Annotated in this window: 38 protein-coding genes and 2 pseudogenes; 26 read left to right on the top strand and 14 right to left on the bottom strand. The window is 63.8% G+C overall.

What is annotated here, in order from left to right:
• Window positions 1-435: 435 nt before the first annotated feature.
• Window positions 436-1,194, top strand: coding sequence for a DeoR/GlpR family DNA-binding transcription regulator (locus Q8Q83_RS09130; protein WP_305623040.1), 759 nt, complete (start codon window positions 436-438; stop codon window positions 1,192-1,194).
• Window positions 1,195-1,333: 139 nt separating this feature from the next.
• Window positions 1,334-2,875 carry a glycerol-3-phosphate dehydrogenase gene (gene glpD / locus Q8Q83_RS09125; protein ID WP_305623039.1) on the top strand — a complete coding sequence of 514 codons (1,542 nt, stop codon included), beginning with the start codon at window positions 1,334-1,336 and terminating at the stop codon, window positions 2,873-2,875.
• Between the two features lie 319 nt (window positions 2,876-3,194).
• On the opposite strand, the gene ccoM is transcribed toward glpD, so the two are convergent.
• The 4 genes from ccoM to Q8Q83_RS09105 form a co-directional block, all read right to left on the bottom strand.
• Window positions 3,195-3,311, bottom strand: a complete 117-nt coding sequence (gene ccoM / locus Q8Q83_RS09120; protein ID WP_305623037.1) for a cytochrome c oxidase subunit CcoM — start codon at window positions 3,309-3,311, stop codon at window positions 3,195-3,197.
• 154 nt (window positions 3,312-3,465) lie between these two features.
• Window positions 3,466-3,627: a hypothetical protein gene (locus Q8Q83_RS09115; RefSeq protein WP_305623035.1), complete on the bottom strand. Its 162-nt coding sequence runs from the start codon at window positions 3,625-3,627 to the stop codon at window positions 3,466-3,468.
• Window positions 3,624-4,226 carry an alpha-ketoglutarate-dependent dioxygenase AlkB gene (locus tag Q8Q83_RS09110; protein WP_305623034.1) on the bottom strand — a complete coding sequence of 201 codons (603 nt, stop codon included), beginning with the start codon at window positions 4,224-4,226 and terminating at the stop codon, window positions 3,624-3,626. The genes Q8Q83_RS09115 and Q8Q83_RS09110 overlap by 4 nt, the downstream gene beginning before the upstream one ends.
• 37 nt (window positions 4,227-4,263) lie before the next feature.
• Window positions 4,264-4,563 carry an aspartate-semialdehyde dehydrogenase gene (locus Q8Q83_RS09105; protein WP_305623032.1) on the bottom strand — a complete coding sequence of 100 codons (300 nt, stop codon included), beginning with the start codon at window positions 4,561-4,563 and terminating at the stop codon, window positions 4,264-4,266.
• Window positions 4,564-4,737: 174 nt separating this feature from the next.
• Here Q8Q83_RS09105 and rapA point away from each other — a divergent pair, with 174 nt between their 5' ends.
• The 4 genes from rapA to Q8Q83_RS09085 all read left to right on the top strand — a co-directional run bounded on the left by rapA (window position 4,738) and on the right by Q8Q83_RS09085 (window position 10,920).
• Window positions 4,738-7,581 (top strand): RNA polymerase-associated protein RapA, encoded by a 2,844-nt coding sequence (gene rapA, locus Q8Q83_RS09100; protein WP_305623030.1) that lies wholly within the window; start codon window positions 4,738-4,740, stop codon window positions 7,579-7,581.
• A 78-nt stretch (window positions 7,582-7,659) separates the two neighbouring features.
• Window positions 7,660-9,507 (top strand): adenylate/guanylate cyclase domain-containing protein, encoded by a 1,848-nt coding sequence (locus tag Q8Q83_RS09095; RefSeq protein ID WP_305623028.1) that lies wholly within the window; start codon window positions 7,660-7,662, stop codon window positions 9,505-9,507.
• Window positions 9,500-10,003 carry an SH3 domain-containing protein gene (locus Q8Q83_RS09090; protein ID WP_305623026.1) on the top strand — a complete coding sequence of 168 codons (504 nt, stop codon included), beginning with the start codon at window positions 9,500-9,502 and terminating at the stop codon, window positions 10,001-10,003. The genes Q8Q83_RS09095 and Q8Q83_RS09090 overlap by 8 nt, the downstream gene beginning before the upstream one ends.
• A 26-nt stretch (window positions 10,004-10,029) precedes the next feature.
• Window positions 10,030-10,920, top strand: a complete 891-nt coding sequence (locus Q8Q83_RS09085; RefSeq protein WP_305623024.1) for a M48 family metalloprotease — start codon at window positions 10,030-10,032, stop codon at window positions 10,918-10,920.
• 123 nt (window positions 10,921-11,043) lie between these two features.
• On the opposite strand, the gene Q8Q83_RS09080 is transcribed toward Q8Q83_RS09085, so the two are convergent.
• Window positions 11,044-13,005, bottom strand: coding sequence for an HD domain-containing phosphohydrolase (locus Q8Q83_RS09080; RefSeq protein WP_305623023.1), 1,962 nt, complete (start codon window positions 13,003-13,005; stop codon window positions 11,044-11,046).
• A 109-nt stretch (window positions 13,006-13,114) separates the two neighbouring features.
• Window positions 13,115-14,455, bottom strand: a complete 1,341-nt coding sequence (locus Q8Q83_RS09075) for an MFS transporter (RefSeq protein ID WP_305623021.1) — start codon at window positions 14,453-14,455, stop codon at window positions 13,115-13,117.
• A gap of 296 nt (window positions 14,456-14,751) precedes the next feature.
• Between Q8Q83_RS09075 and Q8Q83_RS09070 the strand changes: the two genes are divergently transcribed.
• Window positions 14,752-16,950 (top strand): hypothetical protein, encoded by a 2,199-nt coding sequence (locus tag Q8Q83_RS09070; RefSeq protein WP_305623019.1) that lies wholly within the window; start codon window positions 14,752-14,754, stop codon window positions 16,948-16,950.
• A 121-nt stretch (window positions 16,951-17,071) separates the two neighbouring features.
• On the top strand, window positions 17,072-18,718 hold the full coding sequence (locus Q8Q83_RS09065) for a GGDEF domain-containing protein (RefSeq protein ID WP_305623017.1): 1,647 nt from the start codon (window positions 17,072-17,074) through the stop codon (window positions 18,716-18,718).
• Window positions 18,719-18,883: 165 nt separating this feature from the next.
• Here the strand turns inward: Q8Q83_RS09065 and Q8Q83_RS09060 are convergent, their stop codons facing one another.
• Together Q8Q83_RS09060 and Q8Q83_RS09055 are read right to left on the bottom strand one after the other, a co-directional pair.
• Window positions 18,884-19,678, bottom strand: a complete 795-nt coding sequence (locus Q8Q83_RS09060) for a hydroxypyruvate isomerase family protein (RefSeq protein WP_305623015.1) — start codon at window positions 19,676-19,678, stop codon at window positions 18,884-18,886.
• A gap of 122 nt (window positions 19,679-19,800) precedes the next feature.
• Entirely contained in the window at window positions 19,801-20,691 is an 891-nt protein-coding gene (locus Q8Q83_RS09055; protein ID WP_305623044.1) for an NAD(P)-dependent oxidoreductase, read from the bottom strand.
• Window positions 20,692-20,941: 250 nt separating this feature from the next.
• Here Q8Q83_RS09055 and Q8Q83_RS09050 point away from each other — a divergent pair, with 250 nt between their 5' ends.
• The 4 genes from Q8Q83_RS09050 to phnE are packed head-to-tail and all read left to right on the top strand — an operon-like array spanning window position 20,942 to window position 24,181.
• Window positions 20,942-21,793, top strand: a complete 852-nt coding sequence (locus Q8Q83_RS09050; protein WP_305623013.1) for a putative selenate ABC transporter substrate-binding protein — start codon at window positions 20,942-20,944, stop codon at window positions 21,791-21,793.
• A complete protein-coding gene (locus Q8Q83_RS09045; RefSeq protein WP_305623011.1) occupies window positions 21,790-22,593 on the top strand; it encodes a phosphonate ABC transporter ATP-binding protein in 804 nt (267 codons plus the stop codon). The genes Q8Q83_RS09050 and Q8Q83_RS09045 overlap by 4 nt, the downstream gene beginning before the upstream one ends.
• Window positions 22,587-23,414 carry an ABC transporter permease gene (locus Q8Q83_RS09040; protein ID WP_305623009.1) on the top strand — a complete coding sequence of 276 codons (828 nt, stop codon included), beginning with the start codon at window positions 22,587-22,589 and terminating at the stop codon, window positions 23,412-23,414. Before Q8Q83_RS09045 ends, Q8Q83_RS09040 begins: the two co-directional genes overlap by 7 nt.
• Window positions 23,411-24,181 carry a phosphonate ABC transporter, permease protein PhnE gene (phnE, locus tag Q8Q83_RS09035; protein WP_305623008.1) on the top strand — a complete coding sequence of 257 codons (771 nt, stop codon included), beginning with the start codon at window positions 23,411-23,413 and terminating at the stop codon, window positions 24,179-24,181. Before Q8Q83_RS09040 ends, phnE begins: the two co-directional genes overlap by 4 nt.
• A gap of 126 nt (window positions 24,182-24,307) precedes the next feature.
• Here the strand turns inward: phnE and Q8Q83_RS09030 are convergent, their stop codons facing one another.
• From Q8Q83_RS09030 to Q8Q83_RS09020, 3 genes are all read right to left on the bottom strand, one after another.
• A complete protein-coding gene (locus tag Q8Q83_RS09030; RefSeq protein WP_305623007.1) occupies window positions 24,308-26,377 on the bottom strand; it encodes an AsmA family protein in 2,070 nt (689 codons plus the stop codon).
• Between the two features lie 654 nt (window positions 26,378-27,031).
• Complete coding sequence (locus tag Q8Q83_RS09025) at window positions 27,032-27,400, bottom strand: DUF5064 family protein (RefSeq protein ID WP_305623006.1); 369 nt, start codon at window positions 27,398-27,400, stop codon at window positions 27,032-27,034.
• A gap of 75 nt (window positions 27,401-27,475) precedes the next feature.
• Window positions 27,476-27,790 carry a DUF2288 domain-containing protein gene (locus Q8Q83_RS09020; RefSeq protein ID WP_305623004.1) on the bottom strand — a complete coding sequence of 105 codons (315 nt, stop codon included), beginning with the start codon at window positions 27,788-27,790 and terminating at the stop codon, window positions 27,476-27,478.
• Window positions 27,791-28,111: 321 nt separating this feature from the next.
• On the opposite strand from Q8Q83_RS09020, the gene Q8Q83_RS09015 reads away from it, so the two are divergent.
• From Q8Q83_RS09015 to Q8Q83_RS08975, 9 genes and pseudogenes are all read left to right on the top strand, one after another.
• A complete protein-coding gene (locus Q8Q83_RS09015; RefSeq protein ID WP_305623003.1) occupies window positions 28,112-29,239 on the top strand; it encodes a branched-chain amino acid ABC transporter substrate-binding protein in 1,128 nt (375 codons plus the stop codon).
• A gap of 124 nt (window positions 29,240-29,363) precedes the next feature.
• Window positions 29,364-30,287: a high-affinity branched-chain amino acid ABC transporter permease LivH gene (livH, locus tag Q8Q83_RS09010; protein WP_305623001.1), complete on the top strand. Its 924-nt coding sequence runs from the start codon at window positions 29,364-29,366 to the stop codon at window positions 30,285-30,287.
• The gene (locus Q8Q83_RS09005) at window positions 30,284-31,552 is read left to right on the top strand and encodes a high-affinity branched-chain amino acid ABC transporter permease LivM (protein ID WP_371132389.1); all 1,269 of its coding nucleotides are present in this window, start codon (window positions 30,284-30,286) and stop codon (window positions 31,550-31,552) included. Before livH ends, Q8Q83_RS09005 begins: the two co-directional genes overlap by 4 nt.
• Entirely contained in the window at window positions 31,549-32,316 is a 768-nt protein-coding gene (gene livG, locus Q8Q83_RS09000) for a high-affinity branched-chain amino acid ABC transporter ATP-binding protein LivG (protein ID WP_305623000.1), read from the top strand. Before Q8Q83_RS09005 ends, livG begins: the two co-directional genes overlap by 4 nt.
• Before the next feature lie 2 nt (window positions 32,317-32,318).
• Window positions 32,319-33,020 carry an ABC transporter ATP-binding protein gene (locus Q8Q83_RS08995; RefSeq protein WP_371132388.1) on the top strand — a complete coding sequence of 234 codons (702 nt, stop codon included), beginning with the start codon at window positions 32,319-32,321 and terminating at the stop codon, window positions 33,018-33,020.
• Between the two features lie 413 nt (window positions 33,021-33,433).
• Entirely contained in the window at window positions 33,434-34,144 is a 711-nt protein-coding gene (locus Q8Q83_RS08990) for an rRNA pseudouridine synthase (protein WP_305622998.1), read from the top strand.
• Between the two features lie 49 nt (window positions 34,145-34,193).
• Entirely contained in the window at window positions 34,194-34,655 is a 462-nt protein-coding gene (locus Q8Q83_RS08985) for a DUF1456 family protein (RefSeq protein ID WP_305622996.1), read from the top strand.
• A 422-nt stretch (window positions 34,656-35,077) separates the two neighbouring features.
• Window positions 35,078-35,848 carry an SDR family oxidoreductase gene (locus Q8Q83_RS08980; protein WP_305622994.1) on the top strand — a complete coding sequence of 257 codons (771 nt, stop codon included), beginning with the start codon at window positions 35,078-35,080 and terminating at the stop codon, window positions 35,846-35,848.
• Between the two features lie 66 nt (window positions 35,849-35,914).
• Window positions 35,915-36,076 (top strand): annotated as a pseudogene (locus Q8Q83_RS08975) (SufE family protein); the annotation flags it as partial.
• On the opposite strand, the gene Q8Q83_RS08970 reads toward Q8Q83_RS08975, so the two are convergent.
• A complete protein-coding gene (locus Q8Q83_RS08970; RefSeq protein WP_305622993.1) occupies window positions 36,077-36,808 on the bottom strand; it encodes a helix-turn-helix transcriptional regulator in 732 nt (243 codons plus the stop codon).
• A 107-nt stretch (window positions 36,809-36,915) separates the two neighbouring features.
• Between Q8Q83_RS08970 and Q8Q83_RS08965 the strand changes: the two genes are divergently transcribed.
• The 4 genes from Q8Q83_RS08965 to tsaA all read left to right on the top strand — a co-directional run bounded on the left by Q8Q83_RS08965 (window position 36,916) and on the right by tsaA (window position 40,218).
• The gene (locus tag Q8Q83_RS08965) at window positions 36,916-37,698 is read left to right on the top strand and encodes a hypothetical protein (protein ID WP_305622991.1); all 783 of its coding nucleotides are present in this window, start codon (window positions 36,916-36,918) and stop codon (window positions 37,696-37,698) included.
• Between the two features lie 315 nt (window positions 37,699-38,013).
• Window positions 38,014-38,649, top strand: a complete 636-nt coding sequence (locus tag Q8Q83_RS08960) for a DUF1326 domain-containing protein (RefSeq protein ID WP_305622989.1) — start codon at window positions 38,014-38,016, stop codon at window positions 38,647-38,649.
• Between the two features lie 128 nt (window positions 38,650-38,777).
• On the top strand, window positions 38,778-39,455 hold the full coding sequence (locus tag Q8Q83_RS08955; RefSeq protein ID WP_305622987.1) for a DUF2182 domain-containing protein: 678 nt from the start codon (window positions 38,778-38,780) through the stop codon (window positions 39,453-39,455).
• Between the two features lie 67 nt (window positions 39,456-39,522).
• The gene (gene tsaA, locus Q8Q83_RS08950) at window positions 39,523-40,218 is read left to right on the top strand and encodes a tRNA (N6-threonylcarbamoyladenosine(37)-N6)-methyltransferase TrmO (protein ID WP_305622986.1); all 696 of its coding nucleotides are present in this window, start codon (window positions 39,523-39,525) and stop codon (window positions 40,216-40,218) included.
• A gap of 289 nt (window positions 40,219-40,507) precedes the next feature.
• On the opposite strand, the gene Q8Q83_RS08945 is transcribed toward tsaA, so the two are convergent.
• Complete coding sequence (locus Q8Q83_RS08945; RefSeq protein WP_305622984.1) at window positions 40,508-40,630, bottom strand: hypothetical protein; 123 nt, start codon at window positions 40,628-40,630, stop codon at window positions 40,508-40,510.
• A gap of 60 nt (window positions 40,631-40,690) precedes the next feature.
• On the opposite strand from Q8Q83_RS08945, the gene Q8Q83_RS08940 reads away from it, so the two are divergent.
• The gene (locus Q8Q83_RS08940; protein WP_305622982.1) at window positions 40,691-41,110 is read left to right on the top strand and encodes a VOC family protein; all 420 of its coding nucleotides are present in this window, start codon (window positions 40,691-40,693) and stop codon (window positions 41,108-41,110) included.
• A 118-nt stretch (window positions 41,111-41,228) separates the two neighbouring features.
• Here the strand turns inward: Q8Q83_RS08940 and Q8Q83_RS08935 are convergent.
• A pseudogene (locus Q8Q83_RS08935) lies at window positions 41,229-41,450 on the bottom strand (IS1595 family transposase); the annotation flags it as partial.

The following is a 41,450-nucleotide window of genomic DNA, read 5'->3' as shown; positions in this document are numbered from 1 at the left end:
GCAACAGCCAGAAAAAATTGCCTGGAGCAATTTTTAACGTCGCGCAGCGACGGCCCGAAGGGGGCCGCCACGGATGGCAGGCCATAAAAATGACCGGGAGAAGTTTTTAACGTCGCGCAGCGACGGCCCGTAGGGTGGCCGCCATGGATGGCAGGCCATAAAAAACTGCCGGGAGCAGTTTTTAACATCGCGCAGCGATGGCCCGCAGGGTGGCCGCCATGGATGGCAGGCCATAAAGAACTACCGAGACCCATTTTTAACATCGCGCAGCGACGCCCCGCAGGGTGGCCACCATGGATGGCAGGCCATAAAAAACTACCGAGAACCATTTTTAACGTCGCAAAGCGACGGCCCGAAGGGTGGCCGCCATGGATGGCAGGCCATAAAATTTACCAGCCGGCAGTCTATAATGTCGCGCACTTTCAAGGACCCGCCATGACCCTGCCGCCCCGCCAGCACGACATACTCGAACTCGCCCGCGAACGCGGCTACGTCAGCATCGACGAACTGGCCCAGGCCTTCAGCGTCACCCCGCAGACCATCAGGCGCGACATCAACCAGTTGGCCGAACAGGGCCTGCTGCGGCGCACCCATGGGGGCGCGGCGAGCGAGGCCTCGAGTACCCAGAACACCGCCTACAGCATGCGCGCCGGGCAGATGCGCGAGGAAAAGCAGCGCATCGCCGCCGCCATCGCCGCGCATATTCCCGACCATGCCTCGCTGTTTATCACTATCGGCACCACCACCGAGGCGATAGCCCGCGAACTGCTCGGGCACAAGGGCCTGAAGATCATCACCAACAACCTGCACGTGGCCGCCCAGCTCAGCGCCAAGGCCGATTTCGAAGTGCTGGTGGCCGGCGGCACGGTGCGCAGCGATGGCGGTGTGGTGGGTCAGGCGGCGGTGGATTTTATCCAGCAGTTCAAGGTCGACTTCGCCCTGGTCGGCATCAGCGGTATCGACGAAGACGGCAGCCTGCTCGATTTCGACTACCAGGAAGTACGGGTGTCCCAGGCCATCATCGACAACGCGCGGCAGGTCTTCCTCGCCGTCGACTCCAGCAAGTTCGGCCGTAATGCCGTAGTACGCCTGGGTTCCATCGCCCTGGTCGATCGCGTATTCACCGACACCGCGCCCTCCGCCGCCATCGGCCGCCTGCTCGCCGAGAACAAGGTTCAGCTCGATCTGGTCTGATCACCGGCACATCCCCCCGCAACAGATCTAACCACTCGGCACGAAAGCGCAGATCGGGGTGGCGCAGTCGCGCATCTTCGACTAGCATATTTTCGAAAGTGAACATTAAAACGTTCGATTCCGACCTTATGGTGCCACCATGCCTACTAGCCCCGCCTTCGCCACGCCCCTCGCTGAAGTCTATGACCTCGCCATTATCGGCGGAGGCATCAACGGCGTCGGGATCGCCGCCGATGCCGCCGGGCGCGGTCTGTCGGTGTTCCTTTGCGAAAAGGACGACCTGGCCCAGCACACCTCATCGGCCAGCAGCAAACTCATCCACGGCGGCCTGCGCTACCTGGAACACTACGAATTCCGCCTGGTGCGCGAAGCCCTGGCCGAACGCGAAGTGCTGCTGGCCAAGGCGCCGCATATAGTCAAACCGCTGCGTTTTATCCTGCCGCACCGCCCGCACCTGCGTCCGGCCTGGATGATTCGCGCCGGCCTGTTCCTCTACGACCACCTCGGCAAGCGCGAGAAACTGCCCGGCTCGCGCAGCCTGCGTTTCGGCGCCGGCAGCCCGCTGAAGCCAGAGATCAGCCGCGGTTTCGAATACTCCGACTGCTGGGTCGATGACGCCCGCCTGGTGGTGCTCAATGCCATGGCCGCCCGCGAACAAGGCGCCCATGTGCACACCCGCACCCGCTGCGTCAGCGCGCGGCGCGACAAGGGCCTGTGGCATATCCACCTGGAACGCGCCGATGGCAGCCTGTTCTCGATTCGTGCCCGCGCCCTGGTCAACGCTGCCGGCCCTTGGGTGGCGCGCTTTATCCGCGAAGACCTGAAACAGGACTCGCCTTATGGCATTCGCCTGATCCAGGGCAGCCATATAGTGGTGCCCAAGCTGTTCGAGGGCGAGCAGGCCTATATCCTGCAGAACGAGGACCGCCGCATCGTCTTCGCCATTCCCTATCAGGATCGTTTCACCCTGATCGGCACCACCGACCCCGAATACCAGGGCGACCCGGCCAAGGTGGCGATCACCGAGGCCGAGATCGACTACCTGTTGCAGGTGGTCAACGCTCACTTCAAGACGCCGCTGAGCCGCAGCGACATACTGCACACCTATGCCGGCGTGCGCCCGCTGTGCGACGACGAGTCGGACGACCCTTCGGCCGTGACCCGCGACTACACCCTAGCGCTGTCCGCTCTCCCCGGCGAAGCGCCGCTGCTCTCGGTGTTCGGCGGCAAGCTGACCACCTACCGCAAACTGGCCGAGTCGGCGCTGGCGCAACTGGCGCCCTTCTTCCCCAAGATGGGCCCCAACTGGACCCACAGCAGCCTGCTGCCCGGCGCCGAGCAACTGGACAGCCAGAGCGCCTTGATCGAAGCCCTGTGCGCGCGCTTCGGCTGGTTACCCACCGCCCTGGCGCGGCGTTGGGCCAGCAGCTATGGCAGCCGCACCTGGCTGATGCTCAAGGGCGTGCACAACCTGGGCGATCTGGGCGAGCACTTGGGCGGCGGGCTCTATGCCCGCGAAGTGGACTACCTGTGCCAGGAAGAATGGGCCGTGCAGGCCGCCGATATCCTCTGGCGGCGCAGCAAGCTCGGCCTGTTTATGACGCCCGTGCAGCAGGCCAAACTCGATCACTACCTGCGCATCGAATCGCCGCACAGCCCGGAAGACGTGCACGCGGCTTAACGCCTTGGCGCGCTGCGGCCGATGGGAAGAAACGAACACTCTCAAGCAGCACAACAGTTCGTAGTTCGTAGGGTGGGTTAGGCGCATGACCACGGGCTATCTGCTGGTGCGTAGTCAGTTGCGCCGTAACCCACCAGATGGGGCAGGCCGATCACCGCTTGGTGGGTTACGTGGCGCACACATTCCGCAGTTGATTTTAAAACCCTGCTCTGCGCCACTAACCCACCCTACAAAAGCTGCGGTTCGGCTCAGCATTCAGTGTTAAAAAAAGGGCGACCTAAGTCGCCCAAATTGCCTTGCGTGCCCTGTGCTCTGGTGTTCAGCCCTGCTTGCGCTGGTGCGCATCCTTCCAGATGAAATAGCCGACACCGGCGAAGAAGGCGACCATCAAACCGACAGTGCCGATTCCGGCAAGCACAACGACATCGATAAACATGGGTGCCTCCTGCGTGAAGCCTGTGTGGGAATGGCTTCAAGCTAGCAGGGGGCGCCTCGGGCCTATTGATCCAGATCAACAGCGCGGCTAAGCCACACGGCTAAGGCCCGCTTAACTGACTCAGATCAATGGATCAGCCCCTGGTCAGCAGCCATCAGGGCTTTTTCGGCTTGCTCTTGGGCTTTTTCTTGCCCTTGGGCAGCGGCAGGGCCTGCTCGAAGGCCTCGCGCAACTCGTTGAGTTTCTTGTCGCGCAGGTCGTGAATGCGCTTGTCGCGCTCGGCCACGAAATCAATCAGCTTGTCGTCGCTACTCATAGGTTTGACCGGATCATCCGAAAAGTCAGGTTCAGACGCGGCGCGCAGGGGCTGCGCGTCTTCGCCACTTGGTGCTGCCAATAATGCTGGGTTGGCCCGCGCATGACCAGCAGCGAACCGTGCTGTAACAGCAAGGAGTGCTCGATGCGGCTGTGCCCCTTGCGCCGCAGGTCGAAACGTCGGCTGCCACCCAGGTTAAGCGAGGCGATCAACGGATTGCGCCCCAGCTCGGCTTCGTCATCGCTGTGCCAACCCATGGAGTCCTGGCCGTCGCGGTAATAGTTGAGCAATACCGCATTGAGCGGCTGCCCCAGCGCCGCGACTAGCCGCGCACGAATCTGCGCCAGCAAGGGCGTCCAGGGCAGCGGTTGATGGGTCAACCCCGAGTAACGGTAACTGGCCTCGGCATCGCCATACCAGGCCAGCAGTCGCGGCACCGGAAACTGCCGACCATAAAGCTGCACCTGGGGTTGTTGCCAAGGGGTTTCAGCACGCAACTGCGCCAGCCACAGATCGGCCGTCGCCCGATCCAGCCAATCGGCGTGGAACTCCAGCTCGGCGTCGGGCAGCAGCAATGGACTGTCGTTAAAGAGATTCACCCATCACCGCCGCAAACCAGCAACGCCCTAGCAGGCGTCAGACTTCCACATCCACCCATAGACCCTGGCGGGGTAACTCGTCGATAGCCGCCTCGTCGGCCTTGGCCACCTCGCCTTCGGCCAACTCTTCCGGGCTGTAGCCATGCCGGCGCTGACGCCGCCGCTGCTCTTCGCGCAGCATCGCCTCCGCTTCCTGCGGGTGCCGCTTGTCCAGGCTCACCGCGCTTTCCTTGGAGCTCTCGGCAGCCTGCGTCACCGGCGGAATTTCCGGGCGCGGCTTGATCACATCCTGCTGCACTGTGACCGGGGCCATGCTGTGGGGAATGGGCGGTAGCACGTTTTCTCTCCTCCTTTGGTCAGGCTGTCGGCCGCACAGACGCCGACTTGAGGGTCGCCTCGCTACACTTTCGCCTTAGCTAAGCATACAAAGTGCCGACTGCACACCAATGCGCCTTTGGCCTGGGCCCGGCGCTGCGTTACCATAGTCGGCTTTTTCACGCGGGAGACAGGCATGGCGCAGTATGAACCGGGGCAACGCTGGATCAGTGACAGCGAAGCGGAGCTGGGGTTGGGAACCGTCCTGATGCAGGATGGCCGCATGCTCACCGTGCTCTACCCGGCCACCGGCGAAACCCGCCAGTACGCCACCCGCAATGCGCCGCTGACCCGCGTGCGCTTCTCGCCGGGCGATGAAATCACCCATTTCGAAGGCTGGAAGCTGACCGTGCAGGAGGTCGACGACATCGACGGTCTGCTGGTCTATCACGGCCTCAATGGGCAGAACGAAAGCGTCACCCTGCCGGAAACCCAGCTGTCCAACTTTATCCAGTTCCGCCTGGCCAGCGACCGCCTGTTTGCCGGGCAGATCGACCCCCTGCCTTGGTTCGCCCTGCGCTACCACACCCTGGATTACACCAGTCGCCAGCTGCAGTCCGCACTCTGGGGCCTGGGCGGCGTGCGTGCGCAACCGATCGCGCACCAGCTGCATATCGCCCGCGAAGTGGCCGACCGTATCGCCCCGCGGGTATTGCTGGCCGACGAAGTGGGCCTGGGCAAGACTATCGAAGCCGGCCTGGTGATCCATCGCCAGCTGCTCTGCGGGCGCGCCAACCGCGTGCTGATCCTGGTGCCGGAGAACCTGCAGCACCAGTGGCTGGTGGAGATGCGCCGGCGCTTCAACCTGGATGTCGCGCTGTTCGACGCCGAACGCTTTATCGAAAGCGATGCCAGCAACCCCTTCGAAGACTGCCAGCTTGCTCTGGTAGCGCTGGAATGGCTGTGCGAAGACGAACGGGCCCAGGACGCGCTGTTCGCCGCCGGTTGGGACCTGCTGGTGGTCGACGAAGCCCACCACCTGGTCTGGCACCCGGAGCACGCCAGCCCGGAATACAGCCTGGTCGAGCAGCTGGCCGGAGTGATTGCCGGCGTGCTGCTGCTCACCGCCACCCCGGAACAACTGGGCCAGGACAGCCACTTCGCCCGCCTGCGCCTGCTCGACCCCAATCGTTTCCACGACCTGGAAGCCTTCCGCGCCGAAAGCGCCAACTACAAGCCGGTCGCCGAAGCGGTGCAGGAGCTGCTGGATCAGGGCCGTCTGTCGCCTGCGGCGCATCAGACCATCCATGACTTCCTCGGTGCCGGCGGTGAAGAACTGCTCGGCGCGGTGAATGCCGGCGACAGCGAAGCCTCGGCGCGCCTGGTGCGCGAGCTGCTCGACCGGCATGGCACCGGCCGCCTGCTGTTCCGCAACACCCGCGCGGCGGTGCAGGGCTTCCCCGATCGCGAACTGCACCCCTACCCGCTGGCCAGCCCCGACGAATATATGGAGCTGCCGCTGGGCGAGCATGCCGATCTGTACCCGGAAGTCAGCTACCAGGCGCAGCCGGATGTCGACGACGAACAGCGCTGGTGGCGTTTCGACCCGCGCGTCGAGTGGTTGATCGACACCCTGAAGATGCTCAAGAAGTTCAAGGTGCTGGTGATCTGCGCCCACGCCGAAACCGCCATGGACCTGGAAGACGCCCTGCGCGTGCGCAAGGGCATCCCCGCCACGGTGTTCCACGAAGGCATGAGCATCCTCGAACGCGACCGCGCCGCCGCTTATTTTGCCGACGAAGAGTTCGGCGCCCAGGTGCTGATCTGTTCGGAAATCGGCAGCGAGGGGCGCAACTTCCAGTTCGCCCACCACCTGGTGCTGTTCGACCTGCCGGCCCACCCGGACCTGCTCGAGCAGCGCATCGGCCGCCTCGACCGCATCGGCCAGAAACACCGCATCCAGCTGCATGTGCCCTACCTGGAAAACAGCCCGCAGGAACGCCTGTTCCAGTGGTATCACCAGGCGCTGAACGCCTTCCTCGCCACCTGCCCGACCGGCAACGCCCTGCAGCACCAATTCGGCAATCGCCTGCTGCCGCTGCTGGAAAGCGGCGACGAGGGCGACTGGCAGGCCCTGGTCGACGAGGCCAAGGCCGAACGCCTGCGTCTGGAAAGTGAGCTGCATGCCGGCCGCGACCGCCTGCTGGAACTCAACTCCGGCGGCGCCGGTGAAGGTGAGGCGCTGGTGGAAGCGATCCTCGAGCAGGACGACCAGTTCGCCCTGCCCATCTATATGGAGCAACTGTTCGACGCCTTCGGCATCGACAGCGAAGACCATTCGGAAAACGCCCTGATCCTGCGCCCCAGCGAGAAGATGCTGGACGCCAGCTTCCCCCTGGGCGACGACGAAGGCGTGACCATCACCTACGTCCGCAATCAAGCGTTGTCGCGCGAGGAGATGCAGTTCCTCACCTGGGAACACCCCATGGTGCAAGGCGGCATGGACCTGGTGCGCTCCGGTTCCATGGGCAACACCGGGGTGGCGCTGATCAAGAACAAGGCGCTGAAACCCGGCACCGTGCTGCTCGAACTGCTGTACGTCAGCGAAGTGGTGGCGCCGCGCGCCCTGCAACTGGGCCGCTACCTGCCGCCGATCGCCCTGCGCTGCCTGCTCGACGCCAACGGCAACGACCTGGCGCACAAGGTGTCCTTCGAGACCCTGAATGATCAGTTGGAAAGCGTGCCGCGGGCCAGCGCCAACAAATTCGTCCAGGCCCAGCGCGACAGCCTCAACCCGCTGATCAGTGCCGGCGAAGACAAGATCGCGCCGCGCCATACGGCCCGCGTCGATGAAGCCAAACGCCGCCTGGCCGCCGACACAGACGAGGAGCTTGCTCGATTGGTCGCCCTGCAAGCGGTCAACCCCAGCGTGCGCGACAGCGAACTGAGCGCCCTGCGGCAACAGCGCGAGCAAGGCCTGGCCATGCTCGACAAGGCCGCGCTGCGCCTGGAAGCCATACGGGTACTGGTGGCGGGTTAAACCGCCAGCCCAGGTCTTGACCCTGTCGATCAGCTGCTAGAGTCAGTGGCATAGCCACCGACTCTAGGGGCCCACCTGGTGCCTGCCCGTCCCGCATCCCGCCTGTTCCGCCAGGGTCTCTGGGCACTCTGCCTGCTGGCCTTGCTGCTCCTCCCGCTGCTGCATCTGGCGCCTGCCCTGAATGGCTTGAACAATGCCCACCTGGACTGGCTGATCCGCCAGCGCGCGGCCGAACAGACGCCGGACCCACGCCTGCTGCTGATCGATATCGACGACCTGAGCCTGCAGGTGCTGGCCGACGAGGCCGGCAAATGGCCGTGGCCACGCTCGTTGCACGCCGAACTGTTGGAATACCTGCAGAGCCAACAGCCCCAAGCCGTGGCCTTCGACGTGCTGTTCAGCGAAGCGGACCAGTTCAACCCGGACGCCGACAGCTACTTTGCCGAAGTGCTGCAGCGCAGCCGCAACACCTACCTCGCCGCCCTGGTCCAGGAACCCGCCGAAGGCAGCCAGCCGCCGCTGCTGCGCGACTACCCGCCGCAGACCTGGCAAGCGCCGGGACGCCAGGGCACGCCCGAGCAACGCGGCCTGCTGCTATTGCCCAAGGCCTTTGCCAGCGAGCTGTGGCGAGTCGGCAGCATCAACTTCCGCCCCGATCCCGACGGCATCGGTCGGCGCTACGAGTTGTACCGCAGCTTCGCCGACTGGCGTTTGCCCAGCCTGCCCGCGCGCCTCGCCCACGACCTCGGCACGCCCCTGCCGGAGCAGCCGAGCATCCTGCTCGACTGGCCCGGCAGCGCGCGCCTGCCCTATCCGCGCCTGTCCTATGCGGCGGTGCTGGCGGCCGCGCGCCAGCAGGGCGACCCCCTGCCGGCCGGGCAGTTCAAGGACAAGATCATCGTCATAGGCACTACGGCGGCGGGCTTGCATGACTTGCGCCCGACTCCGCTGGATACCCTCTACCCGGCCCCCTTTATTCTGATGACCGCCATCGACAACCTGCTCAACGGCAGCCAACTGCAGGAGGCCAGCCTCTGGCTCGAACTGCTCGGGCCGCTGCTGCTATTGCTGGGTTTGAGTGCCTTGCTGCTGGAGGAACGCCTGCCGGCCGCCTTCGCCCTCTGCCTGAGCGGCAGCCTGGGGCTGTTTGTCGGCAGCTATGGATTGGCCCTGCAGGGCCTGCTGCTCGGCGTTATGCCGGGCTTGATCTGTCTGTGGCTGCTACTGGCAGCGGCGCTGGCGTTGTTCTACCTGCGCCGGCGCCAGCAGCTGCAAGACACCATTCGCCTGTTCAGCCGCTTTATGGACCCGGTGGTGGTCAACCAACTGGTCACCCGCGACGACCCCGAAGCCCTGCTGGCCAGCAAGGAATGCCAGCTGACCGTGCTGTTTTCCGATATCCGCAACTTCACCACCCTGTCGGAGCAGCACAGCGCGGCGGAAATCGTGCGTCTGCTGGAAGGCTATTTCAGCAGCCAGGTGGAGGTGCTGTTCAAGCACCAGGCGACCCTCGACAAGTTTATCGGCGACGCCATCATGGCCTTCTGGGGCGCGCCGCTGGACAACCCGCAGCAGGCCGACCAGGCGATTCTCGCGGCCATGGAAATGCTCGACAACCTGGACGCCTTTCGCCGCGACTACAACTGCCCGGACTTCGATATCGGCATCGGCCTGCACACGGGACCAGCGGTAGTTGGCCTGGTCGGCGCCCGCCAACGTTATGACTACACTGCAATTGGCGACACCGTGAACCTGGCCAGCCGCATCGAAGGGCTGACCAAGGGCCGCGCCCACCTGCTGGTTTCCGCCGCCACGCGGGCGGCGTGCAGCCTGCCCCTGGACTTCGTGCCCCAGGGCGAGCATCAGGTCAAAGGCCGGGCGGAAGCCGTCAGCCTGTTCGAACCGAGAAGGAAAAATGATGAATAGAACCCTTATGGCCGGCCTGGCCGCCCTGCTGCTGAGCCTGTACAGCAGCCCAGGCTTGACCGAGCAGCGTCAAGCGCAAACCGTCCAGGAAACCGAGCTGCGCGCCGAGCCCAGCGCTGGCGCCAGTGCCTTGGGCAAACTCAGCAAACAAGCGACTGTCATGGTGGTCGGACGCCAAGGCGGCTGGTATCAGGTGCAAACCGCCGGCGGCCAGCGCGGCTGGTTGCCCCTGTTGAGCCTGCGCTTCGCCAAAGACGCGCAGGCCAGCCGCAGCAGTAACCTGGGTGGCCTGCTCAGCCTCGGCAGTCAGGCGGCGCCGGCCAGCGGCGTGGCCACCGGTGTACGCGGCATCAGCGATGAACAGTTGCAAATCGGCGGCGCTGGACTGTCCGCTAGCCTGCAATACCTGGAGAGCTTTGCCGCCCAGCCCGGTGAAGCCCGCAGCTTCGCCCAACAAGGCGGCCTGCACAGCCAATCGCTGCCCTACGCCCGCTAAGTCCGCATCGGCAAGAGGAAATCGCCATGCTCAAGCATCATTTTGTCTTACAGCGTCCCCTACTACTGGCCCTATGCCTAAGCCTAAGCGCCTGTCAGGGCCTGGAGGGCATGCAGATACAGGGCGTCGACCTGGGCAAACTGGCCAGTGCCGGGCAGAACTTGACCAATATGGGGCAGAAGAGCGCCGATGATGAACTGGTGATCGGCCGCAACACCGCGACCATTCTGCTGCAACAGGCCACTGTGCTGAACAACCCGGGCCTGCAGCGCTACGTCAACCGGGTCGGCCTGTGGGTCGCCCAGCACAGCGAACGCCCGGACCTGCAATGGCGCTTCGTCGTGCTCGACAGCCCCCAGGTGGCGGCTTATGCGGCGCCGGCGGGCTATGTCTTTATCACCAGCGGCATGCTGGCGCGGATGAATAGCGAGGCGGAACTGGCCGGAGTGTTAGCCCATGAAGCGGCCCACGTGGTGCGGCAGCACCACCTCAAGGCGATCCAGAAGCAGGCGCAAACCGGCCTGCTCAGCGACCTGACGGTTCTGGCCGTGCAGGCCGGCGCAGCCAAGAGCGGCGGCAGCAACAACTCGGCCATAGCCGACAAGTTCACCCGCAGCGTCGGCGACCTCTACTCCCGCGGCCTGGATCGCGGCGATGAATATGAGGCGGACGCCATGGGCGCGGTGCTAGCCACCCGCGCCGGTTACGATCCCTACGGCCTGGCCGGGGTGCTGCAAACCTTGGCCAGCACTCGCCAGGATGATGCGGCGCTGACCAGCTTTCTCAAGGTTCACCCCAATATCGGCGACCGCCTGCAACGCCTGGAGCCGATCTACCAGCACATCGACAAGCATGTCAGCGGTGCACCGCAGACGCTCGATACGCGCTACCAGCAGGCCTTGGGGATGAAACCCTGAGCGCCTGGGAGGCCAACCCGGCTCTTGTAGCCCGGATGCAATCCGGGGAAATTCAGCTCCAGGAAAATCGCTCCCGGATTGCATCCGGGCTACGGGGTTAAGCGTACTTTTGTATGCAAAGGCTCAGCCGCCGCGTGGATGCCCGGCTGCCGTGCAGGACGGCTCGAAATCGCAGACGTGATGGGTGAAGCGCGAGGCGCTGTACGAGCCGGGCGGGCCACTGACCTGATAACAGCGACTGGCGATAAACAGCTGCACCAGTTCGGCATCGAGCAGGCCGCTGGCCGCCTCGCTCTTCAGGATATCCAGGGCCCGTTCCAGCGGCATGGCCGGTTTGTAAGGCCGGTCGGCGGCGGTCAGGGCATCGTAGATATCGCACACCGTCATGATCCGTGACGCGCAGGGAATCGCATCCCCCACCAGGCCCCTGGGATAGCCGCTGCCATCGAGTTTCTCGTGGTGGGCGCCGGCGATCTGTGGCACGCCCTGCAGATCCGGGGTCCAGGGAATCAGGCTGAGAAACTCCTGAGTGTGCACCACATGCCGCTCGATCTCGGCCCGTTCCTCATGGGTCAGGCTGCCCTTGCGCACGGCCAGGGCGCCGAACTCGCCCTCGCTGAGCAGGCTGATCAGGCAATTGCCGGGGGCCTTGACCAGCTCGCCTTGCATCTCCTGCAAATGCTGGAAATCCCCCTCGCTGAGCATGGTCGGCTCGTTGGCCTGGAGAATATTGCCCAGGTAACGGTCCAGACGCTCGCATTCCTGGGCCAGCTCCGCCTCCAGTTGCACGCGCCGCTCATCGCTGAGGCCGCCTTGATGTTGGTAGACATGCAGCATCTTGCGCAGGGTCTGGTTATGCAGATTCTCCTTGGCCAGGGCGACCCGGTAGCGCAGGTTCTCGACCACCGGTTCGGTCAGTTTCTTGGCCTTGACCAGCACGTGCTCGCGCACCCCGACCTTGCCGAAATCATGCAGCAAGGCGGCGTAGCGCAATTCGCGCAAGGCATCGGCGCTCAGCGCCAGTTCCCGCAGTCTGGCGCTCGGCGCATGAGGTAGCTGATTGGCCAGGGTCAGGCACAGCTCGGCGACGCGGAAGGAGTGACCGCTGGTGGTGGGATCACGCTGTTCGATGGCGAATACCGAGGCCTTGACGAAGCCATCGAACAGCCGACTGATGTCATCCAGCAGCTGGCGATTCTCGATCGCCACCGCCGCCTGGCTGGCCAAGGCGCGCAGGGACACCGCGACCTCTTCATCGAAGGCAATCAGCTCGGGTTCCAGCCCGTTGCCGCCCTTGTTTTGCCGGTTGATAAACTCCAGCACGCCCACCACCTCGTGGCGGTGGTTGCACATGGGAATCGCCAGGATCGACATGGTGCGGTAGCCCATCTGCAAATCGAAGGAGCGGTTGAAGCGATAAGGCGCGTCGGCGGTAATCGCATAGGCATCGGCGATATTCAGCTCGGTGCTGGTCAGGGCCACATAGCCGACAATCGACGCCTTGCTCAGGGGCATACGCTGGTCCTGAAAGCTGTTCTGGCTAAGGCTGTCGTTCTGGGTCAGCTTGAAGATCAGCTGCGGCGCTGCATCCGGGCGCCGCGCGATCAAAAACAGCGAGGCGGCGTCACTGTTGGACAGGCGCCGACCCTCGATCAGGATTTTCTCCAGCAGACGATCCAGATCCCGCTCGGCCGACAAGGCCAGGCCCACTTCCACCAGCTTGCTCAGGTCATCGCGTTTGCCGGCCAGGGCGGCGGCCAGCTGGTCGGTCTTGCCCTTGAGGCTGTGCTGATCGCCAGCAAAACGCAGCAAGGCGGCCAGTTCCTCGGCGCTGGCGGTGACGGGCAGCGGCAGCACGCCGGGCACATCCATGCAGCCCACCAGCATCGACCCGCACGCCTGCCAATAATCCAGCGGCCTGAGCGTCAGCAGCCGCTCATCCAGCAGCAATATCGCCAGTTCGGCCGGCAGCGCCTGGGGTTCTTCGATCAACTGCAAGTGCACGGGACACTGGCGCAGAGCGGCCTGCAAAGGGTGGTCGCTAAGCGCGTTGCTATGGCCCAGTACAAGGCTGTGGGTGCCCATGGTGGCTATCCTCAGTCGCAGTTCCGTGGCAGGAGTGCGACTGAGTATTGCACAAGGATAGCGAGCTTACCCGGCCATCCGGCGGCCGTTGCAACCGCCCGGCAAAGGCTTAGCTGGCCGGCTGCAACTGCATGTCGTGCTGCATCCCGTGCTGCATGCGCTTGGCATCGGCGACGAAGCAGCGCGAGGCCTGCACCAGCGCCAACATGGTCAGCAGCAGGGCCAGCGGGATCAGGCGCATGGCGTCATGCAGCCCCACCGCCTTGAAGGCCTCGCTCATCTCGCTGGCCCCGGCGGCCAGCATGGCGGCCTCGGCGTAATGGTCCGACAGCAGGCCCACGGCGATCGGCCCCAGGCCACCGCCGAGCAAGTACAGGCCGGCGAAGAACAGCGCCATGGCGGTGGCCCGCAGCCGCGGCTCGACCACATCCTGAATGGCCGTGTAGACGCAGGTGTAGAAGTTGTAGGCAAACAACCAACCCAGGCTGAACAGCGCGACGAAGAGGGCAATCTCAATCCGCCCGGACAACAGTGCATAGGCGGTACTGAGGGCGGCGATCAGCATGCTCAGGGCGGCGAACAGCAAACGCCCGGTCTGCCAGCGCTGGTGCAGCTTGTCCGCCACCCAGCCGCCCAGGGTCAAGCCCAGCAACCCGGTCAAGCCGACTATCACCCCGGTGGCCATGGCCGCCTGCTGCATCGACAAGAGGAAGTAGCGTTGCAGCATCGGCACCATAAAAGAGTTGCAGGCATAGGTGGCGAAGTTGAACGCCAGCCCGGCCAGCACCAGCCACCAGAAGGTCGGAATGGCCAGCACCTTGCGCAGCGGCTTGTCCACCGGCGTACTCTGTACCTGCACCGGTTCGGCGGCGCCGCGCCGGGGTTCTTTGATCATAAACATCAGCAGCGCCAGGATCATCCCAGGCACCGCGGCAATCAGGAAAGGCGCGCGCCAGCTGTCGAACGCCTTGACCAGGGCGCCGATGCTGAAGAAGGCCAGCAGCAGGCCCAGCGGCAGGCCGAGCATAAAGATGCCCATGGCCCGCGCCCTCTTGTGCGCGGGAAACAGATCGCCGATCAGCGAGTTGGCCGCCGGCGCATAGCTGGCCTCGCCGATGCCCACGCCCATGCGAATCAGCATAAAGCTTGAGAAATTCCAGGCCAGGCCATTGATCGCGGTCAGCCCGCTCCAGACGGTCAGGCCCCAGCCCATGATCTTGCGCCGCGCACCGGTATCGGCCATGCGCCCCAGGGGCACACCGGCTACGGCATAGACGAGGGTAAAAGCGGTGCCGATCAGGCCGATCTGGAAATCGCTGAGGCTCCATTCCAAGCGGATCGGCTCGATGATGATGGCTGGAATGGTGCGATCGAAGAAATTGAACAGGTTGGCGAGAAACAGCAGAAATAAAATACGCCAGGCATTCGCCGCTTGCTGGGACTGCTGCATGGTTCACTTCTCTATTGTTGTTATTAAAAATTGACCCGCTAATAGGTGTCGGCAAACCGGGCAGTCGCCTGCCAAGTTTTGCAGGGTGCAATCTAGAGCCTTGGGTCTAAGCTGTCTGTGACTATTTGTAGTGTTTATGTCAGTTGATGGCGGGGCGCTGCCATGCATAGCTAAAGCACCTGGCAGGAAACATGGGATAGGGGCGAGATTTTCTGCTTTTCATGCTACAAACGAGCCCATTGAGTACATTGTGGCCAATGGCCCCACTACCTTCGTAAGCCGTCGGACTGTCTCCAATGAAAACAAAAAAAGACGCTGCGCACGCTCCTGTAACCCAGTCTCCTGTAACCGAAGCCACATTGGCTGATTTGGCCGATACCCTACTCGCACCGCTTCCCCCACTAGCGCCGCCCGGCAGCCTCTACAGCGGTGGCGAGCAATATATGTATTTCACCGAGCGCGATATCGACCGCATCCTGGATAACCTCGACGGCCTGCGCAGCCTGGTCTTCCCGCCGGCCAATCTGGATGACGACAACGAAAAGCGCGTGCAGCACTTCCCTTCGGTGTGCCTGATCGGCCTGGGCCGCTGCGGCTCGAACATCGCCCTGGATGTCGCATCCTTGGTGTACAACGCCCGGCAGTTCTACCTCAGCGAATTCAACAACGAAGAAAAAGCCGTGGCCGAGCAGGATTTCCGCCCGACCCGCTGGATTCGCAGCAACCTGCTGCGCTCGCCGAGCAAAGACAGCAAGCCGGTATTCCTGATCGAACCCCTGGTGATGCTCGGCGACCTGGACAAGGACATCGAAGGACGCATCCGCTTCTCGCGCAAAGGCGAAACCAGCGGATTCCTCAGCGACTACAGCAAGATGAAGATCATGGACCTGTCCGAGGTGCATGCCGGCGGTGCGGGTAACGCGCCTATCCTGGGCCAGTACCTGGCCAAGATCATCCTCAACAAGGACACCCAGCGCTTTACCAATGCCGACTGGAAATTTATCCACAGCTATCTGATCGACTCCTGCGGCATCAAGGCCAACCAGTCGCGCCTGTACTTCTATATCTTCAGCGCCGGCGGCGGCACCGGCTCGGGCATGGCCTCGGAGTTCGGCCTGGCCCAGCAGTTCGCCTATATGAGCAAGACCTTCGACACCAAGAATTTCGAGGAAAGCCCGGAGAACCGCGACCACAGCTTCGTCTTCGAGCCTATCTTCACCAGCGGCATCTGCATCCTGCCGAACATCTCCGACCAGCGCAGCGAGATGTCCGAGGCCCTGCATATCAACGCCGGGCGCCTGCTGTGCAAATACCTCGCGGAAGAATGGGATTTCTCCTACAACTTCGACAACGAAGAGAACAGCGAAGCCAGCGTGATGCGCCGCATCCGCCCCTGGAACGCCATGATGCTGATCTCCAACGACATCATGCGCTACGCCGAAGAAAGCGATGACGGCAATATCCAGAACATCGACGTCAACGCCATGGAGCGCCACGCCAACCAGTACATCTCGCAGCAGATCTTCAACATCCTCACCGCCCAAGCGGTGACCACCGATTACGACCAGAACTACTTCCGCCGCGCCGGCATCGACATAGGCGAAACCATCCGCCTGGACGCCAACGACCTGTTTATGAGCCTGGCCGGCCCGGTGGCGGTGGCCTATGCCGAATCCGTGGTGCCGGAGCAAAGCAGCGCCGCGCTGGACAAGTTCCGCGTGCTGGACAAGGAGCCGTCGCGGCTGAATATCGACGACCTGTTCTTCCGCTCCATCGACCTGCCGCACTTCAACAAGGTGACCCAGGCCATCGAAGGCATCAGCCTGCTGCCGATCGAATCCAAGCGCTACCGCGAAGCCCTGGAGCAGTACAAGAAATCCGGCTACAACGCCGAGGAACTCAGCGACCTGCACTTCTTCAAGAACTGCTCCTCGGTGGTCTCGATCGTCTCCTTGCCCAAGGACTACAAGCTGTCCTATATGGACCTGAACCGGCTCAAGACCCACCTCAACAACCTGTTCCCCAACACCACCCTGAAACGCTACGCCCTGGTCATCGGCGCCTCGGCCAACCTCTCCCTGACCACCCTGATCGCCAAGAGCCCGTGCCTGTCGGACGACTTCCTGACCCTGATCGTGGCCTTTATCAAGCGCTGCTTCGCCCGCGACCCGTACCGCTTCGACGAGAGCCTGGACAACGCCATCCTCGACTTTATCGTCGCCGACGAATTCGACGAGGTGCGGGTCGATGCCATGCTCAACGAGTACGAGAACCCGGCGAAGATCCTCGACACCAACTGGTACGCGATCAAGCCGATGTACGAGAAGAAATACCGCGAGCTGATCCATGATCAGGACAAGTTCGTCTCGATCAATGACATCCGCCTGTCCCGCGACAGCGTCAAGAAGTCCATCAAGTACCTGCGCGAGATCTACCGCCACCGCATCGGCAAGACCCGGGTAATCTCGCTGAACGACTACACTGCCAGGCAGTGACCCCGCGCCCGGTCAGCACCAGCAGGTGCTGACCGGGCTCTGCCGAGGCCACTGAGCGCGACTGACGAAAATCTACTGGCTATCCCTGGCCCTGGCCGCACAGGCACCTCAGGTGGTCGTGATGCCAACACCCCTGTACCGCCGATCCACCAAGCCGCGAGGCCCTGCTGCATTCGCGCTGGTCTTGCTCCTGCTGCTGTGCGGCCAGGCCAGTGCGGCAGAAAAACTGCGCCTGCAGTTGCGCTGGCTGCATCAGTTCCAATTCGCCGGCTATTACCTGGCGCTGGAAAAGGGCTATTACCGCCAAGCCGGCCTGGATGTCGAAATTCTCCAGGGCGGCCCGCGCGTGCCCAGGCCGATAGACAGCCTGCTGGCCGGCCAGGCCGACTTCGCGATTGCCAACAGCGGCGTGGTGATCGCCCGCATGCAAGGCAAGCCGGTCGTTGCCCTGGCCGCGATCATGCAGACCTCGCCGATAGTCTGGATAGTGCGCGCCGACTCGGGCATCTATTCCCCCCACGACCTCGCCGGCAAGCGGGTGATGCTGATGCCGCCGCCGGAAAGCACCGAGCTGCTGATCACCCTGGCCCGCGAAGGCATCGACCTCAACCGCTTGCAGATCCAGCAGACCAGCTTCAACCCCCAGGACCTGATCGATGGCAAGACTGACGCCTACGATGGCTACAGCACCAATGAACCCTTCTGGCTGAAACAGCAGAACGTCGACTACCGCCTGATCAACCCCCGCGAGTACGGCGTCAACTACTACAACGATGTCCTGACCACCCGCGAAGCCGTCCTGCAGGAACGGCCGCAAGAGGTCGAGGCCTTCGTCCAGGCCAGCCTCGCCGGTTGGCAATACGCCCTGGATCACATCGAAGAAAGCGTGCAACTGATCCACCAGCGCTATGCCCCCAACAAGAGCCTGGAACACCTGCGCTTCGAAGCCGAGGAGCTGAAGAAACTGATCATGCCCGAGCTGGTGCAACTGGGGCATATGAACCCCGGCCGCTGGGAAACCATAGCCCGCAACTATGTCGAACTGGGCCTGGCCAAAGGCCCCGTCGAACTGGACAATTTCCTCTACAAGCGCAAGGCCAACACCGACCACAGCCTGCTCTACCAGGTACTGGCGGGCGCCTTCCTCACCCTGCTGGTGGTGGCCGGTATCGCCCTGCGTTTCGCCCACCTGACCCAACGCCTGCGCCAGGAGATCGAGCGCCGCCGGCAGGCCGAGCAGGAGCTGCGCAACAGCAACCACCTGCTGGAGGAACTGGCCAACACCGACCGCCTGACCGGCCAGTGGACCCGGCGCAAGTTCGAGGAAGTGGCCCAGCAGGAAATCAACCGCGCCGAACGCTACGGTCTGGCCCTGAGCCTGATCTTTTTCGATATCGACCATTTCAAGCTGATCAACGACCAGCACGGCCACGAGGTCGGCGACCAGGTGCTCAGTGGCGTGGCGCAACGGATCAAGGCTCAACTACGCCAGTCCGACAGCATGTGCCGCTGGGGCGGCGAAGAATTCATCATCTTTATGCCGCACACCGACCTCGAGCATGCCTGTGCGATCGCCGAAAAGCTCCGCGCCATGCTTGCCGCAGAGCCCCTGGCGGGGCAATTGGCGGTGACCGCCAGCTTTGGTGTCGCCCAATGGCGACAGGGACAGACGCTGGGCGAGCTGGTGGACAGTGCAGACCAGATGCTCTATCGCGCCAAACACTGTGGCCGCAACCGGGTCGAGTGCCTGCCAGTGGCTAACGGCTAGCCAGATGCCTGAGCGGCGTAGGGTGGGGCTCCCGAACGCGGATGCCGATACACAAACCAAGCATGAGGGAGCCGTAACCCACCACCTCATGCCGCCCATGGTGGGTTACGACGCTTCTTGGCAGGGTGCGAGCAATCCGAATGGCGAATGGGCGTCTAACCCACCCTACGAACTGCCGCCGGCCTGGCGCCACTCGGCCAGCCAACCCAGGCTAGCCAGGCTACCGGCCTCACCCGGGCGGTACTCGGCCGCCAGCCAGCCCGAATAGCCGGTCTGGCGCAACGCCGCCAGGGCCGCGGCGAAATCCAGCTGGCCGCTACCCGGCGCGCCCCGCCCGGGGCAGTCGGCGAACTGCACATGGCCGATACGCCCCGCCAACAGTTCGATGCCCGCCTGCAGATCCAGGCCCTGGCGCGCCATATGGTAGAGGTCGTACTGCGCCGCCAGATTGGGGTGATCCACCGCTTGCAGCAGCTCGTCCAGCTGCTCGGGGGTATTGATCAGAAAACCCGGCATATCCAGCGGATTGATCGCCTCCACCAGCACGCCTATGCCCAGCAGCTGAAAGGCCTCAGCCGCCTTGCGCAGATTGCCGACCAGGCAGGCCAGCGCCTGCTCGCGGCTCAGGCCCTCGGCCAGCCGCCCCGGCAACAGATTGACCTTGGCCGGGCGCAGCATGGCGGCATAGCTCAGCGCCTGCTGCAACGCCGCATCGAACTCAGCCTGGCGCACCGGTACGGCGGCCAGGCCGGCGCCTCCGCTCAGCAGGTCGCCGGCCGGCAGATTGATCAGCAGCAATGGCATGTCAGCGCGCTCCAGCGCCTCCTTAAGGGCAATGGCCGGCACTTCATAGGGAAACTGGATTTCCACCCCATCGAAACCGGCCACCGCCGCAGCGAGCACCCGCTCGATCAACGGCAGTTCGGTAAACAGCATCGAGAGGTTGGCGGCTATTTTCATGGCTATGCCCCTTTGTAGGGTGGGTTAGTGGCGCAGAACAGCGCCCTAAAATCCAACATAAAACTTGCGCGCCACGTAACCCACCAGGCAATTCTGCCCTGCCCACTGGAACGTCGTCATCGTCACGCCTTGGGCTCCCGATAGAGCTGCACCAGAGTCGCCGGGTCGCATTCCAGGTTGCCCTGACTGCCATGCAGGCGCATCAGCTGCGCGGCCAGGCCGCTGACCGGCGTGGCCGAGCCGATTTGCTGGGACAACTTGACCGCGGTGTCCAGGTCCTTGAGCAGGGTGCGCACATGCCACTTGACCGGTTCGAACTGGCTCTCGGCCATCTGCGGCGCCAGAATCTGCAACGGCTTGCTATCGGCAAAACCACCGGCCAAGGCGGGCGCGATCAGGCTGGCATCGACCCCGGCCTTTTCCGCCAGGGCCACCACCTCGGCGATCACCAGGGCGTTGCAGGCCACTATCATCTGGTTGCACACCTTGGTCACCTGGCCGGCGCCGACCTCGCCCATACGGGTCAGGCGCTGGCCTAGGTGCGCGAGAATCGGCCGCGCCCGTTCGATATCCGCGGCGCGCCCACCGGCCATAATCGCCAGGCTGCCGCTGGCCGCGCCGGGAGTACCGCCGGACACCGGCGCATCCATCCAGTGCATGCCGGTGCGCGCTAGCAGTTCGGCGGCCATTTCCCGGGTGGCCGCCGGTTCCAGGCTGGAAAAATCCACCAGCAGCTGCCCAGGCCGAGCGCCTTCGACTATGCCGCCGGGACCGAATACCACCTCACGCACCACCTCGGTGTTGGCCAGGCAGAGCATGACGATATTGGCCTCGGCGCAGAGCCCGGCCGGGCTGTCGACGCGGTGCGCGCCTTGCGCCAGCAGCGGCGCGCATTTGTCCGTCGAACGATTCCACACGCTCAGCGGGTAACCGGCGGCCAGCAGGCGCTGGGTCATGGGCAAGCCCATCAGGCCGATACCGGCAAAGGCCAGGGCAGGAAGGGAAGTGGTCATCGATGCAGACATAATGCGACTCCAGCTCAAAGGAGGTGGATATCTTAACGTAGGGTGGGTTAGCGGCGTGGGACGTCTGCATCGAACCCCGCCACGGACTCGGCGCGCCGCGTAACCCACCGGGGTATAACGCAGATACCCGCTGAGGTAATCGGGGTGTTGGGCTTCGCTGCGCTCAGCCCAACCTACACAGGAGCACTAATCCCTTTATACTCCGCGCGCTTTCCCCGCTATTGAACCGGAGAACCCCATGTTGAACGCTACCCTAGCCGCTGTCTGCGGCATCGCCCTGAGCCTTACCGCCGTACTCGCCCAAGCCGCTGACCGGCTGCGCGTCTCAGCCATCCCCGATGAAGCCCCCACCGAACTGCTGCGCAAGTTCAAGCCGCTGGGCGCCTACCTGGAACAGCAACTGGGCATGCCCGTCGAGTTCGTCCCGGTGTCCGACTACGCCGCCGTGGTCGAAGCCATAGCCGCCGACCGTATCGATCTGGCCTGGCTGGGCGGTTTCACCTTCGTCCAGACTCACCTGAAAACCGGCAACGCCATTCCCCTGGTGCAGCGTGCCGAGGACGAGAAATTCACCAGCAAGATCATCAGCGCCGACCCGGCCGTGCAGTCGCTGCAAGACCTCAAAGGCAAGACCTTCGCCTTCGGCTCGGTGTCTTCCACCTCCGGCAGCCTGATGCCGCGCTATTTTATGCTGCAGGACGGCATCAAACCGGAAGAGTTCTTCAGCCGCATCGCCTACTCCGGCGCGCATGACGCCACCGCCGCCTGGGTCCAGGCCGGCAAGGCCGATGGCGGCGTGCTCAACGCCTCGGTGTGGGACAAGCTGGTCGCCGCCGGCAAGATCGATACCGACAAGGTCAAGGTGATCGCCACCACCCCGCCCTACTTCGATTACAACTGGACGGTGCGCGGCACTCTGGATGCAGGCCTGCGCGACAAGATCCAGGCGGCCTTCCTCGCCCTCGACCCGGCCAACCCCGAGCACAAGGCGATTCTCGACCTGCAAGCCGCCAGCCGTTTTATCACCACCCAGGCGGAAAACTATCAAGGCATAGAGGAAGCAGCCCGCGCGGCCGGCCTGTTGCAGTGAGTGTCAGCTTAAGCGGCGTGGGCCTGACCCACGCCAACGGCCAGGTGGCGCTCAGCGACATAGATCTGCAGCTAGCCCGCGGCGAACGAGTGGCCATTATCGGCCCCTCGGGCGCCGGCAAGACCAGCCTGCTGCGCCTGATGGCCAGCAACCTGCGACCCAGCACGGGGCGGATCAGCCTGCTCGAGCAGCAGCCCTGGCAGCTCAACGCGCGCCAGCGCCAGAAGCTGCGCGCGCGCATCGGCCTGATCCATCAGGCGCCGCCGCTGCCGCCACGCCAGCGCGTGGTGACGGCGGTGCTGGCCGGCAAACTGGGCCAGTGGTCGCTGGCCAAGAGCCTGTTCAACCTGCTGCACCCCCTGGATGTGCCCGGAGCCCAGGCGGCGTTGGCGCGCCTGGATCTGGCCGACAAGCTGTTCGAGCGCTGCGATCAGCTGTCCGGCGGCCAGTTGCAGCGGGTCGGCATCGCCCGGGTGCTGTATCAGGCGCCCGAGCTGATCCTGGCCGACGAGCCGGTCTCGGCCATGGACCCGGTGCTGGCCGGGCACACCCTGAGCGTGCTCAACGAGGAAGTCAGCCGCCGCGGCATGACCCTGTTGGCCAGCCTGCATGCGGTGGAGTTGGCCCTGGCGCATTTCCCGCGGATTATCGGGGTGCGCGAGGGCCGCGTGGTGTTCGACCTGCCGCCCGCCGCCATCAGCCGTGAGCAGCTCGAGGCGCTGTATGCCAACGAGCAGTTGCAGGCGTTGCCCGCCACCCCCCTCACGGCGCAGCACAGCCTGCACATTCCACGATGCTGAAACCTGTATTGCGCGACCCGGCCGCCTGGCCACGGCTGGCGCTGACGCTGCTGGCGCTGCTGTTGCTATGGCCGGGGCTGCGGCTTAGCGAGCTGAACCTGGCGGTGCTGGCCGACAGCGACAACGCCACCAATATGGGGCGCTTTGTCGCCGACTTCTGGCCCCTGGCCCATGACCGCGAGTTCCTCCAACTGCTGGGCCGCGCCACCCTGGAAACCCTGGCCATCGCCACCGCCGGCATGGCCCTGGCGCTGCTGCTGGCGGTTCCCGCGGCCCTGCTCGCCAGCCGCGCCCTGTCGTTGTCGGCCGTACACCACGGCGGGCGGCCGGCCTGGTGGGCCCAGGCTGGACGCTGGCCGGTACGCAGCCTGTTGGTAGTGCTACGCAGCGTGCCGGAAATCGTCTGGGCGCTGCTGTTCGTGCGCGCCGTGGGCCTGGGCCCGACGGCCGGGGTGCTGGCCATCGCCATCACCTACGGCGGCATGCTCGGCAAGGTCTACGCGGAAATCTTCGAGTCGGTCGACCCACGCCCCAGCCGCGCCTTGCTGGTGGCCGGCAGCCCGCGCCTGGCCGCCTTCGCCTATGGCGTGCTGCCCAATGCCGCGGCCGAGATGCTGTCCTACACCGTGTACCGCTGGGAATGCGCGATCCGCGCCTCGGTGGTGATGGGTTTCGTCGGCGCCGGCGGCCTGGGCCAGCAGATCGACCTGTCGCTGCGCCTGTTCGCCAGCGGCGAAGTGGCCAGCATGCTGCTGTGCTTTCTCGCCCTGGTATTGCTCGCCGACCAGCTGAGCCGCCTGCTGCGGGCGCGTCTGCTATGAACAGGCGCCTGGGCAACTACGCGCTACTGCTGGCGCTGCTGGCCGCGGTGCTCGCCTCCTTCGCTTACCTGGGCATAGACCTGGGCGCACTGCTCGGCGGCGACAGCCTGAGCCAGATGGGCCGCTATGCCAGCGGCTTCTTCCAGCCGGATTTCTCGCCCAAGCATTTGCACGCGATCCTTCAGGGCGCGCTGGAAACCCTGGCCATGTCGGCCATCGGCACCCTGCTCGCGGCAGTGCTCGGGCTCGCCCTGGCCTTGCCCGCGGCCGGGCGTCTGGGCTGGCTGGCCCTGACCGGCGCGCGCCTGCTGTTGAACGCCCTGCGCGCCATTCCCGAACTGGTCTGGGCCGCACTGGTGGTATTGGCCGCCGGCCTGGGGCCGAATGCCGGCACCCTGGCCCTGGCCCTGCACACCAGTGGGGTGCTGGGACGCCTATTTGCCGAAGCCCTGGAGAACGCGCCGAAGGAGCCGGCCGAAGCGATTCGCCTGGGCGGTGGCGGACACCTGGCGGCCTTCTGTTACGGCACCTTGCCCTGCGTCTGGCCGCAGCTGATCGCCTATGCGCTGTACCGCTGGGAAAACAATATCCGCATGGCCAGCGTGCTGGGCTTCGTCGGTGCCGGCGGCCTGGGGCAGATGCTCTACGTCAGCCTCAGCCTGTTCCAGGAAGCCCGGGCGGCCACGGTGATTCTGGCCATGCTGCTGTTGGTGTTGGCGGTCGATGCCCTCAGCGGCTGGACGCGCCAGCGCTGGGTCAGCGCGTAGGGCGGGTTAGCCGCAGGCGTAACCCGCCGATCCATCCCCACAACACCACCGCCTCCGTGCGAACGCGGCGCACAACCCATTGACCAGAAGACCGATCGGCGCGGGTCAATGACCCGCCCTACATGCCTAGAGTCTGTTGACCTTTCGTTGCGGGCGCGGCGGCTGGAACTGCTGGAACTGCCGCAGCAACAGGGCGCACTGGTTTTCCCGCGCGCTGCCGGGCGCGACCATCCCCAGCAGGCCCGCCACCGGCGCCACAGTCGCGCCCAGCAGGACCACGCCGGCGCCGCGCGCCAGCAAGGGCCCGACCTTGACCCCGGCCTGCGGCTGCTTGAAGGTGCCGCGCACATACAGCGGCGAGCGTAGCGAGAAGAGGCGCATGCCCTTGGAGTCCGGGCTGAGGGTCAGATCCAGCCGTTCGCTGCGAAAGTTCGCCGTGCCCGCGATATGGATCAGCGCGGTCTCGCTGTCGAGGACGAACAGTCGCGACCTGGCCACACCGTCCTGCAGCTGCAGATTGGCCATGGCGCAGTTGATCCGTACCTCCCGGTCGCCGAACAGCTGGGTCACCAGGTAACTGCCGAGGTTGAGCCCGGCGATCTCCATCAGCCGGCGGCTGATGGTGCCATCGTTGACCAGCAGGAGCATTTCGCCGTTGGCGCTGCCGAGCAGCTCCGCCACCGAGTTGCCGGTGCCCGCGAGGTTGGCCTCGCCATTGATCTCGCCGAGGCTGGTCTGCAGCGGCGTGAAGTCGGGTAACAGTTGCTTGAGCTTGAAATGCCGGGCACTCAGTTGCGCCTGGCCGCGCAAAGGCTCGGCGCGGCCATTCAGGCGCACAGTGGCGTCCAGCGTGCCGCCGGCCACGCCGAGGCTCAGCGGCACCAGGCTGAGCACGCCATCGTCGATCAGCACATGGGCATGCAGGTCGCTGAACGGCAGTTGCTCGCTGCGCACTATGCGCTTGCCGGTGAACTGCACATCGGCGTCCATCGCGCGCCAGCGCTCGGTGTGGAACTTCTCCACCGGCAGCAGCTTGCCCACCGGCTGTTGGCTGCGGGCGCCGCGGGCCTTTTTCGCGGCGTTGGAGTCGGCGCCGATCAGCGGTGCCAGGTCGGCGAACAGCAGCTGCTCGGAGGTCAGCGTGCCGGACAGCTTCGGCCGCGGCTGACTGGCGACGTAGGTCAGGCTGCCGTGGATATCGCTGGCGCCGACCCGGCCGTTGAACTGCTGGTAACGGAACAGCGCACCGCCCGGTGCCCGCAGCTGTGCGCTCAGGTGGCCGTCGGTGGCATAGCTCCCGGTTTCCGGCAGGGCCATGCCGGTCAGCGGATAGAGCTGAGCCATGTTGCTGCCGGACAGACGCAAGCGCAGGTCGAACGCGCCGAGATTACGCGGGTCGCTCAGGGTGCCGACGAGGACTATGTGGGTGGCGCCGACCCGGATGTCCGCCTGCAGCGGTAAGGGTTTGCTGGCGTCCTGCAGGGCCAGCAGTCCGCCGACCTTGCCGCTGCCGCTGAGCGCCTGGCCCTGGTAGCGCCCCTTGACCCGCCAGGCGAAGGCATAGTCCTGCGCCTGGCCCTGCTTCGCGACCATCTGCGCGGCCTTCTGCCCGACTATCTCGGCGAAGGGAATGGGCTTGCCCAGAGGCTCGAGCTGTAATTCCAGGTGCGCCTTCAGGCGCGGGTCGCTCAGGCTGATCCGGCCCTGGTCGAAGACGACCTCGCCCAGCTCCAGGGTCCAGGACGCGGGCTCGCGCCCCTTGCCGGCATCCAGGGTCCAATTGTTGCGTCCGTCGGCCAATCTCTCGAGACTGGCCATGGGCGCGCTCAACTCGATCCGCGGAATCACCAGCCGGCGCAGCAGCAACGGCAGCGGCGCCAAGCGAAACTCCACCCGTCTGAAGCTGACCAGCTGCGACCCCTTGGCCCAGTCGGGGTTGCCCAGGCTCAGATCGCTTGCCTGCACGTGCGGCCAGGGCAGCAGCCCGCGCCAGCCATCCACCTCGGGTTCACGGCGCCAGACCACGGCCAGCTCGCCGTTGATCGCGAAGGGCCGGTCGAGCGCCGCGGAGACCTGGGCATTAAGGGCCGGGCGCAGCAGGTTCCAGTCGAAGGTGGCGATCAGGATCGGCAGCGCGGCACTCAGCAGCAACAGGCTGGCCAGGCTCCCGGCGAGAATTCTACGGCCACGCATCATGCCTGCTCTCCTCGTGGCGGGCAGCGCCGACAACCGCAGCCGGCGACAGCCCAACGTGGCCGCGACGAAACGTCAACAGCCCCTAGGGGAAGCGTGTTCAGACAGGCCTCAAGACTTCCCGCACTTTAGACAGGGAAATCCCATAGGCTGCTGTAGAGTTCGACCCTCGAAAACAACCTCCAAGTTCCTTCTCGGCGTTAATTTTCCACCTACTGGGCAAAGCTGAAGCAGCTGTTTTGCGCGGCCATAGATAGGCGGCGGGGCTACGCCGTGGTGCAAAGGTCGGGGGGCTTGATGGCCAAACATTGCCATCCACTGCAGGCACCGATTAAGCACCTGGGACGGGGCAGCAACTCGGAGGGGAGTGAGACTACCGCTAACAGGCCGTTGAACAACGTAGGCGAGGCAGCCGAGACAAGGCGCTACGTTAGTAACAGCCTTCGGCTGGTCAAAACAGGCGAGGAAGCGCAGTTTACGTGTTGTAAATGAGCATTAGTCGTTTCACTCGCCCTTCGGGTCGCGCTAAAGCGCGTTAGCCCAAAAGGGCTTTCCGAGCCTGTTTTTAACGCCCCTTTCTTTTATCAAAAGAGGCAACGCAGGTAGTTTTTCAACGGCCTGCTAACCCGTGCTGGGTTTCACCTGCATGCCCCCCTCCTACAAGCCATCTTTTTCCAGATGATCGAGATTGACCGGGTCGCCGCTGTGGGTGCCCAACTTGGCGCGAATATCCTCGAACATCAGGTCGTACTCATGGTGGCTGCGCATGATCAGGTTGTTGCCACTCGGCAAGCCGTGCTTTTGCGCCAGGCGACTGGCCACGCTGGCGAAGTTGCAGGCGGTGTCGCGATGCAGCTCAAACGCCTCTTCGAAAGCCTTACCCGCCACCTCGCCCTGCATGCGCATATGCAGCATGGGCCCCTCGGCCGGGTCGTGGCGCACCTCGTAGTAGAGATCGATGCTGAATACCGGTTGGCCGGCGCTGGCAAAAGAGTTGGCGCGATGCAGGTGTCCTGGCTCGAACATGGTCGCTCTCCACTGGCTAAGTGACTCTCAGCATAACCCTTATGCCCGCGGCTGCAGGATCAGTTCGGCCTGCTGTCAGTGCAGGACGGGAGCAGTCGTGCGTTCCTGCACCAGCACCCAGGGTGCCACCACCACCGCCCACAGCTGTGGGTCACGGCTGAGCAGATCCTCGGCACGGCTATCGTCGACCTTGCTCAACTGGCCGCCCGCCAGCCAGGCCGCGACCTTGGCCTGATCATTCTGCGCCACGGCCTGCGCCACCGCGATCAGGTCTTGCGTGCCCTCGACCAGCAGCAAGGCGCCACGGGCGAAGAAAGGTTGCAGCTCTTGCCAGCTAATGGGTGCAGTTTCTCCAAGCAGCTTGGCATAGAGGGTGCTAGGTTCAGTCATGGATAACTCAGACATGGATTGTCCTATGTGGATGGCCCGATTGCAGATCGGTACAAATCGGCCGCCATGATAGCGTCAGCCAGTCAGCAGGCAAATTCGCGACGCTGGCCGCTGCGCGCAAGACACGCCGTTTTTCTATACGTTTATTGCATTAAAGCGACACCCTGAGGTTTTGCCCCCAGCAAGCGGCTTTTCAAGGCGCAAAGCTGCGCTCTACACTGCGTCGGTACAGTTGCCGGGGGGATGACCGGGGAACAACCCGGTTCTGCAGCCTAGGCCACCAGAACTACAACAACTAAAATCAAATAAGAGTGGAGCACTATGAACAAGGCTACTAAGCAGATTTCCAAACTGTTTGCCGCCATGGCTCTGGCTGGAGCCGCCAGCTATTCCATGGCCGCCGACACCATCAAGATTGCCATGGCCGGCCCGGTTACCGGCGCCGTCGCGCAATACGGCGAGATGCAATTCGTGGGCGCCAAGATGGCCATCGAGCAGATCAACAAGGCCGGTGGGGTGAACGGCGCTCAGCTCGAAGGCGTGGTCTACGATGATGCCTGCGACCCGAAACAAGCCGTGGCCGTGGCCAACAAGATAGTCAACGACGAAGTCAAATTCGTGATCGGCCACCTCTGCTCCAGCTCCACTCAGCCGGCGTCCGACATTTACGAAGACGAAGGCATCCTGATGATCAGCCCGGCCTCCACCAGCCCGGACATCACCGCCCGCGGCTACCAGTTGGTGTTCCGCACTATCGGCCTGGACAGCCTGCAAGGCCCGACCGCCGGCAACTTCATCGCCGACCACATCAAGCCGAAGACCGTTGCCGTGCTCCACGACAAGCAGCAATACGGCGAAGGCATCGCCACCGCGGTCAAGCAGACCCTGGAAGGCAAAGGCACCAAGGTTGCCCTGTTCGAAGGCATCAACGCCGGCGACAAGGACTTCTCCACCATCATCGCCAAGATCAAGCAGGCCGGCGTGGACTTCGTCTACTACGGCGGCTATCACCCGGAACTCGGCCTGCTGCTGCGCCAGACCAAGGAAAAAGGCCTGAACGTCAAGTTCATGGGTCCGGAAGGCGTGGGTAACAAGGAGATCTCCGCCATCGCCGGCCCGGCTTCCGAAGGCCTGCTGGTGACCCTGCCGAAGTCCTTCGACCAGGATCCGAAGAACCAGGCGCTGGTCGCAGCCTTCAAGGCGAAGAACGAAGACCCGAGCGGCCCCTTCGTGTTCCCGGCCTACGCCGCCGTGCAAGTGATTGCCGACGGCATCACCAAAGCCGGCAGCACAGATACCGCCAAGGTCGCCGAAGCGCTGCGCGCCAACAGCTTCGAGACCCCGACTGGTAGCCTGGCCTTCGACGAGAAGGGCGATCTGAAGGACTTCAGCTTCGTGGTCTACGAATGGCACCAGGACGGCAGCAAAACCGAAGCCGCGACTAACTAAAAAGCGTGCGTCACGTCTGAACCCAAAGCCCACTGCCCAGGCAGTGGGCTTTGTTTATTAGAAGAATTCCGGTTGCATGCTGCGCCACAAGCGCTGCCTTGCGTGACAACCCAGGAGTTAGGCAATGCCTGATCTTTATCACTACCTGCAACAGCTGGTTAACGGTCTGACCGTTGGCAGCACCTATGCCCTGATTGCCATTGGCTACACCATGGTCTATGGCATCATCGGCATGATCAACTTCGCCCATGGCGAGGTCTACATGCTTGGCTCGTACGTAGCCTTCATCGTGATCGCCGGGCTGTCCATGCTCGGTCTGGACAGCCTACCCCTGATGATCTTCGCGGCCTTCGCCGCCAGCATCATAGTCTGCAGCGCTTACGGTTACAGCATCGAACGGGTCGCCTATCGCCCGTTGCGCGGCAGCAACCGGCTGATCCCGCTGATCTCGGCGATCGGCATGTCGATCTTCCTGCAAAACGAAGTGCTGCTGACCCAGGACTCCAAGGACAAGGCGATCCCCAACCTGATCCCCGGCAATTTCGTCTTCGGCGACAGCGCCATCCACAACGTCACCATCTCCTATATCCAGGTGCTGATCTTCGTCGTCACCTTCCTGGTGATGCTCGGCCTGACCTGGTTTATCTCCCGCTCGCGCCTGGGCCGTGCCTGCCGCGCCTGCGCCGAAGACATCAAGATGGCCAACCTGCTGGGCATCAATACCAACAGCATCATCGCCCTGACCTTCGTCATCGGCGCCACCCTGGCCGCCGTGGCCGCGGTGCTGCTGGGCCTGCAATACGGCGTGATCAACCCGAACCTGGGCTTCCTCGCCGGGATCAAGGCCTTCACCGCCGCGGTACTGGGCGGTATCGGCAGCATCCCCGGCGCCATGCTCGGCGGCCTGGTACTCGGCGTGGCCGAAGCCTTCGGCGCCGACGTGTTTGGTGATCAGTACAAGGACGTGGTGGCCTTCGCCCTGCTGGTCCTGGTGTTGTTGTTCCGTCCGACCGGCATTCTCGGTCGTCCGGAGGTGGAGAAGGTATGACTAGCGCAATCACGAAAAACCTCAGAACCGCGTTCTTCAGCGCCCTGCTGGTGCTGGCCGTGGCCTACCCTATCCTCGGCCTGAAACTCAGCGTGGTCGGTGTCGGCCTGCAGGTACAGGGGGCGGATGCCGCCACCCTGTGGGCCGTCGCCGCTTGCGCCATCGCCATGTTCGCCTGGCAACTGCTGCGCGAACGTATCGGCGCCACCTGGGCCGCCGTACCGAGCCTGCCGAGCGTACCGAGCAAGGCCAGCGACTTCCTGACCCTGCCCTCGACCCAGCGCTGGGTCGTGCTCGGTCTGATCCTGCTTGCCCTGGCCTGGCCGTTCTTCGGCTCGCGCGGAGCGGTGGATATCGCCACCCTGATCCTGATCTACGTGCTGCTCGGCCTCGGCCTGAATATCGTAGTCGGTCTGGCCGGTCTGCTGGACCTGGGTTACGTCGGCTTCTATGCGGTCGGCGCCTACAGCTACGCCCTGCTGTCGCACTACTATGGCCTGGGCTTCTGGGTCTGCCTGCCGATCGCCGGAGCCATGGCCGCCTTCTTCGGCTTTATCCTGGGTTTCCCGGTGCTGCGCCTGCGCGGGGATTATCTGGCCATCGTCACCCTGGGTTTCGGCGAGATCATCCGCATCCTGCTGCGCAACATGACCTGGCTGACCGGCGGCCCCAACGGCATCAGCAATATCGACAAGCCGAGCCTGTTCGGCCTCAGCTTCGAGCGCAAGGCCGCCGAAGGCATGCAGACCTTCCATGAGTATTTCGGCATCGCCTACAACTCGATCAACAAGGTGATCTTCCTCTATCTGGTGGCCCTGTTGTTATCGCTGTTCGCCCTGTTCGTGATCAACCGCCTGCTGCGCATGCCGCTGGGCCGCGCCTGGGAAGCCCTGCGCGAGGACGAAATCGCCTGTCGCGCGCTGGGCCTCAACCCGACCCTGATCAAGCTCTCGGCCTTCACCCTCGGCGCCTGCTTCGCCGGTTTCGCCGGCAGCTTCTTCGCCGCGCGCCAGGGCCTGGTCACCCCCGAGTCCTTCACCTTTATCGAGTCGGCGACCATCCTCGCCATAGTCGTTTTGGGGGGCATGGGCTCGCAGCTGGGGGTGATACTCGCGGCGGTGGTGATGATCCTGCTGCCGGAGATCGGCCGCGATCTGCAGGAATACCGCATGCTGATCTTCGGCGCGGTGTTGGTGCTGATGATGATCTGGCGTCCGCAGGGCCTCTTGCCCATGCAGCGCCCCCACCTGGAGTTGCACCAATGAGCCGCCCGATTCTCGAAGTAAGCGGGCTCTCCATGCGCTTCGGCGGCCTGTTGGCCGTCAACGAGGTGAGCCTGAGCGTCAAGGAAAAACAGGTGGTGTCGATGATCGGCCCTAACGGTGCCGGCAAGACCACGGTATTCAACTGCCTGACCGGCTTCTATCAGCCCACCAGCGGAAATATCCGCCTCAATGGCGAGCAGATCGAGGGCCTGCCCGGCCACAAGATCGCCCGCAAAGGCGTGGTGCGCACCTTCCAGAACGTGCGCCTGTTCAAGGACATGACCGCGGTGGAGAACCTGCTGATAGCCCAGCATCGCCACCTCAACACCAACTTCCTCGCCGGCCTGCTGAAGACCCCGGCCTTCCGCAAGAGCGAACGCGACGCCATGGAATACGCCGCGCATTGGCTGGAGCGGGTCAACCTGACCGAGTTCGCCAACCGCCCGGCCGGCACCCTGGCCTATGGTCAGCAACGCCGCCTGGAAATCGCCCGCTGCATGATGACCCGGCCCAGCATCCTGATGCTCGACGAACCGGCCGCGGGCCTCAACCCGCGCGAGACCGACGACCTCAAGGCGCTGATCCGCATGCTGCGCGACGAACACAACGTCACCGTGCTGCTGATCGAGCACGACATGAAGCTGGTCATGAGCATTTCCGACCATATCTATGTGATCAACCAGGGCACGCCCCTGGCCGACGGCACACCGGAGCAGATCCGCGCCAACCCGGACGTGATCAAAGCCTATCTGGGGGAGGCGTAACCATGCTGCATTTCCATAACGTCTCCACCTTCTACGGCAAGATCCAGGCGCTGCATGGCGTCAGCGTCGAAGTGCGCCAAGGCGAGATCGTCACCCTGATCGGCGCCAACGGCGCCGGCAAGTCGACCCTGCTGATGACCCTGTGTGGCAGCCCGCAAGCCGCCAGCGGCAGCATCCGCTTCGAGGGCGAGGAACTGATCGGCCAGGAATCCTGCGACATCATGCGCAAGAGCATTGCCGTGGTGCCGGAAGGCCGCCGGGTATTCTCCCGCCTGACGGTGGAAGAGAACCTGGTGATGGGCGGCTTCTTCACCGAGAAAGCCGACTTTCAGCAGCAATTGGACAAGGTCCTGCAGCTGTTCCCGCGCCTCAAGGAACGCTTCGCGCAGCGCGCCGGGACCATGTCCGGCGGCGAACAGCAGATGCTCGCCATCGGCCGCGCGCTGATGAGCAAGCCCAAGCTGTTGCTGCTCGACGAACCGTCGCTGGGCCTGGCACCGATCATCATCCAGCAGATCTTCGACATCATCGAGCAGCTGCGCAAGGACGGCGTGACCGTGTTCCTGGTCGAGCAGAACGCCAACCAGGCGCTCAAGCTGGCCGATCGCGGCTATGTGCTGGAGAACGGACGGATCGTCATGCAGGGCAGCGGCCAGGAGCTGCTGAACGATCCCAAGGTGCGCGACGCCTACCTCGGGGGCTAAGCGCTCTCATGCTGGAAAAGACCGCTCTTCGGAGCGGTTTTTTTATCCGCGCGCAGAACCTGTAGGCTGGGTTAGCGGCGCCTACGGGTGTACGGGCGACGCGGGCTCCGAGCGACGCGTAACCCAGCATGGCGCTGATGCCGCTGGCGCTATGCTGGGTTACGCCGCAGCGAATCCGGCTGCTTGATCCGGACTTCCCATGCGGCTAACCCAGCCTACGACCTGGGAAAAGCCGCTCTTCCGAGCGGTTTTTTATGGCCTGCCATCCATGGCGGCCACCCTTCTGGCCATCGCTACGCGACGTTAAAAATGGCTCCTGGCCATTTTTTATCCTCACCGTTCGCCCGATGATCCGCGCACTGGCGCCCCGGCCAGTTACAATGGTCGCCCTTTTTTTGTCGATGACTGCTTTTATGACCGACCCCATCCGCCTGTCCAAACGCCTGATCGAAGAGATCGGCTGCTCGCGCCGCGAGGCCGAGTTGTATATCGAAGGCGGCTGGGTGACGGTCGATGGGGTGGTGGTGGAAGAGCCGCAGTTCAAGGTTAGCGAGCAGCGCGTCGAGCTGCTCCCGGATGCCGTGTTGACCCCGGTGGAGCCGGTGACCCTGCTGCTGCACGTGCCCGCCGGGCACTATCCCGATCGCGCGATCGAGTCCATCAGCCCGGCCAGCCATTGGCCGGACGACGGCTCGGGCATCCGCCCGCTGAAAAGCCATTTCGCCCGGCTCACTAGCTGCATCCCCCTGCAAGCCGGGGCCGATGGCCTGCATGTGCTGACCCAGGACTGGCGCATCGAACGCAAGCTCAAGGAAGACCTGAACAAGCTGGAACAGGAATATGTGGTCGAGGTGCTCGGCACCCTCAGCCCCAGCCAGCTGCAACGCCTCAATCACGGCCTGATCTTCAATGGCGTGGCCCTGCCACCCTGCAAGGTCAGCTGGCAGAACGAAACCCGCCTGCGCTTCGCCTTGAAGAACCCGCAGCCCGGGCAGATCGTGTTTATGTGCAACAGCGTCGACCTCAAGGTGCTGGGCATGAAGCGCATCCGCATCGGCGGCGTGCCCATGTCCAAGGTTCAGCCGGGGCAATGGCGCTACCTCGCGGCGAAAGAACGCTTCTAATTTTTTTCAGCTGATGCCTCTGTGCGTCAGCCCCTCTCAGGACACCCCCATGCTCAATAACGATGTACTGCGCAGCCTGCGCTATATGCTCGACGTCAACGACGCGCAGCTGGTCGAGATCATCCAGCTCAGCGGCAAGCAGGTCGCCTTGGCCGACCTCGGCGCCCTGCTGAAGAAGGAAGATGAAGAAGGTTTCAGCCCCTGCGACGACGAGCTGATGGCCCATGCTCTCGACGGCCTGGTGTACTTCAAGCGCGGCAAGGACGACAGCCGCCCGGCCCAGCCCTTCGAGCTGCCGGTGACCAACAATATGGTGCTGAAGAAACTGCGGGTGGCCTTCGAACTGAAGGAAGACGACATGCACGCGATCATGAACAGCGTCGACTGCCCGGTCTCCAAACCGGAGATGAGCGCGCTGTTTCGCAAGTTCGGCCACAGCAACTACCGCACCTGTGGCGATCAGTTCCTGCGCAACTTCCTCAAGGGTCTGACCCTGCGCGTACGCGGCTAAGAGCCATAAGAACCTGTTAAAAGTCTGCTGCGCGTCGGCCCTGCTGCGTTAAAAACAGGCTCGGAATGCTCATTTACAGCTCGTAAACTCCGCTTCCTCGCCTGTTTTTGCCTTGCATGGCTCTAGCTCGCGAGACATTGAACAGGCTCTAAGCGCTAGGGAAAAACTACGCGAAATGCCGAGTTCTCTGGAGACCATAGTGCGTAGGTTGGGCTGAGGAGCGCAGCGACGAAGCCCAACGTCGATGGTTCGGGCTCAGCGTCGTCGGTTTGTGCCGTGTTGGGCTTCGCGCAGCTCAGCCCAACCTACCGCCTGCTACCCACACAGCGCCGCATGGCGCTGTATTTCCAAGTGCAATAGTGCCTGCCGTACGGCAGGCAGACGATTAGGGTAGTGGCACTCATCCCCCTGAAGGATTCGCCATGCACCCTTATTTCTCCCTGCAAGGCCGCACCGCCCTGGTCACCGGTGGCACCCGCGGTATCGGTAAGATGATCGCCAAAGCCTTTGTCGAAGCCGGCGCCACGGTGTACGTGTGCGCCCGTGACGGCGCAGCCTGCGCGCAAACCGCCGCCGAGCTGTCGGCCTTCGGCACCTGCCACGGCATCGCCGCCAATCTGGGTAGCGAAGAAGGCGTGCAGGCTTTGGCCGAACAACTGAGCGGCACCCTCGGCCAGCTGGATATCCTGGTCAACAACGCCGGCACCACCTGGGGCGCGCCGCTGGAAAGCTACCCAGCCAAGGGCTGGGAAAAGGTCATGCAGCTCAACGTGACCTCGGTATTCAGCTGCATCCAACAGTTGCTGCCGCTGCTGCGCAAGGCCGGCTCCGCGGCCAACCCGGCGCGGGTGATCAATATCGGCTCGGTGGCCGGCATCAGCTCCCACGGCGAGGACGCCTATGCCTACGGCCCGAGCAAGGCGGCGCTGCACCAGCTGTCGCGCATGCTGGCCCGCGAGCTGGTCGGTGCGCATATCAACGTCAACGTGATAGCCCCGGGGCGCTTCCCCAGCAAGATGACCCAGCATATCGCCAAGGATGACGCGGCCATGGCCGAAGACTGCGCGCTGATCCCCATGCAGCGCTGGGGCCGCGAAGAAGAAATGGCCGCCCTGGCGATCAGCCTGGCAAGCACCGCCGGCGCCTATATGACCGGCACCATCATCCCCATCGACGGCGGCTTTAGCCTCTAGAGCTAAGGACTGTTGACGCTTCGCAGCGGCCGCGACGGCGGCGTGTCGGGTGCAGAACCAGGCACACTGCTGCTGATGCGAGTCGAGGGTCTGCCCGGCAACAAACTGGCCACCCTCGATCTGCCCGCCTGGGTCACTCAGCGGGGCCTGGCCCGCCAGCTGTCACCGTCGCGCAGCAACGGCCTGCACGCCGTGCAGCAACGCATGCGCGGGCTGGTGGCGAGCTGATCAGCGGCGCCACGCCTCAAATACGGCGAACTCCCAGCGCCGCATCGCCAGAACCAGCGTATAGCCCTCTCGCTCGGCCTCGGGCAGTTTCTGGTCGGCCAGATGCTGCTGGGCGAATTCCTGCGCCACCCGCTGCAGGCGTTCGACGAACGAAGGCGCCAACGCGCGACTGATCCGTCCGTGCACCAGCAGCAGGCCTTCGTCGCTACCGGCGAATTCGCCATCGTAATAATCCTGCAATGCATGTTTGCGGAAGTAGCGCATCACCGGTCCGTCGGGTTGCCAGCGAAACGTCTTGGCCAGCTTAAGGCGGTATCGGTTCAACGGCTTCAACTCGATGACACCCAACCGGTCGAGACGAATCAGGGCACGGATCAACTCTGCCTCGCTCAGGCGATAGGCCGCCAGAATCTGCTCGGCGGTCCACTGACTCAACACACAGAGCGCCACCAGCATTAGCTGCTCATCGCCCACCACCGCCTGTTCCTGCTCCAGGCTGAGCGTGCTGAGTAATGGCTGAGCATCGGCGACCTGACGGGCCAGGTCGGCAAAGTCCAGGTGCAACACGCGGCAGATAGCGTCCACCCGCGACAGCGGCATGTCCGCCTTCGCCAGCATGCGCTTGACGTTGGACTCGGACATGCCCAACTCGCGGGCTAGATCCGCATAGGTGAGCTGCTGCGCCTTGAGCTCACGCTTGATGATGCGTACCAGCTCGGATGAAGCGCCCATAAGTATCTCCAAAATGAACTTGATAGCTACATATACGCTACCAAGAACACTGAAGAGAGACTTAGCCAAGAAAAAGACCCAGAGTGCCAGCCACGACTATCGACCCGATGGAGAAGGCCATGCATGCGAATACCACCCCACCCCGCTATTGGCACAGACAAAGCCTGGCCTCATTCGCACTTTGCCTGTTCGGGCTCGGCCTGGCGCTCGCGGCAATCCTGGCCCCATCGGTGCAGCAACCCGCGCACTATCATGCCTTCGCCGATCAGCGCGCCCTGCTCGGCATTCCCCATGCCTTGGACGTGTTCAGCAACCTGCCGTTCCTGCTACTCGGTCTGCTCGGGTTGACCCGCCTGGCGCAGGTGCTCGACCCTCGCTGGCGCAGCCTAGCGTTGCTGATGTGTCTCGGGCTGCTTTTCACCTTCGCCGGCTCCAGCGTCTATCACCTGTCGCCCAACGACCACAGCCTGCTCTACGACCGCCTCGGCATGCTGGTGTTGTTCTCCGGAATACTGAGCCTGGCGACAGCCGATCGCCTGGGCCTGGCGGCAGCCAGCGGCGTGCTGCTGACCGTCGCCCTTGGCGGAGCGGCAAGCCTTTGGGCCTGGCGGGCCAGCGACAACCTGCTGCCCTGGATACTATTGCAGGCTGGCGGCATGCTTGTGCTGGCCTCGCTCGCCTTCTGCCGAGCGCGGAGTGGCGGACATGGATTCAGACTCGGCTTATGCGTTGCCTGGTATGCCCTGGCCAAGCTCTGCGAACTCACCGACGACCACCTGTTCCACCTGAGTGGCGAGTTGCTGTCCGGCCACAGCATCAAGCATGTGCTATCCGCGATCGCAGTACTGCCGCTATTGCTCCCACTGGTCGGAAGCAGAAACAAAGGTTAGAAATCGGGCCGCTACTGGTCGACATCACCGGCATACAGCATTCTTACAACCGCCGAGGAGTGAGGTTGGGTTGTTCCAAATAAGCGACGAGTAACGCCGTGCTGCTCCAAGCGGGCCTCGTCCCTTTGGGTCGCACGGCTCGCCGCGAAACGTCAACAGACCCTAGCGCCGCAGCCGGTAAACCTAGTTTGATAAGAAGGTTTACCGGTCAGGCGGCCGCTGGTCTGGCGCCCCGCTCGGCGCCCCCCTGCTCTGCTAGCGTTATTGATTGGGGGCAACCACACCTCAGCCGCACCGGCGGCGAGGAGGCTAGCCATGAGCATGGCGGACTGGCGCATGCAGGGCGTCGAATTTGCTACCTGCAACTGCAACTGGGGCTGCCCGTGTCAATTCAGCGCCCTACCCAGCCACGGCAAGTGCGAGGCCGTGGTGGCGATGCGCATCGAACGCGGCCACCACAACGCTGTCAGCCTGGACGGCCTGTGCTGGGCCGGTACCTTCGCCTGGCCCAAGGCGATCCATGAGGGCAACGGACGCTGTCAGGTGTTTATCGAGGCCAAGGCCACAGCCGAGCAACGGGCGGCCTTGCTGCGCATCCTTGCCGGCGAGGACACCGAACCCGGCGCCACGGTATTTTCGGTATTTGCCAGCACCATCAGCGAGATGCACGAGCCGCAGTTCGTGCCCATAGAGTTCAGTGTGGACGTGGATAAACGCGAGGCCAGCGTACAGATCCCCGGCGTGCTCGAGGCAAGCGGCGAACCTATCCGCAGCCCGGTCAATGGCGAGCCCCAGGAGGTGCGCCTGGTACTGCCTAAGGGCTTCGAGTTTATCGAGGCGCAAATGGCCAGCGGCAGCTTCCAGAGCCAGGGCGCGATCAAGATCGCCTCGCAGCAGAACCACAGCCACTTCGCCCGGGTTCACTTTACCGGGCAAGGGGTGGTCCACTGAGCGCACCGGAACTACCCGCCGGGCCGGCGCGCCAACGCCTGCCGCGCCAGCCGCTGAGCCAGGAGCAATGGCTGTTACTGCTCTGCCTGCTGGCGCTGACAGGGCTGGCGTGGTGGATCTTGCTGCGCATGGCCGTCGCCATGGCGGCACCGGGCGGTATGGCCGATATCGCCATGGCCGGCATGCCGATGCCCTGGAGCACCAGCGATGCCCTGCTGATGCTGGCCATGTGGGCGGTGATGATGGTCGGCATGATGCTGCCCAGCGCCCTGCCGATGATCCTGCTCTACCAGCGCATGCTGCGCCGCTACAGTGGTGGGCTGCAGCGGCATCTGGCCTTGCTGCTGTTCTGTCTGGCCTATCTGCTGGTGTGGGGCGGCTTCAGCCTGCTCGCCACCGGCCTGCAATGGGGCCTGGATCGACTCGCCCTGCTCGACCCGCAGATGCGCAGCGCAAGCCACTGGCTCGGCGCCGCCCTGCTGCTGAGCGCTGGCGTCTACCAGTGGCTGCCGACTAAGGCGGCCTGCCTGGCCTATTGCTACGGGCCGGTGCAGTTTCTTCTGGGTCACTGGCGCCCGGGGATTATCGGCGGCTGGCGCATGGGCCTGGCTCACGGGCTGTATTGCCTGGGCTGCTGCTGGGCGTTGATGGGCCTGCTGTTCGTCGGCGGGGTGATGAACCTGCTGTGGGTGGCGCTGATCGGCGCCTATGTGCTGCTGGAGAAGACCCTGCCCCAGGGCCCCTGGCTCGGCCGTATCAGCGGCCTGCTGCTGATCGCCGCGGGCCTAACCCTGCTGCTGGCCTAACAGGCCGCTTAAGACTGCTGCCCGTTGCGGGTAAGATGGCTGCCTCGTCGCCCTCGATCGCCTCCTTATGCCCTACTCCGTCTCGCCCATAGGTTTTCTCCGCTCCTGCTTCAAGGAGAAGTTCGCCATTCCGCGCCAGCCACAACTGGCGCCGGCGGCCCGGGGCGTGCTGGAGCTGCTCGCGCCCTTCGATACGGGCGAGGCGGTGCAAGGCCTGGAGCAGGTCAGCCATGTCTGGCTGCTGTTCGTGTTTCATCAGGCCCTGGAAGACAAACCGCGCTTGAAGGTTCGCCCGCCGCGCCTGGGTGGCAACCAGTCGGTCGGGGTGTTCAGCACCCGCGCCACCCACAGGCCCAATGGCCTCGGCCAGTCGGTGGTCAAGCTGGACAAGGTCGAAGCCGGCAAGCTGTGGCTGTCCGGCATCGACCTGCTCGACGGCACCCCGGTGCTGGATATCAAACCCTATGTGCCCTATGCCGACAGCGTGGCCGGCGCCTATAACCGCATCGCCGAAAGCGCCCCGGCGCTGATCGAGGTGCGCTGGCAGGACGAGGCCCTCAGCCAGGCCCGCCGCCATGGCCTGCGCCTGGGCGAACCCCTGGTCGAGTTGATCGAACAGTGCCTGGCCCAGGACCCGCGCCCGGCCTATCAAGTGCCAAGGCCCGAGCGGCGTTACGGCGCCGGCTTCTGGGACCTCGACGTGCGCTGGCACTACCCGCAGCCCGGCATTATCTGCGTGCTTGAAGTGATCGCAGCTAGCTAAGAACCTGTTTACGATCTGCTGCGCGTCGGCGATACCGCGTTAAAAACAGCCTCAGCAAGCCGCTTGCGGCTAACGCGCTTTAGCGCGGCCCCGAATGGGCGAGCGAAGCGAGTCATGCTCATTTACAGCTCGTAAACTGCGCTTCTTCGGCGTTTTGACCAGCCGAAGGCTGTTACTAACGTAGCGCCTTGTCTCGCTCTAGCTCGCGAGATCGTAAACAGGCTCTAAGGGGCGCCCGCTTAAGCGCAGCCAAGGCTGTTCCTACAGAGTTTCTCACCCGCGAGGCGGGTTAAACGCCAGCCAGGCAGCCCGGTTTATCGCGCACCGAAGCCGCCGCATTGACCGGCATGGCGCGCATAAAGTCAGCCAAACTGCCGAGCTTGAGTTGGGACTCGAGTAGCAAGCAATACACAGCGGACTCATTTTTGTCTTATATTAAGCACAAATTGTATACAAGATGGAGAACCTGAACATGCTCGAACGCCCCGGTCGCCTCAACGGACTACGCCATCTGGCGTTGCTGGTGCCTAACCTGGAAGCCTGCGAACGCTTTTACGTGGATATTCTCGGTATGCAGGTGCTGCATCGCGCCAACGAAGACCTGGTCTACCTGACCTGCGGCAACGACAACCTCTCGCTGGGCCGTGCCTATGCCGCCAGCAGCGGCGAACAGGCGGTGGATCACTATGGTTTCGTCGTCGACAGCATCGAGGAATTGCATGCCTGGTACCAGTACTTCAAGGCCCAGGGCGTGACCCTGCTGGATCGGCCCTTCGCCCATGGCGACGGCGCGCACAGCTTTCATCTGCTCGACCCCGCGGGCAACAAGGTGCAGCCCATCTACCACCCGGCCATCTCAGGGCAACGTTTTAGCCAGCCGGGTCAGCCCTAAATAACCGCGCCTGCCCGCCCGATTCCCCGGCGGCGGGCGAACCCGGCCGAACGGTAGCGCACCGTAGCGAGCATTAGCTGCCGACTGCTGCCAAGCGCTCATCCCCCAATAAAAAAGGCTATGTCCCAATTATGTGTTGCATGGTTCGCCCCATCGCTTCCTGGATGCAGTAATCCGGATGAATACGCTGTTGGTAACTTTCAAGCATGCGCCGCCAGCCCAGATAATTCGGCAGGTAGCGGGTGGCGACACCATGAAAACGAGTCATCCAGTTTTTCAATCGGCTGTGGTACGCATTAACGTTCTGGATGTGGAAGGCTCCCTGGAGCACCCGCTGGCC

It is taken from the genome of Pseudomonas sp. (assembly GCF_030696055.1).
In the GTDB taxonomy this organism is placed as follows: Bacteria; Pseudomonadota; Gammaproteobacteria; order Pseudomonadales; family Pseudomonadaceae; genus Aquipseudomonas.
Note: the sequence above shows the minus strand (reverse complement) of the source record. Positions and strands in the feature narration are given on the sequence as shown.

Coding starts and splice junctions, on each gene's coding strand:
- Q8Q83_RS09065 (WP_305623017.1), top strand. CDS start 17,072: ATGCCAACACCCCTGTACCGCCGATCCACCAAGCCGCGAGGCCCTGCT.
- Q8Q83_RS09080 (WP_305623023.1), bottom strand. CDS start 13,005: ATGGGCACCCACAGCCTTGTACTGGGCCATAGCAACGCGCTTAGCGAC.
- Q8Q83_RS09060 (WP_305623015.1), bottom strand. CDS start 19,678: ATGAAAATAGCCGCCAACCTCTCGATGCTGTTTACCGAACTGCCGTTG.
- Q8Q83_RS09115 (WP_305623035.1), bottom strand. CDS start 3,627: ATGAGTAGCGACGACAAGCTGATTGATTTCGTGGCCGAGCGCGACAAG.
- Q8Q83_RS09070 (WP_305623019.1), top strand. CDS start 14,752: ATGAAAACAAAAAAAGACGCTGCGCACGCTCCTGTAACCCAGTCTCCT.
- Q8Q83_RS09055 (WP_305623044.1), bottom strand. CDS start 20,691: ATGACCACTTCCCTTCCTGCCCTGGCCTTTGCCGGTATCGGCCTGATG.
- Q8Q83_RS08960 (WP_305622989.1), top strand. CDS start 38,014: ATGAGCATGGCGGACTGGCGCATGCAGGGCGTCGAATTTGCTACCTGC.
- Q8Q83_RS08965 (WP_305622991.1), top strand. CDS start 36,916: ATGGAGAAGGCCATGCATGCGAATACCACCCCACCCCGCTATTGGCAC.
- Q8Q83_RS09020 (WP_305623004.1), bottom strand. CDS start 27,790: ATGACTGAACCTAGCACCCTCTATGCCAAGCTGCTTGGAGAAACTGCA.
- Q8Q83_RS08955 (WP_305622987.1), top strand. CDS start 38,778: ATGGCCGTCGCCATGGCGGCACCGGGCGGTATGGCCGATATCGCCATG.
- ccoM (WP_305623037.1), bottom strand. CDS start 3,311: ATGTTTATCGATGTCGTTGTGCTTGCCGGAATCGGCACTGTCGGTTTG.
- Q8Q83_RS09015 (WP_305623003.1), top strand. CDS start 28,112: ATGAACAAGGCTACTAAGCAGATTTCCAAACTGTTTGCCGCCATGGCT.
- Q8Q83_RS09025 (WP_305623006.1), bottom strand. CDS start 27,400: ATGTTCGAGCCAGGACACCTGCATCGCGCCAACTCTTTTGCCAGCGCC.
- tsaA (WP_305622986.1), top strand. CDS start 39,523: ATGCCCTACTCCGTCTCGCCCATAGGTTTTCTCCGCTCCTGCTTCAAG.
- Q8Q83_RS08980 (WP_305622994.1), top strand. CDS start 35,078: ATGCACCCTTATTTCTCCCTGCAAGGCCGCACCGCCCTGGTCACCGGT.
- Q8Q83_RS09005 (WP_371132389.1), top strand. CDS start 30,284: ATGACTAGCGCAATCACGAAAAACCTCAGAACCGCGTTCTTCAGCGCC.
- livG (WP_305623000.1), top strand. CDS start 31,549: ATGAGCCGCCCGATTCTCGAAGTAAGCGGGCTCTCCATGCGCTTCGGC.
- rapA (WP_305623030.1), top strand. CDS start 4,738: ATGGCGCAGTATGAACCGGGGCAACGCTGGATCAGTGACAGCGAAGCG.
- livH (WP_305623001.1), top strand. CDS start 29,364: ATGCCTGATCTTTATCACTACCTGCAACAGCTGGTTAACGGTCTGACC.
- Q8Q83_RS08995 (WP_371132388.1), top strand. CDS start 32,319: ATGCTGCATTTCCATAACGTCTCCACCTTCTACGGCAAGATCCAGGCG.
- Q8Q83_RS09075 (WP_305623021.1), bottom strand. CDS start 14,455: ATGCAGCAGTCCCAGCAAGCGGCGAATGCCTGGCGTATTTTATTTCTG.
- Q8Q83_RS09090 (WP_305623026.1), top strand. CDS start 9,500: ATGAATAGAACCCTTATGGCCGGCCTGGCCGCCCTGCTGCTGAGCCTG.
- Q8Q83_RS09040 (WP_305623009.1), top strand. CDS start 22,587: ATGCTGAAACCTGTATTGCGCGACCCGGCCGCCTGGCCACGGCTGGCG.
- phnE (WP_305623008.1), top strand. CDS start 23,411: ATGAACAGGCGCCTGGGCAACTACGCGCTACTGCTGGCGCTGCTGGCC.
- Q8Q83_RS09085 (WP_305623024.1), top strand. CDS start 10,030: ATGCTCAAGCATCATTTTGTCTTACAGCGTCCCCTACTACTGGCCCTA.
- Q8Q83_RS08990 (WP_305622998.1), top strand. CDS start 33,434: ATGACCGACCCCATCCGCCTGTCCAAACGCCTGATCGAAGAGATCGGC.
- Q8Q83_RS09050 (WP_305623013.1), top strand. CDS start 20,942: ATGTTGAACGCTACCCTAGCCGCTGTCTGCGGCATCGCCCTGAGCCTT.
- Q8Q83_RS08985 (WP_305622996.1), top strand. CDS start 34,194: ATGCTCAATAACGATGTACTGCGCAGCCTGCGCTATATGCTCGACGTC.
- Q8Q83_RS08970 (WP_305622993.1), bottom strand. CDS start 36,808: ATGGGCGCTTCATCCGAGCTGGTACGCATCATCAAGCGTGAGCTCAAG.
- Q8Q83_RS08940 (WP_305622982.1), top strand. CDS start 40,691: ATGCTCGAACGCCCCGGTCGCCTCAACGGACTACGCCATCTGGCGTTG.
- Q8Q83_RS09130 (WP_305623040.1), top strand. CDS start 436: ATGACCCTGCCGCCCCGCCAGCACGACATACTCGAACTCGCCCGCGAA.
- glpD (WP_305623039.1), top strand. CDS start 1,334: ATGCCTACTAGCCCCGCCTTCGCCACGCCCCTCGCTGAAGTCTATGAC.
- Q8Q83_RS09030 (WP_305623007.1), bottom strand. CDS start 26,377: ATGATGCGTGGCCGTAGAATTCTCGCCGGGAGCCTGGCCAGCCTGTTG.